48 protein-coding genes and 6 tRNA genes are annotated in these 56788 nt (G+C 47.2%); 9 read left to right on the top strand and 45 right to left on the bottom strand.

Features of this window, described 5'->3' with window-relative positions; all coding sequences use genetic code 11:
- Positions 1 to 24: 24 nt before the first annotated feature.
- Positions 25 to 1410, bottom strand: a complete 1386-nt coding sequence (locus tag ACXIT9_RS09795) for a tyrosine-type recombinase/integrase (protein ID WP_458056045.1) — start codon at positions 1408 to 1410, stop codon at positions 25 to 27.
- Positions 1411 to 1834: 424 nt separating this feature from the next.
- A tRNA-Ser gene (locus tag ACXIT9_RS09790) sits at positions 1835 to 1922 on the bottom strand.
- A 491-nt stretch (positions 1923 to 2413) separates the two neighbouring features.
- Here ACXIT9_RS09790 and hemN point away from each other — a divergent pair.
- Positions 2414 to 3769, top strand: a complete 1356-nt coding sequence (gene hemN, locus ACXIT9_RS09785; protein ID WP_458056044.1) for an oxygen-independent coproporphyrinogen III oxidase — start codon at positions 2414 to 2416, stop codon at positions 3767 to 3769.
- A 140-nt stretch (positions 3770 to 3909) separates the two neighbouring features.
- Here hemN and ACXIT9_RS09780 read toward each other — a convergent pair whose 3' ends face one another.
- From ACXIT9_RS09780 to ACXIT9_RS09655, 26 genes are all read right to left on the bottom strand, one after another.
- Positions 3910 to 4629, bottom strand: coding sequence for a sulfite exporter TauE/SafE family protein (locus tag ACXIT9_RS09780; RefSeq protein ID WP_458056043.1), 720 nt, complete (start codon positions 4627 to 4629; stop codon positions 3910 to 3912).
- A 61-nt stretch (positions 4630 to 4690) separates the two neighbouring features.
- Complete coding sequence (locus tag ACXIT9_RS09775; RefSeq protein WP_458056042.1) at positions 4691 to 5125, bottom strand: FixH family protein; 435 nt, start codon at positions 5123 to 5125, stop codon at positions 4691 to 4693.
- Positions 5126 to 5237: 112 nt separating this feature from the next.
- Positions 5238 to 6659, bottom strand: a complete 1422-nt coding sequence (gene ccoG / locus ACXIT9_RS09770; protein ID WP_458056041.1) for a cytochrome c oxidase accessory protein CcoG — start codon at positions 6657 to 6659, stop codon at positions 5238 to 5240.
- 171 nt (positions 6660 to 6830) lie between these two features.
- The gene (locus ACXIT9_RS09765) at positions 6831 to 7802 is read right to left on the bottom strand and encodes a cbb3-type cytochrome c oxidase N-terminal domain-containing protein (RefSeq protein WP_458056040.1); all 972 of its coding nucleotides are present in this window, start codon (positions 7800 to 7802) and stop codon (positions 6831 to 6833) included.
- On the bottom strand, positions 7786 to 7983 hold the full coding sequence (locus ACXIT9_RS09760) for a cbb3-type cytochrome c oxidase subunit 3 (RefSeq protein ID WP_458056039.1): 198 nt from the start codon (positions 7981 to 7983) through the stop codon (positions 7786 to 7788). Before ACXIT9_RS09760 ends, ACXIT9_RS09765 begins: the two co-directional genes overlap by 17 nt.
- 10 nt (positions 7984 to 7993) lie before the next feature.
- On the bottom strand, positions 7994 to 10132 hold the full coding sequence (ccoN, locus tag ACXIT9_RS09755; RefSeq protein ID WP_458056038.1) for a cytochrome-c oxidase, cbb3-type subunit I: 2139 nt from the start codon (positions 10130 to 10132) through the stop codon (positions 7994 to 7996).
- A gap of 3 nt (positions 10133 to 10135) precedes the next feature.
- Entirely contained in the window at positions 10136 to 10360 is a 225-nt protein-coding gene (gene ccoS / locus ACXIT9_RS09750; RefSeq protein ID WP_458056037.1) for a cbb3-type cytochrome oxidase assembly protein CcoS, read from the bottom strand.
- Positions 10351 to 12822, bottom strand: a complete 2472-nt coding sequence (locus tag ACXIT9_RS09745) for a heavy metal translocating P-type ATPase (RefSeq protein WP_458056036.1) — start codon at positions 12820 to 12822, stop codon at positions 10351 to 10353. The genes ccoS and ACXIT9_RS09745 overlap by 10 nt, the downstream gene beginning before the upstream one ends.
- 64 nt (positions 12823 to 12886) lie before the next feature.
- Positions 12887 to 13522, bottom strand: a complete 636-nt coding sequence (locus ACXIT9_RS09740) for a hypothetical protein (protein ID WP_458056035.1) — start codon at positions 13520 to 13522, stop codon at positions 12887 to 12889.
- A gap of 198 nt (positions 13523 to 13720) precedes the next feature.
- Positions 13721 to 17434: an ATP-binding protein gene (locus ACXIT9_RS09735; protein ID WP_458056034.1), complete on the bottom strand. Its 3714-nt coding sequence runs from the start codon at positions 17432 to 17434 to the stop codon at positions 13721 to 13723.
- A 270-nt stretch (positions 17435 to 17704) separates the two neighbouring features.
- The gene (locus ACXIT9_RS09730; RefSeq protein WP_458056033.1) at positions 17705 to 17968 is read right to left on the bottom strand and encodes a hypothetical protein; all 264 of its coding nucleotides are present in this window, start codon (positions 17966 to 17968) and stop codon (positions 17705 to 17707) included.
- A 35-nt stretch (positions 17969 to 18003) separates the two neighbouring features.
- Positions 18004 to 18558 (bottom strand): DUF420 domain-containing protein, encoded by a 555-nt coding sequence (locus ACXIT9_RS09725; protein WP_458056032.1) that lies wholly within the window; start codon positions 18556 to 18558, stop codon positions 18004 to 18006.
- Entirely contained in the window at positions 18545 to 19210 is a 666-nt protein-coding gene (locus ACXIT9_RS09720; protein WP_458056031.1) for an SCO family protein, read from the bottom strand. The genes ACXIT9_RS09725 and ACXIT9_RS09720 overlap by 14 nt, the downstream gene beginning before the upstream one ends.
- A gap of 73 nt (positions 19211 to 19283) precedes the next feature.
- Entirely contained in the window at positions 19284 to 19607 is a 324-nt protein-coding gene (locus ACXIT9_RS09715; protein WP_458056030.1) for a cytochrome C oxidase subunit IV family protein, read from the bottom strand.
- A 14-nt stretch (positions 19608 to 19621) separates the two neighbouring features.
- Positions 19622 to 20401 (bottom strand): cytochrome c oxidase subunit 3, encoded by a 780-nt coding sequence (locus ACXIT9_RS09710; protein ID WP_458056029.1) that lies wholly within the window; start codon positions 20399 to 20401, stop codon positions 19622 to 19624.
- A 14-nt stretch (positions 20402 to 20415) separates the two neighbouring features.
- A complete protein-coding gene (locus ACXIT9_RS09705; protein WP_458056028.1) occupies positions 20416 to 20997 on the bottom strand; it encodes a cytochrome c oxidase subunit 3 in 582 nt (193 codons plus the stop codon).
- A 1-nt stretch (position 20998) separates the two neighbouring features.
- Positions 20999 to 21901 carry a heme o synthase gene (gene cyoE / locus ACXIT9_RS09700; RefSeq protein ID WP_458056027.1) on the bottom strand — a complete coding sequence of 301 codons (903 nt, stop codon included), beginning with the start codon at positions 21899 to 21901 and terminating at the stop codon, positions 20999 to 21001.
- The gene (locus ACXIT9_RS09695) at positions 21898 to 22974 is read right to left on the bottom strand and encodes a COX15/CtaA family protein (RefSeq protein WP_458056026.1); all 1077 of its coding nucleotides are present in this window, start codon (positions 22972 to 22974) and stop codon (positions 21898 to 21900) included. The genes cyoE and ACXIT9_RS09695 overlap by 4 nt, the downstream gene beginning before the upstream one ends.
- The gene (locus tag ACXIT9_RS09690) at positions 22958 to 24844 is read right to left on the bottom strand and encodes a cytochrome c oxidase subunit I (protein WP_458056025.1); all 1887 of its coding nucleotides are present in this window, start codon (positions 24842 to 24844) and stop codon (positions 22958 to 22960) included. Before ACXIT9_RS09690 ends, ACXIT9_RS09695 begins: the two co-directional genes overlap by 17 nt.
- A gap of 12 nt (positions 24845 to 24856) precedes the next feature.
- On the bottom strand, positions 24857 to 25891 hold the full coding sequence (locus ACXIT9_RS09685; protein ID WP_458056024.1) for a cytochrome c oxidase subunit II: 1035 nt from the start codon (positions 25889 to 25891) through the stop codon (positions 24857 to 24859).
- 23 nt (positions 25892 to 25914) lie between these two features.
- Entirely contained in the window at positions 25915 to 27210 is a 1296-nt protein-coding gene (locus tag ACXIT9_RS09680) for a quinol:cytochrome C oxidoreductase (protein WP_458056023.1), read from the bottom strand.
- A gap of 2 nt (positions 27211 to 27212) precedes the next feature.
- Positions 27213 to 27839 carry a c-type cytochrome gene (locus tag ACXIT9_RS09675; RefSeq protein ID WP_458056022.1) on the bottom strand — a complete coding sequence of 209 codons (627 nt, stop codon included), beginning with the start codon at positions 27837 to 27839 and terminating at the stop codon, positions 27213 to 27215.
- Between the two features lie 9 nt (positions 27840 to 27848).
- Positions 27849 to 28379 carry a DUF3341 domain-containing protein gene (locus tag ACXIT9_RS09670; RefSeq protein WP_458056021.1) on the bottom strand — a complete coding sequence of 177 codons (531 nt, stop codon included), beginning with the start codon at positions 28377 to 28379 and terminating at the stop codon, positions 27849 to 27851.
- A gap of 1 nt (position 28380) precedes the next feature.
- A complete protein-coding gene (nrfD, locus tag ACXIT9_RS09665; RefSeq protein WP_458056020.1) occupies positions 28381 to 29745 on the bottom strand; it encodes an NrfD/PsrC family molybdoenzyme membrane anchor subunit in 1365 nt (454 codons plus the stop codon).
- Between the two features lie 15 nt (positions 29746 to 29760).
- Positions 29761 to 32835 carry a TAT-variant-translocated molybdopterin oxidoreductase gene (locus ACXIT9_RS09660; RefSeq protein ID WP_458056019.1) on the bottom strand — a complete coding sequence of 1025 codons (3075 nt, stop codon included), beginning with the start codon at positions 32833 to 32835 and terminating at the stop codon, positions 29761 to 29763.
- A 35-nt stretch (positions 32836 to 32870) separates the two neighbouring features.
- A complete protein-coding gene (locus tag ACXIT9_RS09655) occupies positions 32871 to 34130 on the bottom strand; it encodes a c-type cytochrome (protein WP_458056018.1) in 1260 nt (419 codons plus the stop codon).
- A 365-nt stretch (positions 34131 to 34495) separates the two neighbouring features.
- Here ACXIT9_RS09655 and ACXIT9_RS09650 point away from each other — a divergent pair.
- A tRNA-Cys gene (locus tag ACXIT9_RS09650) sits at positions 34496 to 34566 on the top strand.
- 568 nt (positions 34567 to 35134) lie between these two features.
- Here the strand turns inward: ACXIT9_RS09650 and rpsA are convergent.
- From rpsA to ACXIT9_RS09630, 4 genes are all read right to left on the bottom strand, one after another.
- On the bottom strand, positions 35135 to 36895 hold the full coding sequence (rpsA, locus tag ACXIT9_RS09645) for a 30S ribosomal protein S1 (RefSeq protein ID WP_458056017.1): 1761 nt from the start codon (positions 36893 to 36895) through the stop codon (positions 35135 to 35137).
- Between the two features lie 443 nt (positions 36896 to 37338).
- Positions 37339 to 38079, bottom strand: a complete 741-nt coding sequence (locus ACXIT9_RS09640; RefSeq protein WP_458056016.1) for a family 16 glycoside hydrolase — start codon at positions 38077 to 38079, stop codon at positions 37339 to 37341.
- Between the two features lie 12 nt (positions 38080 to 38091).
- Positions 38092 to 38517, bottom strand: a complete 426-nt coding sequence (locus tag ACXIT9_RS09635; protein ID WP_458056015.1) for a c-type cytochrome — start codon at positions 38515 to 38517, stop codon at positions 38092 to 38094.
- A gap of 15 nt (positions 38518 to 38532) precedes the next feature.
- Positions 38533 to 39594: a sugar phosphate isomerase/epimerase family protein gene (locus tag ACXIT9_RS09630; protein ID WP_458056014.1), complete on the bottom strand. Its 1062-nt coding sequence runs from the start codon at positions 39592 to 39594 to the stop codon at positions 38533 to 38535.
- A 344-nt stretch (positions 39595 to 39938) separates the two neighbouring features.
- Between ACXIT9_RS09630 and ACXIT9_RS09625 the strand changes: the two genes are divergently transcribed.
- From ACXIT9_RS09625 to ACXIT9_RS09610, 4 genes are read left to right on the top strand one after another with little or no spacing between them, the layout of a single operon-like run.
- Entirely contained in the window at positions 39939 to 41183 is a 1245-nt protein-coding gene (locus ACXIT9_RS09625) for a nucleoside permease (protein ID WP_458056013.1), read from the top strand.
- Positions 41180 to 42064 carry a hydroxypyruvate isomerase family protein gene (locus ACXIT9_RS09620; protein ID WP_458056012.1) on the top strand — a complete coding sequence of 295 codons (885 nt, stop codon included), beginning with the start codon at positions 41180 to 41182 and terminating at the stop codon, positions 42062 to 42064. The genes ACXIT9_RS09625 and ACXIT9_RS09620 overlap by 4 nt, the downstream gene beginning before the upstream one ends.
- A 31-nt stretch (positions 42065 to 42095) precedes the next feature.
- On the top strand, positions 42096 to 43775 hold the full coding sequence (locus ACXIT9_RS09615) for a GMC oxidoreductase (protein ID WP_458056011.1): 1680 nt from the start codon (positions 42096 to 42098) through the stop codon (positions 43773 to 43775).
- Positions 43776 to 43785: 10 nt separating this feature from the next.
- The gene (locus ACXIT9_RS09610) at positions 43786 to 44340 is read left to right on the top strand and encodes a gluconate 2-dehydrogenase subunit 3 family protein (RefSeq protein WP_458056010.1); all 555 of its coding nucleotides are present in this window, start codon (positions 43786 to 43788) and stop codon (positions 44338 to 44340) included.
- A 129-nt stretch (positions 44341 to 44469) separates the two neighbouring features.
- Here ACXIT9_RS09610 and ACXIT9_RS09605 read toward each other — a convergent pair whose 3' ends face one another.
- The 5 genes from ACXIT9_RS09605 to ACXIT9_RS09585 all read right to left on the bottom strand — a co-directional run bounded on the left by ACXIT9_RS09605 (position 44470) and on the right by ACXIT9_RS09585 (position 45707).
- Positions 44470 to 45120, bottom strand: a complete 651-nt coding sequence (locus ACXIT9_RS09605) for an MCP four helix bundle domain-containing protein (RefSeq protein ID WP_458056009.1) — start codon at positions 45118 to 45120, stop codon at positions 44470 to 44472.
- A gap of 180 nt (positions 45121 to 45300) precedes the next feature.
- Positions 45301 to 45373: transfer RNA gene (locus ACXIT9_RS09600), tRNA-Lys, on the bottom strand.
- A gap of 18 nt (positions 45374 to 45391) precedes the next feature.
- Positions 45392 to 45465: transfer RNA gene (locus ACXIT9_RS09595), tRNA-Arg, on the bottom strand.
- Between the two features lie 16 nt (positions 45466 to 45481).
- Positions 45482 to 45556 (bottom strand) — tRNA-Pro (locus tag ACXIT9_RS09590).
- 78 nt (positions 45557 to 45634) lie between these two features.
- Positions 45635 to 45707: transfer RNA gene (locus tag ACXIT9_RS09585), tRNA-Lys, on the bottom strand.
- A 108-nt stretch (positions 45708 to 45815) separates the two neighbouring features.
- Between ACXIT9_RS09585 and ACXIT9_RS09580 the strand changes: the two genes are divergently transcribed.
- Positions 45816 to 46538 carry an SH3 domain-containing protein gene (locus tag ACXIT9_RS09580; RefSeq protein WP_458056008.1) on the top strand — a complete coding sequence of 241 codons (723 nt, stop codon included), beginning with the start codon at positions 45816 to 45818 and terminating at the stop codon, positions 46536 to 46538.
- 56 nt (positions 46539 to 46594) lie between these two features.
- On the opposite strand, the gene ACXIT9_RS09575 is transcribed toward ACXIT9_RS09580, so the two are convergent.
- From ACXIT9_RS09575 to ACXIT9_RS09540, 8 genes are all read right to left on the bottom strand, one after another.
- Positions 46595 to 47221, bottom strand: a complete 627-nt coding sequence (locus ACXIT9_RS09575) for an LON peptidase substrate-binding domain-containing protein (protein ID WP_458056007.1) — start codon at positions 47219 to 47221, stop codon at positions 46595 to 46597.
- Positions 47222 to 47309: 88 nt separating this feature from the next.
- Positions 47310 to 47981: a hypothetical protein gene (locus ACXIT9_RS09570; RefSeq protein WP_458056006.1), complete on the bottom strand. Its 672-nt coding sequence runs from the start codon at positions 47979 to 47981 to the stop codon at positions 47310 to 47312.
- 183 nt (positions 47982 to 48164) lie between these two features.
- Positions 48165 to 49169: a type I glyceraldehyde-3-phosphate dehydrogenase gene (gene gap, locus ACXIT9_RS09565; protein WP_458056005.1), complete on the bottom strand. Its 1005-nt coding sequence runs from the start codon at positions 49167 to 49169 to the stop codon at positions 48165 to 48167.
- Positions 49170 to 49427: 258 nt separating this feature from the next.
- Positions 49428 to 51668 carry an NADP-dependent isocitrate dehydrogenase gene (locus ACXIT9_RS09560; RefSeq protein WP_458056004.1) on the bottom strand — a complete coding sequence of 747 codons (2241 nt, stop codon included), beginning with the start codon at positions 51666 to 51668 and terminating at the stop codon, positions 49428 to 49430.
- 108 nt (positions 51669 to 51776) lie between these two features.
- Complete coding sequence (locus tag ACXIT9_RS09555; RefSeq protein ID WP_458056003.1) at positions 51777 to 52628, bottom strand: amidohydrolase; 852 nt, start codon at positions 52626 to 52628, stop codon at positions 51777 to 51779.
- 3 nt (positions 52629 to 52631) lie between these two features.
- Positions 52632 to 53186, bottom strand: a complete 555-nt coding sequence (def, locus tag ACXIT9_RS09550; protein ID WP_458056002.1) for a peptide deformylase — start codon at positions 53184 to 53186, stop codon at positions 52632 to 52634.
- A complete protein-coding gene (gene ruvX / locus ACXIT9_RS09545) occupies positions 53183 to 53596 on the bottom strand; it encodes a Holliday junction resolvase RuvX (protein ID WP_458056001.1) in 414 nt (137 codons plus the stop codon). Before ruvX ends, def begins: the two co-directional genes overlap by 4 nt.
- A gap of 1 nt (position 53597) precedes the next feature.
- The gene (locus tag ACXIT9_RS09540; protein ID WP_458056000.1) at positions 53598 to 54353 is read right to left on the bottom strand and encodes a hemerythrin domain-containing protein; all 756 of its coding nucleotides are present in this window, start codon (positions 54351 to 54353) and stop codon (positions 53598 to 53600) included.
- Positions 54354 to 54494: 141 nt separating this feature from the next.
- On the opposite strand from ACXIT9_RS09540, the gene ACXIT9_RS09535 reads away from it, so the two are divergent.
- Positions 54495 to 56150: a S41 family peptidase gene (locus ACXIT9_RS09535; RefSeq protein WP_458055999.1), complete on the top strand. Its 1656-nt coding sequence runs from the start codon at positions 54495 to 54497 to the stop codon at positions 56148 to 56150.
- 182 nt (positions 56151 to 56332) lie between these two features.
- A complete protein-coding gene (locus ACXIT9_RS09530; protein WP_458055998.1) occupies positions 56333 to 56740 on the top strand; it encodes a VOC family protein in 408 nt (135 codons plus the stop codon).
- Positions 56741 to 56788: the final 48 nt, after the last annotated feature.

Here is a 56788-nt window from a genome sequence, read left to right as displayed (position 1 = left end):
TTACAGAAAGGTACAACTACCCCCTTAAATTTCCAAGTTGTCTAACGGACTTTTTATTTGTCCAAAACCTCTCGTTGTAATATGAGTATAAATTTGAGTCGTTTTCGGGCTTTCATGCCCTAGTAATTCCTGAATGTACCGCAAATCTGTTCCTTGCTCCAGTAAATGAGTAGCAAATGAATGGCGTAAGGTATGGACAGTTACTTTTTTCTTAATCCCGACTTTTTCAACAGCCGCTTTCAAAATATTTTGAACACTCCTCCTCCCATATTTCACAGGTTTTTCTAACGTACTCCCAAATCCTTCAAATAAAAAATAATAGGGTCTTACTTCTCTGATATAATTCCTCAAAACCTCCAATGTCCTAGCAGAAAGTAATGTATATCTATCCTTTTTCCCCTTACCACTTTCTACCCTAATTTGCATTCGCTTAGAATCAATATCCTTAATTTTTAATTGAATCAATTCGCCTAATCTTAAACCAGCTGAATAAATGATCATGAGTATTGCCTTATGTTTCAAATTAGTCGTTGCTTGTAAAACAGCTATCACCTCTTCCTCACTCAATACCTCCGGAAGTGCCTTCTCACGTATTGGTCTATCCACATGATAGTATTTTCGCTCTCCTCCTTTTACCTTCTCGAAATAAAACTTAATTGCATTAATCGCCTGATTCTGATGGGAGCTCGAAACCTTTCGCTCTGTAACCAAATACCTCGAAAACTCCATTACCTCTTTTTCACCTAAATCATCCAAAGGGATATCAGAAAAATGGTTGATAAACTCTTCAAAAAGTGGCACATAGGCCCTTAAAGTACTTTCGCTGTACCTCCGCTCCTGCAACTTATGAATATACTCTTCCGGACACCTGCGGTAATTAGGGGTCTCAGCACTTGACTTTCGCTTTACCTTATAAGGAGCTTCTTCTTTATAAATCCATAGCAAACCCAATTCTATTATTTTCTTTTTCAACTCTTCCAAAAACTGCTCAGAATACGGCACACTCCAAGATTTGCTCTTACTATCCCACTGATAATAAGGAAAAGTCTTCACTAGTTTCATCAGCCTCTCATGAAATCCAAAAAATAAACGGATTCGTCCCTCGACTGTCTTGACTATCAATACTTGATTTTTATCCAAAAAGACTGTCTGTCCTTTCTGTGGAACTTCAATGACAGGACGCTCCGTGATACTTGTCAACCGCTCTCCAAAATATCCCTTCAACTTCTCCAAATTTCCAGGATAATGAGGAATTTCCCATAAAAAGTCATCCTTGTTCCAGCGAGTATACCTGATCGACCGGATAAACTGAATACCCGCTTCATTCTTTGGCATCTTCAAAATCAACTTCCTGCCTACAATCTCCAAGGTAAGGGGGCTCTGTTCCATAGAAAGCGTATCTTTATTCACATACAAACGCTTTAAAAATAATCCATCTCATATTTAATCAAAAGCCTCAAACCCAACTTAAACGTTTATCTATAAAATGTCACCAAGACTCAAATTCATGGCTCATTCTTAATAAGCTAGGTGAAGTCACTCCAAAATATGTATCGAACCCAACATAATCGCTTATTCAAACGGCCACAACCTTACCAGCTAAAAAACAAAACCTCTTGGCACCTGAAATAAAAAAACAGGCCTCCAGGATTTTTTACTACACAAAATAACTACGAAAACGCTAGAAACCAATAAAAAGAAACACCTAAAGCTTCGAATGATGCTCAATGATCCACAAACACTACATCCAAACTTTTTTGCTGTTAATTCCGCTACTGAATAAAAATAAAAAATCCTAACTACCTCTATTTTGGATAGTTAGGACTTTAATTTGCAGAGAGGAAGGGATTCGAACCCTCGATACCCTTTAGGGGTATACACGCTTTCCAGGCGTGCTCCTTCAACCACTCGGACACCTCTCTGTGTGATTTCGGAGTGCAAAGAAAGGAAATCCCTAGCGCTTTTCCAAATACCCCTGCTAACAAGGCCGAAAAAAACCAAACTATACCCTTTCACACAACTGAAAGCCGCCCAAAACGCCTCAAAACCTATCGAAAGCCCCCCATCAAAGCTCCCAAGACATCCTTCCATAAGGCCTAGCCCCCAAACTTCGCGTAAAAACACGATTTTTTTCCAAATACCCGACCTTTGCCGCCAGGCGCCCTCCCCGAAAAATAGCCCCCACTTATGCCCCCTCCACAAAGCAGGCCCGCAACAAAAAAACGCCCTCTCCCCGCTGAAGCCCCCGGAAGCCCCCTTCACTCCTTATATTTTTAAAATATCTGGCTTTTTTATGACTTTTATCAGGTCACCACATGAGCAGAGACAGTAGATTCGCCCCCTCTATCGGCGACCTTTACTGGCAGAATTGGGCTGGAGCCCAAAACTATGCATGCCTTAACAGCAGGAAAACATGGAAAACGCAACACTTATCCAAAAATATAATGTGCCGGCACCACGCTACACCAGCTACCCGCCCGTACCGCAGTGGGAACAGATGCCCGACAGCACCGAATGGAAGATCCTACTCCGACAGGCCTACGCAGAATTCGGCGAGGAGGAAGGCATCCACCTCTACATCCACCTCCCCTACTGCGAAAGTCTCTGCACCTACTGTGGCTGCACGAAGCGCATCACGAAAAACCACCAGGTTGAAGAGCCCTACGTTTATAGCCTCTTGAAAGAATGGGAGGAGCACCTGGCAGCACTGCCACCCAAGCCGCTGATCTCTGGCATACACCTTGGCGGAGGCACCCCCACCTTTTTCTCTCCCGAACACCTGGAGCTCCTTTTATCCGAGCTGCTAGACTCAGGAACACTGGCCCCCGATGCTGCACTGAGCTTCGAGGGACATCCGAATAACACCACGCGCGAACACCTTCAGCGGCTTTACGATCTAGGCTTCCGCAGGGTGAGCTTCGGCGTGCAGGATGTCGACCCGAAAGTACAGCGAGCCATCCACCGCATCCAGCCCTTTGAAAAAGTGGTCGAGGTGACCGAGGCCGCACGTGAGATCGGCTACACCTCCATTAATTTTGACCTGATCTATGGGCTGCCCCATCAGACACCGCAAAGCATTCGCCAGACCTTCAGCGAGGTGGCCTCCCTGCGACCCGAGCGCATCGCCTTCTACAGCTATGCCCATCTGCCACAGGCCTTCCCCGCACAAAAAAGCTTTGAGGCCTTTCTGCCGCAAAACGCCGCAAAACGAGCGCTCTATTCCCTGGGACGCGAACTGCTCACCCAGCTCGGCTATCAGGAAATCGGCATGGACCACTTCGCCCTGCCGGAAGACCCACTCTGTCAGGCGAAGGAGCAAGCGCGGCTGCACCGCAATTTTATGGGCTATACCGTGAAGCCCTCTCGCATCCTGCTAGGGCTGGGCAGCTCAGCGATTAGCGACATCCACTATGCCTACGTCCAAAACGAGAAAGAGGTAGACACCTATAAGGCACTACTTCGCCTGGACCGCAGCGCACATGTAAAAGGACATGTGATGCACTCAGAAGATATCGAAACCCGCCGCCTCCTACTGGCCCTGACGTGTAATGGCCGCGCCGAATGGAACCGCTGCTTTTTCAAGGGGCTCAGCACCGAAGCCAAGAACCAACTTGAGACCTTCCGCGCCGAAGGCTTGCTCCACTTCTCCGAACTAGGAATTCGCATCCGCCCCGCTGGCATGGCCTACCTTCGGAACATTTGTATGGTCTTCGACCGCCGCCTGCATGAGGACAGTACGGCACAGCGGCGCTACAGCCAGTCGATATAGCCCCTTCCGCATCGAAAAGTGTATCTAAAAAGAGATTTTTTAGACGTATTACAGTTCAACCCCAGCAAAGGAGTGTAGCCCAGCCGCACTCCTTTCTTCTTTCTTTGGCCCAGCCTAGACGGTCCCCTATCTACCTTCCTTCACATCCCGCCACAAAGCGTCATTTCCACTCCCACAGCGGGCGCTTGCGTGGGCAGTGCCGGTGAAAGGAAATGCCCCAGTCCCAGGCCGCGCAGCACAAAAAGCAGCCCGATAAGCACGGCCATATAAGGAATCGCGCGGTTCAGGCGCTCGCGCCAAAGCATCGGCAGCAAATGCCCTCCCAGCATCAGGGCCAGCAGCAGCGGACTCGTACCCAAGCCAAAAGCCGCCATGTAGGCTGCCGCTTCCAGGGGCGCCTGCAGCGCAAAGGCCGCCAACAGCGCGAGATACACCATCCCACAAGGCAAAAGACCATTTAACACTCCGGTAAAAAAATGTGCTCGATAGCCACCCTGGCGCAAGTGATGCGCAAGCTGCCCACGGAGCTTTTGGACAAAACGAAAAGCCATGCCCTGACTAGCCAGCCGCTCCGAACGCTTGTAAAAAAAGGCCATCAGCAGCAGAGAAAAGCCCGCCAGCAGGGAAAGAGACTGCTGCATCCCCGCTAAAAAGAGGGAGAAGCCCAGCAGCCCAATGAGCAAACCCAGCAGACTGTACGTAAACGTTCGGCCGAGGTGATACACGAGCTTTTGGAGATGGAAGCGGCGGGGCAGGGCCTGCTTGCCTCCTCCTGCTCCCACCGCCAGCGCGATGGGGCCACACATGCCGACGCAGTGCACACTCCCTAAAAATCCCAATAAAAATCCTGTCCAAAGCATGGTTTCTTTTTCTTTATACTGTCTCCTCACTCGGAAAAATCACCGAGCGCTCCCACCTAACCTACAGGTGCAAGCTGAGCTCCTCATAGTAAGCCTGATCGCCTAGCTGCCAGGTCAGCTTAGCCTTCCAGTAACCCGCCTTCAGGCTTTCTAAAGGCAGGACCTGCACCTCTTCCGCCAGCATGGCCGCCACCGGCAATCGCTGGTCCAGCCGTGCATCGGAAGGACGGAAAAGGTGCAACTCCCCACTCGCTCCCGCCGGCAGACTAAACTGCAGCGCCGCCTGACCTGGCAGCGCCTGCATCACCTGCTGGCCACGCTCCGCTGTATTCCCCACCTTATCGATGTGGCTCTGATAGCGGATCGTCTCCGCATAATAGTTTTCTGTCACCAGGTGTAAATCGTCCTGCTTCATGCAGATGCGCACCATACTGATCATAATAGTGGCAAAAGCGACAAACACCAATACGATTCCTGTTCCCCAATTCATTTTCATCTTATGTCTATGTTTAACTGTTGTGTACCTATTTTAACGGCTCCTCCCTCTTCCTCAAGCCTCCTTTCAGCAAGGCCACCGCCCAGCAAGGGAGAAAGGAAAAGGCTCGGCGCTAGAGGGCAGCCCGCTGAACTGGCCCCACGAAGGAAGTCTTCAGCCGATCGATCACCTCCCCGTTTTGGAGCAGCAGCAGCACCACATCCTCCTGATTTTGGCGGATAGCCGCCTGCTCCCGTACCAGGAAAAAGCGCCCCTCAAATTTACTTTGCTCCCCGAGCACCCAGTGCTGGTCCCCAACCACCTCCAAGCGAAGTGTCGGGTCCTCCGGCTGCAGCGCGATCGCTTGCTCCTTAAAGGTTTTATTAATAAATGTCACCTCATACAGATTACTAACCATTCCGCCCTCGCGCTCTTGGTAGGTCATGCCTCGGAAGCGGGTAACAGTGGCCGCCAGATCCGTGCGCGTCAACAGCAAGGTCACGAAAATCCCCACCAGCAGCGTTAAAATGGCCGTGTACGCCTTCACTCTTCCCGTCCAAAGTCGGTTGTTCCCCTCGGTAATGCCCGCCTCTGAAGCATAGCGAATCAGTCCTTTCGGGCGCTGCACTTTCTCCATGACCGCATCACAGGCATCGATGCAAGCGGTACAGTTGACACATTCCATCTGCACGCCATTTCGGATATCGATTCCCGTCGGGCAGACCTGCACACAGAGGGAGCAGTCCACGCAGTCCCCTTTCGGCTCTTCTATTTGGGCTTTTTGCTTGCGCAAAGGTCCTCGAGGCTCACCCCGCACATAGTCGTAGGCGACGTTTATACTGTTTTTATCCAGCAGCACACCCTGCAAGCGGCCATAAGGACAGACCACCAAGCAGGCTTGCTCCCGGAACCAGGTGAAAACAAACATGAAAACCCCGGTAAAGGCCAGCAGACCGAAGAAACCCGCCCAATTTTCAGCAGGGGAGCTTTGGATCAGGGCGATCACCCGATCCATGCCGATGAGGTAGGCCATCACGGTATGTGCGATCAACACAGAGACACCTAAAAAGACGGACCACTTAAGGAGCCGCTTGCGCAGCTTTTCACCGTTCCACGGCATGGCGTCCAGACGGCGCTGCTGCCCAGCATCCCCATCGATCCAGTACTCGATCTTGCGAAAGACCATCTCCATAAAAAGGGTCTGCGGGCAGGCCCAGCCGCAGAAGACACGGCCGAAGACGACGGTAAACACGATGACGAAGACAAAAAGCGTCAACATCAGAAAAATCAAAATATGCGTATCCTGCGGCCAAAAGGCGGCGCCAAAAAGGATGAACTTACGCTCAAAAATATTAAAAAGCAGCCAGGGACGACCATTTACTTGTATAAAAGGCCCTGCAAAAAAGGCAGCCAAAAGCAGCCATGACAGGTAGGTACGGGCGCTGTAAAACCAGCCACTGACTTGCTTCGGGAAGATCCAGTTACGCGCACCATCCTCTTTCACCGTGGCGAGCGCGTCGCGAAATTTTTCTGGATTGAGATGGGGATTTTTCATGATATAAAGGGGAGAATAGGTGGATGTGGCGTAGGGGAATCTTGCAAGTGATGGGGTAAGGAGCGGGAAGGATGTTCATCCTCCCCGCAATGGGGTAATTGAAGTAGCCGCTGAGGCCGTTTACTTTGGCGCTCAGCGCCTACCGAAAAGACAGTCATACCGCCTGTAGCTTTAGGCAGCGACGGCTACTTCGGAAACTGCTGGCGTCTCACTTCCCCCCTCTTCAGCCGCATCTGCAGCATCGGAAGGGCTCGTCGGCGCCATTTTCTCTCCTTCCGGCGCTTTCGGATTCGCCGGCGTCGTACCCTGTAGCGTCAAAATATAGCTCGACACTTGTTGCATCTGCTCCGGGCTCAACTGATCTTCCCAGGGGATCATCCCTTTCGCGGGAACACCATATTTGACCACTTTAAAGACCTCTTCGATGCTATTTCCGTGGATCCAGTAGTCGTCGGTCAGGTTCGGGCCCACAGTACCCCCTCCATCGGCGGCATGGCAGGCGGCGCAGTTTTCGATAAATAGCGTCTTGCCGGCCTGAAGCGCTTGTGGGCTATCGTCATAGATCACGGTGTTTTCGTCGATGCTACTGAGCAGGTTCGCCTTATAAGCCTCGATTTGGATGCTTGCTAGGCGCTTCTCCTCCTCATACTCCTCGATTTGGGTTTTGCCGATGCCCAGTACCGAGTAATTCACGAAGTAAGCCACGGCGAAGAGGATCGTGCCGTAGAAGACATATTTCAGCCAGGGTGGCATAAAGTTGTCCAGCTCTACGATGCCATCGTAGCTGTGGTCCAGCATGAGGTCTTGTTCCTCCTCCACGGGCTTCAGCTTGCCCGTCACCCAGCGCTCTTTAAACTGCTCCCACCAGCTCGGGCCGGCTACTGCGGCGGTGAGGGCACCACTAGCCAGCATTTCGCGCTTCAGCACGGTAGACAGGAAGCTCATCAGGTAGATCATGAGCACGAGAAGCAAGAGGATGACTCCCAGCACAGCGCCCAGCAGGACCAGTAGCGTGAGGGAAGAGCTGTCTAAGCTTAGCAGTTCATTCACCCAGGGAAGGGAGGAAGTCTGCGCCATCGCTCCGGCGGGGGCGCCTAAGAAAGCCACCAGGAGGATGGCGATGATGTTAGGATTTCGGTTCATGTCGTTCTTGATTTAGCGCTGGTTCGTCTTCTAAAGGCATGGCTTTCATTTCGTCCACATAGCTTTTATCTACGCGGAGCACCCACCAGAACATCCCCGCAAAGAAGGTCACGAAGATTAGAAGCGAGATAATCGGGTAGATTTCGATGTTCTCGATGGATCTTAAGAGTTCTTTATGCATAGCTGTAGCGTTAAGGGGTAACAGTGGTAGCAGTCGTTTTCTTGATATCCGTTCCCAGGCGCTGCAGGTACGCGATCAGGGCCACGATTTCGCTGTCAGCACTTACAGCCACCCCCGCGTTTTCGAGGTTTGCTTGGATGCTTTCGGCTTGCGCCCAAAGGTCTGTGAGTGCCTGCTCGTCATAGCCGGCGGGATAGGGAACGCCCAGCTTGGTCATGGTACGGATTTTCGCAGGAACATCGTCATGCTTCATCGTATTCGTGGCCATCCAAGGATACGGCGGCATCAGGGAGCCCGGTGACATGCTGGTAGGGTCTACCATGTGGTGGTAGTGCCAGCTGTCCGGGTACTTGCCACCGACGCGGTGTAAGTCTGGCCCCGTGCGCTTAGACCCCCACAGGAAGGGACGGTCGTAGACAAATTCTCCAGCCTTCGAGTACTCTCCGTAGCGCTCGGTTTCGGAACGGAACGGGCGAATCATCTGCGAGTGACAGCCCACGCAGCCATGGGAGATGTAAAGGTCACGCCCCTGCAGTTCGAGTGGCGTGTACGGCTCCACTGTTGCGATGGTCGGCACATTCGACTTCACGAGGATAGTCGGAACGATCTCGATCGCACCACCGATAAGGATCGCCACTGTCGCCATGACGGTAAAGAAAACCGGCTTACGCTCCCAGGCGCGGTGCCAAAACTCTCCTTTTTCCGCTTGGTACGGTGCTAAGGCAGGAGCAGCATCTGCCTCCTCAGCTTGGAACTCGCCCTGCTTGGCTGTTTTCACGAGATTCACCACCATAATCACAGCACCACTGAGGTAAAAGACCCCTCCGATAGCGCGAAGCACATACATCGGCACGATTTGGATCACCGTCTGCAAGAAGTTCGGATAGGCCAGTCTGCCCGCCTCTGTAAATTCTTTCCACATCAAGCTTTGCGTCAGCGCCGCCACATACATGGGTAGCGCATAGAATAAAATCCCCAGCGTACCCAACCAGAAGTGCGTGTTGGCCATCTTCACTGAGTAAAGCTTGGTTTTCCACATGCGCGGCCATAACCAGTAGAGCATGGAGAAGGTCAAGAAGCCGTTCCAGCCCAGCCCTCCGATGTGCACGTGTGCGACGATCCAATCGGTATAATGCGCGATGGCGTTTACACTTTTAAGCGAAAGCAGCGGGCCTTCGAAGGTTGCCATCCCGTAGGCGGTCACGGCCACCACCATAAATTTCAATACAGGGTCTACGCGGACCTTATCCCAGGCACCCCGAAGGGTTAGCAGACCATTTACCATCCCACCCCAAGAGGGAGCGATTAGCATCACCGAGAAGGCTACGCCCAGCACCTGTGCCCATTCTGGCAGTGCGGTATAAAGAAGGTGGTGGGGCCCTGCCCAAATGTAAATGAAGATCAGGGACCAGAAGTGCACGATGGACAGCTTATACGAGTACACCGGGCGATTCGCTGCCTTCGGCAGGAAGTAGTACATCAGCCCGAGGAAGGGAGTCGTCAAGAAGAAGGCCACGGCATTATGCCCATACCACCACTGCACGAGCGCATCCTGCACCCCTGCGTAGGCAGAGTAACTTTTAAAGAAGGACACGGGCAGGGCCAGTGAGTTAAAGATGTGTAGCACGGCCACCGTCACGAAAGAGGCAAGGTAGAACCAGATGGCTACGTACATGTGTTTCTCACGACGTTTCACGAGAGTTCCGATCATGTTCGCACCGAAGGCGACCCACACGACCGCGATCGCGATGTCGATCGGCCACTCCAGCTCGGCATACTCCTTAGAAGTCGTAAGACCGAGGGGAAGGGTAATGACGGCAGAGAGGATGATCAGCTGCCAGCCCCAGAAATGAAACCAGCTGAGGGTTTTATTCCACATGGGCGCTTTTAACAGGCGTGGCATCGAGTAATAGATACCTGCGAAGATGGCATTCCCGACGAAGGCGAAGATCACCGCATTCGTGTGCAGTGGACGGATTCGGCCGAAGGTCGTGTAGGGATTGCCCAGGTTAGCTTCGGGGAGGAAAAGCTGCGTGGCAGCGATCACCCCGATCAGCATGCCGGCGAGGCCCCAGATGATGGTGGCGGCACCGAAATACTTTACGATCTTATTGTCGTAACTGAATTTTTCCAGCGTGGCTCCTGACATAATTTACTTGAGTTTAGTTGAGGGTATGCGATTCGAATTGGTTTTTTCTAGTTTAGGCGCCGCTTTCGGATCCGCGCTGCGCTGTGGCCCTTTCCCATCGAAAAGGATGCGGATGGCGGGAGTATGTGCATCATCGAACTGCCCACTTTTCAGGGCGCGAAAGAAGATGTACAGAAATCCAGCGGCAAGGAGTAGGCTGATGCCGATCAGCACGAAGATCACTTCCATGAGGCGGTGGGTTTAAGGTGGAGTCCCTGGCGATAAGCGAGGTAGTTTGTTGCCAGTGTGGTAAAAAGCACCACCGACAGGCTACTGAGGGGCATGAGGATGGCACAGAACAGCGGGCTGATGAGCCCCTGCACGGCGAAATACACCCCAAAAGCATTATAGGTGAAGCTCAGTCCGAAGCTGGCCTTGATAACATTTCGGCTTTGGCGACTGAAGCGTAGGAAACGCGGCAGCTGTGCAAGCATGCTGGCATCCAGGATGGCGTCGCTGGCGGGCGAGAAGTGGCTGGCCTGATCGGTGAGCGCGATGCCGACATGCGCCGCCTTTAATGCGCCCGCATCATTCAAGCCATCGCCTAGCATCAGCGCATGGCGCCCCTCGGAGCGTAATTTTTCGAGGTAGGCTAATTTTTCCTGCGGACTTTGGCGGAAGTTCAGCTGCACCTCCTGACCAAGGCGCTCTGCCATGCTGGCCCGCTCATGGTCCTGGTCTCCGGAAAGTAGGTGCACAGGATAGTCCGCTGACAGATCGCCGATCATCTCTTCCATGCCTTCGCGTAGCCCGCTGTGAAGAAGAAAATAGCCGATGATCCGATCGTCCTGCGCGAAGACTACTTGGTTTCCAGAGAAGCTCTGATGAAGCGCCTGTGGCAATCCTGTAAAGCTAGCCGAACCGAGACGGTAGATGCTGCCCATGTGGGTGGCCAACAGGCCTTTGCCCTGCACTTCCTCGCAGGAGTCGAGGCTTACAGCCTGAATATCTTGGAAGTAGCGGTGGAGCCGATTACTAAGCGCATGCGTAGAATGTCCGACCATGGCTTTAACGATACTTTTTTGGATAGTACTGAGCGTGGCACCGGTAAAGCCCTCATAGGTGATCGTCGCGTGCGCAGGATCCGTCAGTGTGCCCGTCTTATCGAAAACCAGGGTGTCGATAGCGGCCATTTTCTCGATTACGGACCCATTTTTTAGATACAGTTTCTTTCTCCCGAAAATCCGCAGCGTATTGCCCAGCGTAAAAGGCGTGGACATGGCCAGCGCACAGGGGCAGGTGATGATCAGCACAGCCGTAAAGGTCTGCACGGCCAGCCCCCCCTCTCCGCGGTAAGCCCAGAAAACCAAGCTCCCCAGCGCAATTAAAAGCACCACTGCAGTAAATTTTCCCGAAATTTTAGTAGCCAAGGACTCGAGGCCAGGGCTTTCCTTTTTGGCGAAAGCCTCCTGGTTCCACAGGTCCGTCAGGTAACCCTGCGAAGGGCTTTTCTGCACAACTAGCGTGATGGCCTGTCCTTTTTGGCGGCCGCCGGCATACAGGAGCTCGCCCTTTTTCTTTGCCACCGGCACCTCCTCCCCCGTCACGAAGCTGTAGTCGATGAAGGCTTGGCCCTCCAGCAGAATACTGTCTGCAGGAATCAGCTCTTGGTCGCGGATGAGCAGTACATCACCCACTTCGAGCTTGGTTAGCGGCACCACCTCTTCGCGGCCTTGCTGGAGGCGCGTGACCGCTACGGGAAAATAAGCCGTGTAGTCGCGGTCGAAAGAAAGCGTCTCATAGGTTTTGGCTTGATACAGCTTGCCCAGAAGCAGGAAAAACAAGAGCCCGCCGAGGGTATCCATATAGCCTTCCTGCCCCAGCATGAAGATTTCGTACAGGCTATAACTAAAAAGGGTCACGATGCCGATGGCGATCGGCACGTCCATATTCACCTGGCGATTTTTTAGGGCGAGCCAGGCGGAGCGGTAATAGTCTGTGGCGGCATAGAAGAAAACGGGCAGGGCCAGCAGCACATTCAGGTAGTTAAACAGCCCCTTAAAACTATCCCCCAGCAGAGCCGCCTCAGAAAAGTACTCCGGCAGGCTAAAAAACATCATGTTTCCGAAGCAGAAACCCGCCACGGCCAGCTTGAATATCAAGGTTTTATCCAGGGCGGAAGTCGCCTTGCGCTCGACCACATCCGCGAGCTGGATGCGCGGCTCATAGCCGATACTACTGAGCAGGCGGACCAGGTCACGGAGGCTCAGCACCTCGTGCAAAAACTTGATCTGTACCTGTTTTTTCATGAAGTCCACACGTCCGGAGATGACGCCCCTGTGGAGGCGATCCAAGTTCTCCAATAGCCAGATGCAGGAGGCGCAGTGAATCAGCGGGATGGAGAAGGTGATGTGCGTTTCGCGCTCATTTTTAAAGTCGATAAGCTTCCCTTCCACTTCGGTGTCGAGCAGGTAGTCGAAGCGATTCTCACGCTCGGAGCGGGATTTCTGGGAGCTCCCCGGCTGGGACTCTAGGGCATAGTAGGTGCTGCACATATCGGCCTCGCTGAGCACCTGATAGACGAGCTGGCAGCCTGTGCAGCAAAAGTCCTTTTCTGCATAGCTCAGATGTTCTTCTTGGCAGCTCTCCCCGCAGTGGTAGCAGGCAGGCGGCGTAGTGACGCGGGCGGTAGGGAGCAGTTCTGGTTTCATAATGCATGCAAGTTAGGCGGGCTGAGTACGAAAAAAGATGATGAAAATCAGCTTTCTAAATGATTTAAAGCGCCAGGTAAAAGGAGAGGCGATCGCTCCATTTACTCCCTTTGTAGAAGTGAAAAAGTACTTTAGCGAGGTCTGTCTGGTAGGCCTTAGTCGTCACTAGCAGCGTACAGTCCTGCTGCACCGCATAGGACCAGAAGTCCCCGATGCGCGAAAAATTAAACTTGATAAAGGAAGTTTCTGCTGTCATTTTGCCGACTTGCTCGATGATGCGCTGCTCCTCGCGCTGCTTGGACTTGGGCGTGAAGCGCGGAGAGATAATGGTGGCCTTACTTTCAGTAAGATGTGGGCCGAAGAGCTGTAAAAAATTTTCTATCAGGCGCGCCGAGGCCTTTGTGCCATCGTAGTGGAATAAGATATGGGAAAAGGAAAGTTCTTTTTCATACAGCAGCACGGGCACTTCGCAAGGCTGGGACTCCAGCGCACTGGGGCGCTCCTGACTGTGCAGCCAATCCAGCACCTCTGGGAGCTGCGCCGTATATAGGGTGGGGCGAGCTGCTGTGGGGCCGGTGCAGGTGGCGGGATAGGGCACTCCTCCCCGTGTAAAGCCGATCGGTAGCTGCGGACAGTGATGCGCTGCGATCAGGTTTTCCGGAATTTCGAATGTGGCGATTAATGTGCTGTTTCCCTCCATGGCTGTATCTTGTATTGGGTACAAAGCTACAGCAGCGCCAGCAAGGGGGCATTGACCTTTTCCCAGTAGGAAACATGATAAAAATCAGGCTTTGGGCGGCAGCCCAAAAGGTTTTTATCGCCTTCCGAAGCGCAAACAGCGTCTAGTTGAAAGGGGGCAGCATCGCCTCCTAGCAGGCATTTACTGGCCTAGATGGACTTAAACCGGCTGCTGCAGGGGGAAGGAGAGGTAAAAGGTACTGCCCTCATCCACACGGGATTCGAACCAAATGCGCCCACCTGCGGTCTCTACACCCCTTTTCGCGATGGCCAGCCCCAGTCCGGAGCCCTCCGACTTGGTGCTGAAATTCGGGACGAAAATCTTCTCAGCAAGCTCCTCAGGAATTCCCTTTCCGTTATCCTGAATCGAGAGTAAAACCTGGCCCTCCCGGGCAAAGAGCACCAGCTGGATCTCTGGCTTTCTACCCTCAGGTACAGCCTGAATGCCATTGATGATTAGGTTGCCGATCACACGTCCGAAGAGCTGGTCATCGCCTAGGATGAGAATTTCTTCGGCTGGCAGCTGGTCATCGAAGTGCAGCTGCAGGTCCTCCCGATTCTTAAAGAGTTCTACGGCCTCTATTACGACTTGCCGGAAGTCCATCTGCTCATTCTTCGGCAAGGGCATCTTAGCGAAAGTGCTGAAGGAGGTGGCGATATCACTTAACGTATCGACCTGATGAATAAGGGTTTGGATGGGCTTTTTCAACTTCTCCGGATCATCGAGATGGCCCATCTGCTGAAGGCGCAGCAGGTGCTGGAGGGTCAGCTTCATGGGGGTAAGGGGGTTCTTTATTTCATGAGCTACCTGCTTGGCCATCTCTCTCCAGGCGGATTCTTTTTCTGTGCTGGCCAGCGCCTTTTTCGAGCCTTCGAGCTTGAAAAGCATATTATTATACTCATCGATTAAGAGCCCGATTTCGTCCCTGCTGGGCCACTGCATGGGCTCATTCGTGTCCAAGTCAGTTTCGGAGAGCTTGCTGGTCAGCATTTTAAAGGGATAGGTCAGATTTTTCGACACGAAATATGAGATGATCAGAAAAACGATAAAAATCAGTACAAAGATGTTCAGGATATTACTAAACACATCTGCAATCAGGGCATCGAGTTCATTTTCGGATTCGAAGAAGGGGATGGCCATGATAGCGCGAATTTCCTTATTGTTTGTGGAGCGTATAGCGGCATAAACAGCCTTGTAGCGCAGCTCACCCACTTGTTCATCGAGGAGGATAATGTTATTTTGGCCTTCTACGATTTGCGCGATGGCGCGCGGGTTTACCCATGGTCGAAGGATGCCTTTGTCAAAGATATTCGGCTGTGAGGTGGCTAGGAGGCTACCACTCGGCTCGTAAATATTGATCTCTGTACTCGTTAACAGCGAGAGATCGCCTACTGCCTCGGGAAAATCATCTGACTCCAGCTCTCCCGCGATTTCTCGCTCTAGGATAGCGGACAGGTTGTTGCCGATCAAATTCGCGCGCTGAAAATACTGCCTATTCAGTTCTTCTCTGTAACTATTCGTCAGCAGGCCGATGATAATCACCGATATAACAAGCATGGGCACGAAAAAGGCGAAATTCAAGTAAAACTGTAACTTCGTAGAGTAATTAAAATCCACGCGCCGCATGCCCCGAATCGTCAGATAAATCAGGATAGATAGGAGCGTAAGTAGGATATAGGCGATAAAGTAAAAGGAGATATCGGCTAAAATATAGTAGATCGGATACAGCGGGGAGCTGACGACTACAAAGCGGCCGCTTTCCCCTACCCCGACATGGTGGTAGCCTTTTAGATTCACTCCTTCGCTGTCCAGCCCGCGCATACTTGGAAGCTGGAGGACGTCTTCAGCGCGATAATTAAACACGCCTACACTATACAGCAGCTCTTCGTCGCTGTAGACTGCGTAGTCGAAATTACGGCTATTTAGGCCTGCGCTATATTTATCATCAAGCAGAAGCCGGGGGAAAACGGCTCCCGGCAGCACTTTCATCTGTTTCAGATAGAGCAGCACAGTTCCGAGTAATTGGTTATCCCGTATAATGGGAATAAAAGCCACATAAGTGTTGCCAAAATCCTCCTCAGGGTTTTTAATAAAATAAAGGTCCCGAATAGAGGTGGCGTAATCACTGTTTACATACTCCTTTTTATAGTCGAGCAGACGGAGGGGACTATCGGCATCCAAGAGGTCATCCCCTGCCACATTAAAGAGCCGAATCGTCACCTCGTACTGATCAAAATACCCACCGATATGGATTTTTTTAATTTTTCTTACGATGGCCTCATTTGACTGCAAGGGATCAGGCAGAACGGTTTTAATAAAGAGGTCTCCTGCTACGCGTTCTTTCACGTCAGCCAGCAGGTACTCGGCGAGAATATCATTTTCTACAAGTTGCTGCTGCCCGAAACTCACTTTCGTCTGCTTATCACTCGCTAGCTGTACCTCATAAGTGGCCACGCCGGTGATGACGGCACCGATTAGGCAGCCGAAGAAAAAGGTCAAAAAGGTGTTCAGCCCAAGGGTAAAAACATTTTCATACAGACGAAAGGTTATGATGGAGACAACTAAGATGAGGTGGGCACTAAAAACCAAAACCAGCATCCAGTTCAGGTAAAGCAGGATGCCGATGGTGGGTATGCTAAAGAATAGCAGCACTTGCAGTGCAAAGCGCCTGCCTATGCCCATATGCGTCATGATAAGGTTCATGACAAGGATAGAAAAGAGCAGATAGCCGGCTCCTGCGATGAAAATGATGACCAGACTGGTGAGCTTAAAAGCGTCGAAAGACGGGATCGCCAGGATATTAAGCTGCCACTGTGCATTCTGAAATATATTCAAGTAAAGGAAATAGAACAGCAGTAGCAGCACACAGGAGAACAGATAAGCCGCAAGGGTGTAGGTCCAAGCGGGTTTCGGGAGGAGGAAGCGACGGATTTTATAGGTGAATTTTTTACGCGTAATAAAACCGATAATCATCAATAATACGACGATGGAGAAAACCACATTTAAAAAAAGGTCCCCTAAGCTTGGGTTAAAAAAGGAGGATGCGTAAAATTTCGCACTGAAGAAGTCCAGCTCGAAGTAATCCTGAGGAAAGTGAAAAAATAACATCAGCGCACGCACACTAAAGAGTAAAGTGGCCGTGTAAAAAATTGCGAGTAATCCCTTTCCTCTCGACCACAGCATGCGGATAAAGTCGTAACCAATAAGTAACAGCAAAAAAATAAGAGAAAAGAAAAAGATTAGCAAGGTGATATTTCCTTCGTTCAGGTACAGGAAGGAGGCATTGTCTTGGAAACCAACAGAAAAAAAATAATCCCCATTCGCAGCGCGCAGATCTTGGAATCCGGTCCGCGAGGAGGCGGCAATCACGATGGGCTGCCCCCCAAATAAGCGGCTATCAGGACCCGTAAACAGATATTGATTTTCGATCGTCCGCTTATAGAAAATCGGAACGGCCTGCAAGAGCCAATAATTTTGCCCTCCGCGCGAAAAACGACGGAGCTTAGTAAAATAACGTCCAAAGTTATCTTCCACCAGCTGGTATTTACTTTGGACGCTAACTAGATTAAAGTCGAGCACCAACGTGAAATCAGACCAAAAGGCCAGCTTTCCTTCCTCAGAGTAGACCAAAAAGGGATAGGCGGTATCAAAATTAAGTTGGGAAAACCGAAGACTTTCATCCGGCTTACTTCCAAGCAGCAGGTTGACAAAATCCTGATCGAACTGGGCATCGATTGCCTGAAATTGCGCATTCAATTGCTCAAAATAAGCTTGTTCATCATCTCTGACGGTGAGGTAGAAGCTTCCAACCAGGAGGAGGAAGCCCATGGAACCGAGGAGAAGAAATAGAAGAAGGCGTTTTTGTTTTAACATACTACCAGAAAAGAGTTCCTACAAGCAGGAAAACGTTGTAAAATACGAAAAGAAGACAGTAAAATGTGTGCTTTTTTCCGCTAATTCTCCACAGCACAGCGCGATGGGTACAGCTATAGGAAAAGAAGAGATTTAGGACAGCTCCTATGTTTCCTTTGCGCAAGGCGCAAAAATCATGCAGAAGAAACAAAAAAAGACGCCATGAAGACGTCTTTAGATGCTAGGGGTGCACGCGGATTTGCGCAATAGAAGCCGCAGCAAACCTTGTTTTTATAATTTTTCGCCGAAGAAAACGAATTTCTTCTTTCTATTTTTAGCATTGCGATACCAGAGATAGCCTAGTACTGCTGCGATTAAGTAGGGCATTGTGAAAAGGTAGAGAATTCCGGCATTAAGACCAGCACCTACCGATGTATCCCCATTCGACACATTATTTTCCACTGTAGCACGACACATGGCACACTGCGCCATGCTCTGCGTGTGGAGAAGAAATGTAAGAAATAGGGAAAAGCTGAGGGCAATAATCTTTTTCATACCTAAATAAGTTTTTTTTACGTGCGTAAGTTCCCTTAATGCATGTAGTAAGGACTGATCATCAGATAAACAACTACGCCACTTACCGTCACATACAACCAAATCGGATAGGCGAAGCGCACTACTTTTTTGTGCTTGGCTCTTTGATCCGTATAACCATAGTAATAAGCAAATAGGATCGGGAAAAGGGCGACTGCAGCTAAGATAATATGCGAAATCAGAATGAAGAAGTAGATCGTCCGGATGGTTCCCTCACCACCGAAAGAAGTACTTTCAGCTGAAGCATGATAAATGACATAGGAAACCAAAAAGATGGCACCTAGACCAAAGGCGGTACTCATAGCTGTCCGATGCATGGAAATGTTATTTTGCTTGATAAATACCAAGCCAGCGATAAGTGCCACGGTAGCGGCCGAATTAATAACTGCATTTAGATGGGGCAGGAAATAAACCCAATCCGAAGCCACGTCTAATTTCGTAGGCATAAAAAGGAGAATCGCTACCACGACAGGTACTGCTATCGAGATGATGGTAATCCAAAGCCGAATAGTGCTTTCATTACCGGTACGCATGACATTACTTTTTTCCATGTAAAAGAACCTTTGTTTCAAGAATTAAGAGATCTACATCTTTACGATTGGTGCCGCTATAATAACCACGGATACGCCCTTGGTCATCTATAAGAACAAACTTATCGGAGTGGACAAATTCCTCCGGATCATCGCCACCATCGATGGTGGGGAGGATAAAACCACAGCGAGCAAGCTCATAAATAGCATCTTTATCTCCGGTGAGAAAATGCCATTTATCGGAGGCCCGATGGAAATCGGCATACTCACGAAGAACTTCTGGCGTATCGTATTCGGGATCGATGCTGATAGAGAATATTTGAACACGATCATCACCACGGAAAGCATCGTCCACGCGCTCCATTTCAGTAGACATGACGGGGCAGATACTTGGACAAGAGGTAAAGAAGAAGTCCACGATGGTCACCTTACCTGTCATCTCTTCTCTGCCGAGGGCGTCCTCTCGGTGACTCGTGAGCTCAAAATAGGGAATGGTATGTTGTACTCCCTCATCATAAACACAGTCATGGTACACGTTCTCCACACCATCTTCGAATAGAAGCGGAATATCATACTGATTTTCTCCGAATGCTTTTAGAAAGAGAAAGATCAAAATGGGTACTAATAATATGCAGACCAATACCAGGCCCTGCAGCATACGTAATCCTTTCATAGTACAGAGATAACAAAAAAGCAGGCAGAAATGTCTATTCCTACCTGCTTTTTTTTGAACAATAGAATAGCGATTACCAGCGCATGAGGAAGATCTCGGACCCCTCCTTAACCAATGCGATCGCCAACCATACCAGAAAGATTAAAGGCACTACTATAGAGTAGAAAAGCGGCTTGGCTTCTTCTCCTAGGTGCATGAAATCCATCATAATGTATTTTGCCTTCCAGATAGTGAGTCCGATAAAGATTAAATAAAGTAGGATCCCACGCTCCATGTTGAAAGCAAATACGAACTCTACGAGTGTAAGAGCAAGAAGAATACCCGCAGTTTTCCAAATTTTTACAATCTTAGCCTCATCTCTAGGGATGACGTTAAGTGGTTTATTTTCTGTCGCCATAGTCTATTTATTAATTAGATGAGATAGAAGAAGGTAAATACAAATACCCAAACTAAATCTACAAAGTGCCAGTAAAGGCCGATTTTCTCTACCATTTCATAATGACCTCTTCTTTCATAAACACCCACAGCAGCCTGATAGAATGCTAAGAATAGAAGCACCACACCGATAGTCACGTGAAAACCGTGAAATCCAGTAATAAAGAAGAAGAGCTGAGCAAAGGCTGCGGGACCGTATTCATTAACGACTAGGTTAGCGCCAAAGATCGTATCCGTAACGACTTTACCCATATTATTTACATAGGTAATGGTACTACCGCCGTCGGAACCGTGAATAAAGTGGGACCATTCCCAAGCCTGGCATCCTAAGAAAGTAAGACCTCCTAGAAGCGTCCACAACATCCACTTTACAACATCCTCTCTATCGTTACGATGTCCAGCTTCCACTGCTAGTACCATAGTTACGGAACTCGCAATCAAAATAAAGGTCATAAGACCCACGAAAACGAGTGGCAAATGCATACCATGAAAGAAAGGAAAGGCATCAAAAACCATTTCCGGTACGGGCCAGTATTCGTTTGATCCCACAAATACATCATCTGGCCCAGCGTAAGCAGGAAAGCTGACGCGTATAGCCACATAGGCTACAAGAAATGCAGCAAAAGTAAAGATATCGGATAGTAGGAAAAACCACATCATGAGTTTTCCATAACTCGCCTTGAGCGGTTCATTACCGCCACCCCAGACGCCTCTTTTAGAGCTCACACCTGGGACTGATGTCGAAACAGTAGCCATATTCGTTAATAATTTTAATGATTCAGTAGAAGGAACATAAAGAGATAAAGCCAAAGACCTCCAAGAAAATGCCAGTAAGTCACACACATTTCCATGACAGTCATTTCCTGCGAATGCACTTTATATCGGAATGACGAAATTAATACAAAAATGATAAATATCACACCACTTATCAAATGTATTCCGTGCAATCCGGTAAAAACGTATAGGAAGGAGCCAGAGGGATTACCTACGAAGAAGACATCACGATCAACCAATGCTACCCAACCGTACCACTGCGCCACCAAAAAAGCAACCGCAGCTAAAACAGTTACGGTCATCCCTAGTTTTAGTTGCAACAGATTATCTCGTTTGGCAGCTGTATAGGCCCAGTGTAAAGCCAAAGAACTAATAACGATGATGCCTGTAGAATACCAAAACAACGTTGGCAATTCAAACTCTAGCCAGTTACCCTCAGATTGACGTACGATATAAGCACTAGTTAGCGCAGCAAAGATCATCACCACTGTCACCATAAAAAGCCACAAAGCAAACTTTTTAGGATGCATGGCGATGGGCTGCTCTACACCTTCCGCATAAGCGAATTTTTCTTCCATATTAAACTTTATCTAATAGATACGCGATTTGAACGATAGGCAAATACAGAAATGATCCAAACATGATACGCAAGGCAGATTTCCGCGAACAATCGCGCATAAGTGAAAACGTTTGGGCTAGAAATAAAACACCACAAACTGTTGCCACAATCCCTGAATTTATCCCTGTCAAGCCGAAATAAGTTGGCAATAAGCCCAAAGGCAACAAGAATAAAGTGTAAATCATAATTTGAATCGCTGTATTTAAGTCTTTCTTACCACCTGACGGCAACAGTTTAAAACCTGCGCGTTTATAATCCTCATCACTAACCCAAGCAATAGCCCAAAAATGAGGAAACTGCCAAATAAATTGAATACCAAACAGGATAAGAGCCTCATGACCGATAACTCCCGTAGCAGCAGTCCAACCTAATAATGGAGGCATTGCACCAGGAATAGCCCCGACGAACACAGCAATAGGCCCCACACGTTTTAGCGGAGTATAAGCAAACACATACAGTACCATACTTAGTATGCCTAACCACATGGTTAATGGATTTGTGAAGATCCATAGCAAGTAAATACCCGTAAACCCAGAGAAAAAGGTAAACAAGATGGCCTCGTTTAATCCAATTGCGTCCGTGGGTAGTGGACGGTTTTGAGTCCGTTTCATGAGCTTATCATAATCACGCTCCCAGATTTCATTCGCAGCACCAGAGGCTCCACTTATAAGAAAGCCACCTAACATCAAGCCTACAAAAGTGGGCCAAGAAAATACTGCCCCAGAATCTCCAAGGATATATCCAAAAACGGCAGAAAAGGTAACCAACAGGGACAACCTAAGCTTTAATAGCTCAGCATACGCTTTAAGGCGAGAAGACACAAATTGGGTCCAGTAGTCAAGAATGAAATGAACGGTTCTCATGAAGGAATACTATCACTTTTAACTTTTTGATTCCCAATAAAAAGGAGCAGTAAAAACTGAACCCCAATTATTAGCGCGCCGAACAGTAAATGAATCGGCTGAAGAAAGGCTGGTATAGCAAAATAAGCCATACCAACACCGGAAAGAATTTCTAATACAATGACACCAAACAACAATTTAGTAAGCCAATAAATCTTACTCCCCCGTACCGTGTACTTGTAGATCCAATAAAGTAAAACAGCATGAATCAATAGTAAGGCAAGCGAATAAGAACGATGTATAAGAAACTCAATTCCTAAATTATTAATCCATTGACCCCTAAAAAGGTTCCCAAATTCAAAGGCAACATGATCTATAGCCTCGCGAACTTGCGTACCTAAAACGATTTGAGGAATCATAAGAATAAATCCAACCAGTAAGAGCGAATAAACCTTACTCGCATTTTTCATGGTATACTTTGGAACATAATTAACCTTAAGCGCACGGTAAAACACGTACAATAAAAGGCAAACGATAAGCAAAGCAAGTACCATGTGTACCGTAATCATCCATGGAAGTAGATTCGTTGATACTACTATGGAACCTATCCAAGCCTGAAAAAGAAGAAGGACTAAATTAATAAAGGACAGAATAGTGATCCACTTATCTACACCGTAAAGCGCTATAGAACGAATGAATACAGCTAAAATCAATAAGCCGATAATCGCACCGATAAGCCTGTTCACATACTCAATCCAAGTTTTGGTAGCATTGAACTCTTCTTCTATTAAGATACTCTTATCATTTCTTATTTCCTCGGCTTTATTTGAAAAACCTAAGCGCTCAAGAGAGGCAACAAATCGATCATTCTTGTTGATTCGCTTTTCGAGATATATCTCCTGATAATTAGATGGGAGCTGATTCACGCTTGTAGGCGGAACCCAGCTCCCAAAACACTTAGGCCAATCCGGACATCCCATACCAGAACCAGTACTTCTAACGATGCCCCCAACCAAAATGAGGAAATAAACAGCTAACGCGGTTATCATGGCTAACCGGCGAAAGCTGTTTAAAGATTTAAGATTTTGCTTCATTAGCGACCAATACTTCTTGTTCCTCTGCCATAATTTCCTTCTCTAACTTAACAAGCTCTTGCTCATGTGGTAAGTTTGATTCAGGTGTAGCAGATAAAGGTACAGTCTGCATGATGAAATCCTCCTTAGCACCTGGCTTAGAATAATCGTAAGGCCATCTATATACAGTAGGAATTTCACCAGGCCAGTTACCATGCCCAGGAACTACAGGAGTAGTCCACTCAAGGGTGGTTGATCTCCAAGGGTTTTGATTCGCTTTTCTACCTCTATACATGCTGTAGAAGAAATTGAACAAGAAGATAAACTGCGCCGCAAAAGTGATAACAGCTGCAGCAGAAACAAACATATTCAGATCCTCATACATATTAGAGAATTCAAAACCAGTCCAGCTATAATATCTTCTAGGAAAACCTGCGATACCAATGTAGTGCATCGGGAAGAATACCAGATATACACCTACAAATGTCAACCAGAAATGGATATAACCTAAGCGATTATCCATCATACGACCAAACATTTTAGGGAACCAGTGATAAACACCCGCAACAAGTCCAAAGAAAGATGCAGAACCCATCACAAGGTGAAAGTGTGCTACTACGAAGTAAGTATCATGCAACTGAATATCAATAGCAGAGTTACCAAGGAAAATACCCGTTAAACCACCAGAGATAAAGAAGGATACTAGACCAATAGAGAATAACATTCCAGGTGTAAAGATGAGATTACCTCTCCACAGTGTAGTCAAGTAGTTAAACACTTTTACAGCTGAAGGAATCGCAATAATAAGTGTTAAGAACATGAAAATACTACCCAAGAATGGATTTAATCCTGAAACAAACATATGGTGTGCCCATACCACGAAGGAAAGAATGGTGATCCCTAACATGGAAATGATCATCGCCTTATATCCGAAAATAGGCTTACGTGAATTAGTCGCTATAATTTCAGATGTTATACCTAAAGCAGGCAACAACACGATATATACCTCAGGGTGTCCCAAAAACCAGAATAAATGCTGGTATAGTACAGGGCTACCACCGGTATTAGGTAATGCTTCCCCTGCAATATAAATATCTGAAAGATAGAACGAAGTCCCAAAGCTACGATCAAACACAAGTAAAAGTGCAGCAGCGAATAACACAGGGAATGACAATAAACCAATGATAGCTGTCAAGAAGAAAGCCCAAATGGTTAAAGGCAGTCTGCTAAATGACATCCCTTTCGTTCTCAAATTGATAACTGTAGAGATGTAGTTAATACCTCCAAGAAGGGAGGAGGCGATGAAGAAGGTCATCGAAATTAACCATAAGGTCATACCCAAACCGGAACCCGGAATCGCTTGCTCAAGCGCAGATAAAGGAGGATAAACTACCCATCCACCTGCAGCCGGGCCTGTTTCAATGAATAGGGAGATGAACATGATTACACCGGCCACGAAGAATAACCAATAGGAAAGCATATTCATGAAACCAGAGGCCATATCCCTTGCACCAATCTGCAGCGGAATAAGAAAGTTTGAGAAAGTACCCGATAAACCTGCAGTTAATACAAAGAACACCATAATCGTCCCGTGCATGGTTACTAAAGCCAGATAAAACTCAGGGTCAAGCTTACCCGCCTCATCGATCCAACCTCCAAGAAGTGGTTTCAAGAAGTGAAGCTCCAGATCAGGAAAACCAAGTTGTAAACGAAAGATTACAGAAAGTAATCCCCCGATGATAGCCCAAAATATACCTGTTATAAGGAATTGCTTCCCAATCATCTTATGATCATAACTAAAGATATATTTGGAGATAAAACCCTCCTCGTGATGCTCATGATCGTGATCGTGAGCATCATGGGAAGCAGTAGATTGCGCTAATGTTGCCATGTGATATTTAGTTTACTTGTGTTCTGAAATTGTGATTTCCGCTAACTCTTTTAAGTCAGGAGTTAAATTTTCAACAAGTGAGGGATTGTTAACAATATAGGGCTTCTGCTCTGCCATCCACTTTCTATATTCAGCTGGCTCAACAACCTCAATCACTCTTCTCATTGCATTGTGCCCTCTACCGCAAATTTCAGTACAGGCAATTTCATATACGAATTCATCATTCCCAAGCTCCTGTCGCATTTCGGCTGTCGTTTTCGTAGGGACAAACCAAAACCGCGTTGGCATACCAGGTACCGCATCCATTTTCAAACGCATGTGAGGCGCGAAAACAGAGTGTAAAACATCTCTAGATCTTATTTTGAATTCAACAGGTTCACCTTTTGGTATAACAACTACAGGCGAAGTAAAGTCATCTAGTGCATTTTTATCTGTGAAATCAATCCCAGAGGCGTTTGTACCTGAAGTCAAACGATAATCATGAGAACCTAAGACACCATCCATACCTGGATAACGCACCTCCCAACCGAACTGATAGCCCATAAGTTCTACTTGATGAGACTTTTCAGGCGCTGGTGCTGTGATGTCAGACCAGGTTTGATAACCACCAATCACAAGGATGGTAAGCACAATGGCAGGTACCACTGTCCAGATCACCTCAAGCTTGTTATTATCCGGATAAAAAGAAGCAGTACGCTTCTCATCATAACGATACTTGTAAGGGAAAACAAATAACAAAATATGCGTTACGATAAATATAAAGCCAGTAACTGCCATTGTAATCCAAAACAGTTTATCTGTTTCAATACCATGCTCAGAAGCTACTGGAAGCGTATAATTATCAAATTCCTTAACAGAATACCATACCATAAGTCCCCCGAATAGTACGAGAAACACAATGAATAGAAAGGCGTTGACACTATTACTGCTACTTGCAATCTTCTTATCAGAACCCTTCACCACAGAAACTAGTGTCTGAATGCGGTATACCATCCAAATCAAGGACAGTAACAACACAACACCTACAGCAATAAGAAATCCGTACATAATAAATAATTTTTCGGACTAGATTAAATATGATGCTGAAGACTTTCTTCTAACATCGGATGATTTTTAGGAACCAAGTTGCCTTTCGATAAGCCTGTTAAAACAACTATCGCAACGATGGAACCATACGCTAAGAAAAGACCGATTTCAATCAAGCCTAAACCACCATGTTCTCTAAGCGTTCCCGGCTGTACCATCAACGTGTAATCAATATAATGACCAATAATGATAAGCGAAGAAATAACTTTCAAGAATACACCATGTCTTTTCGCGTCTCTTGTCATAAGAACAAGGAACGGTAAAATAAAGTTTAGTCCTAGATTTACAAAAACCAACGGCCCATATAACTCACTCTGTAGTCTCTCTACAAAATAAACAGACTCTTCAGGAATGTTCGCATAATAGATCAAAAGGAACTGCGAAAACCAGATATACGTCCAGAATATGGAGAACGCAAACATGAATTTTCCGAGGTCATGAATATGATTTGAGTTAACCATTTCAAGATAGCCCTTATCTTTCAAAAACAATGTGATAAGAGTCACCGCTGACAGACCCGCAACAAACCAGGAAGCGAACATGTACCAGCCAAACATGGTGGAGAACCAGTGCGTATCGATGGACATAATCCAATCCCAAGCAGCAATAGAAGAAGAAACCGCAAAGAAAACAAGAAAGATGGCCGACATTGTCCTCGTTTTTCTCCAGTAACTATCAGACTTTTCTAAATCTTCTGCGTACGAGAGCTGCTTTAATTTATTGAAGAAAAGAGCCCAAGCTGCAAAGAAAACGACCATTCGTACGATGAAGAATATAGGGAAGGATCCTTTCGCCATTGGCCAAAAGAAAAAGCCCCCTTTTCCATCAATAATACGATCGTATTGAGGATCGTTCACATCATACAAGTAACTATGTGTCCAGTGAAAGATATCATGACCTACAATAAAATAGCTACCAATAGTAATAACGGCCGCATAAGGCAACCAATTACCAAAAGACAAAGGAATTCTTAGAATAGGAGCAGACCATCCTGCTTGCGCCGCATACTGAAGAGCAAAGAAAAACACACCAATAACTGCAATACCTGCAAAATAAATATTGTTCACCCACACAGCAGCGAATAGTCGATGGTACCAGTGATACGCATGATCCCCGGCCTCTGCCACTTCTTCGTGCCCACCGGCACTCATGATCTCAATCACAATCCCTGCGACAAGAATTATGGCACCGAGTACCATAATTTTCATTATCGGCTTTTTAAAGGTCCCAGCAAAATCAAATTTCTGATCCCAGTTTATATCGATTACTTGCTTACCCATGACTATTGCTTCTGAATTTCTTGTTTAACATAGTGTGTGATTTTCCATCTCTTTTCTTGAGACATTTGCGAACCATGCGCAAGCATTCTGCCCTTTCCATGTGTGATAACATGGAAAATGTGACCTTCTGGCAAGTTGATATAAGCACCACCTTTCAGGTTAGCTACACCACCTAACACCTCACCCGCTTTTCCATCACCTTCACCATTAGGGCCGTGGCAAGTCGCACAGAACTGCGTGTAAAGCACTTTACCTTCTGCCAGAACCTGATCCGTAAGCTCTACTGGATTATCGATTTCTGCAGCCTTTTCAAGCTCATTTACTCCAAGACGATAAGGAAGATAGCCCTGATGGTTGCGTGGAACGGTACCTTGTACGGGCTCACGCATATTCATACCATGAGGATTATTCGGGTTAGAGTTAAAAAACTCACCCTTTCCATCTTCACGTGAAGATAACCAGCTCCCTTGCGACTCATCTCTAATTTGGCTAAGTGGCTCGTATGCTACAGAATTATACATCTGAGGAGCATATTCATAACCTGGGTGATCACCAGAGGCACTACATGAGGATAATCCCCATGTAAGCCCTGCTACACACGCTGTATATAGGAAAGTTTTTGTATTCATCTTATCTACTTAGTCAAAGTTCTTTTTATTCACCTCAGAAGCACCAGTAGCTTTTAATACTTCACCGATCTGCTGCTCATCTAATTTAGCATTTGCGGCTAAATCAATGGCCATCACATGCTTATCATCCGTAATGCGAATGTCAAAAATCCTAGGCTGACCCCATGGTTTTAAATTGCTACTTACGAAGAAAACGCCACACATACCGAATGCTGCTAATAGAACCGTTAATTCAAACGTCACCGGCACAAAGTTCGGAAACCCTGCGAAATCCTTACCTCCAATAATCATAGGCCAGTCGAACTTCATCATATAAAACTGCATGGTGAGTGCAAGAGTAGTCCCTAACATCCCAAAAAGGAAAGCAGCTATAGGAAGTCTAGAACGTTTATAACCAAGGGCCTCATCCAAACCGTGAACAGGGAAAGGCGAGTATACCTCGTGAATCTTCACGCCACTATTTCTAACTTGGGCCACGGCATCTAAAAGAACATCTTCGTCCTCATAAACACCTAATACGAAATGCTTATCTCTTTCCATATTATTTTTTCACTTTTTCACCAGAAGATTTAACAATAGATTTCACCTCTGCCATGTTAATCACAGGGAAGAACTTGGCAAACAACAAGAATAAGGTAAAGAACAATCCGAATGTAAAGAGATACACACCCATATCCGCCCACGTAGGAGAAAACATCGCCCAAGAAGAAGGTAAGAAGTCTCTATGTAAAGAGGTGACAATAATTACAAATCGCTCAAACCACATACCGATGTTTACTACAATAGATAGAATGAAGGTAAGAACGATGGAGGTACGAATCTTCTTAAACCAGAAAAGCTGAGGAGAAATAACATTACATGTCATCATCGCCCAGTAAGCCCACCAGTAAGGGCCGAAGGCTCTGTTAATAAACGCATACTGCTCGGCGGCTACACCTGAATACCAAGCGATAAAGAACTCTGTGATGTAAGCTATACCTACGATAGAACCCGTAATGATAATTACGATGTTCATCAGCTCGATATGACCGATCGTGATGTAGTCCTCAAGTTTAAACACCTTACGCGTTATGATCATCAGCGTTAATACCATAGCGAAGCCGGAGAAAATCGCTCCCGCTACGAAGTATGGAGGGAAAATCGTGGTATGCCAACCTGGAATTACAGAGGTTGCAAAGTCAAAGGATACGATCGTGTGTACCGATAGTACCAGAGGAGTCGCTAGACCCGCAAGAATTAACGCAACAGCCTCATAACGGAACCACGTTTTAGCAGCACCATCCCAGCCGAAAGAAAGTGCCCCGTAAATGGTCTTCCTCAAGCCTGTAGCACGATCACGAATGGTAGCAAAATCTGGAATCAATCCGATGTACCAGAATACCAGGGATACGGAGAAATAAGTAGAAATCGCAAAAACGTCCCATAACAGTGGGGAATTAAAGTTTACCCACAAAGATCCAAACGTATTTGGCAATGGAAGTGCCCAATAAGCACCCACCCAAGGTCTCCCCATGTGAATAACTGGAAAAAGCGCCGCACAAATAACCGCGAAAATGGTCATCGCCTCTGCCGCTCTATTAATGGCCATTCTCCATTTTTGTCTGAATAAAAGGAGAACAGCGGAAATCAAAGTACCCGCGTGACCGATACCTACCCACCATACGAAGTTGGTGATATCCCAAGCCCAACCGATGGTCTTATTTAATCCCCACATACCGATCCCCTCCCAAAGGGTAGCAGCAAGTGCTATAGCACCTACCCCTAAAACTCCAACGGAAGTCAGTAAAGCCAAGATCCATGAGAGGGTAGGCTTACCCTCCACATGTCTTGATACGTCATGGGTAACGTCTTTTAAGGTTTTCCCTCCTGTTATCAGAGGTGCTCTTAGCGATGATGTAACCTGCATATCTTTCTAAATTTATTACGCTTCTGATTTATCCTTATTTCTGATTTTGGTAAAGTACCAAACATTCGGGCTAACATTAATCTCTTCTAATACGTGGTACGCACGCTCCTCGCCCACTTCCTTGATCGCCTCCAGCTCATTCTCCTGAACTTTAAGCAATTTAGAAACACGGCTTTCGGAATCATTCATATCTCCGAATACAAGAGCATCTGTCGGACAAGCTACCGCGCATGCTACGTTGATCTCGCCATCACGTACTGGACGACCTTCACGCTTAGCAGTTAACTTACCCGCCTGAATACGCTGCACACACATCGAACATTTCTCGATCACGCCACGCGCACGCACTGTAACATCCGGGTTAAGCACCATCTTACCCATGTCATCATTCTGTGCTACGTTCACAACAGAGAAGTCCTTGTTGTCATGATACTTAAACCAGTTGAAGCGACGCACTTTATACGGACAGTTGTTCGCACAGTAACGCGTACCGATACATCTGTTGTACGTCATTTGGTTTAAGCCTTCCGATGAGTGCGTAGTAGCAGCTACTGGACATACTGTCTCGCAAGGAGCGTTGTTACAGTGCTGACACATCATCGGCTGGAATGTAACCTCAGGATTTTCAGAAGCGACCTCGAGACCTTTTAAGTCCTTCACGTCTGCATCAGAGCTGTAGTAACGGTCCACACGAATCCAGGCCATCTCACGACGGTTAAGAACCTCCTGCTTACCTACCACGGCCACGTTATTTTCTACCTGGCAAGCGATGGTACATGCACCACAGCCTACACATGAGTTCATGTCAATGGCAAGTCCCCAGTGATGCTGGCTGTACTTGTGCCCCTTCCACAAACTAACTTTTGATGGCTTAACAAATTTACCATCTTTATAAATTTCAGGTCGATAACGGCCTGCAAAAGGATCCTCTTTATAAGCTCCTAACGTAGACTCCTGTACCACAAATTCGCGACCCATATACGTTTGGTGCGTCTGCGTCTGAGCGATACTGTACGTGTCAGTCGTTAACTCTACCGTTACACCTTCTGTGATATCAAAATTCACGTAGTCGCCATTCGACATCAATAAGGCATAAGCATTTACCCCTACACCATTCGCAACGCGACCCGCCTTCGTTCTGCCGTAACCGATCGCCAAACCTACCGTGCCTTCAGCTTGTCCCGGTTGAACGAGCACAGGCACAGTTAACGACTTATCACCAACAGTTAACTTCGCCTTACGCGTAGCACCTTCTACCATACGTAGACCGTTTTCGTTCGCCCACTTCTGAGATACCGTTAGGTAGTTATCCCAAGTAGCTTTTGAAATCGGATCTGACATCTCTTGCAACCAAGGGTTGTTCGCCATAACACCTGTACCTACACCGATCTTCTTGTAAACGATAAGCTCAGTACCTGAATTATCTGCTTTGTATGCCTTCGCTACGGCAGAAGCTGCCTGCGCAAAACCGTTAAATTCAGTTAAGGATACTGGAGTAAATGCTTCCTCCACTACACCATTATGCAAGCTAGAATCCCAGAAAGTTTGGAAGTCAGCGATCACATCCTGCTTAGCGAAATGCGCCTTCCACTCTTCTTGTAAAAGCTCGTAATAGGTCATAGAATCACCAGCCCATACTAAGAATGACTCAGGAGCTTGACGCGTATTAAATAAAGGAGAGATAGTAGGCTGGGCTAAGCTATACTCACCTAAACGTGGACTGTAATCATTCCAAGACTCTAGGAAGTGATGCGTGGGAGCTACATATTGAACAAGAGATGCTGTCTCGTTTAATGTATCGTTTGTGGAAACACTTAACTTAGCTTTGGAAATGTTATCCGCAATTTCTTCGCCTTTGGCAAAGTCATACGCAGGATTACATTCGTGGAAAATAACCGCATCGATTCTTCCCGCTTTTAGATCTGCCACAAACTTATTCATCGCGGCATCATCCCCTTTTCTGAAATAAGAAGGACGAGAAAAATCTACCGTTTTTCCATTATTACCCAGTAGATCATTGATGGCATTGATCACCACCTGAACGTTCGGATCATTCGATCCAGAAACCACTAAAGAAGCACCTCGATTCGTCCACAACTCATTCGCAGCCTTATTCAAGTGCTCCACCTCTACCGCTGGAGCGTTAGTTGTAGGAGCTCCAGCCTTTTTAGCCAGTGCATTGTAAAGCGCTAATACAGCCAAGCCAGACTGAGAAGCCTTTAAAGGTGTTCGGTAATCAGCATTAGCGCCAGTTAACGAAAGGTTCGACTCAAACTGGTAGTGACGCGACATCTCCGGCTTCTCCTTAGAAATCTTTCTCGTCTGCGCGTAGTCTTTGCTAAACTCGATGGGAGAAATCCAAGTACCTAAAAAATCGGCTCCGAAGCTGACAATCGTTTTTGCTTTATCAAAGTGATAAGTCGGAATACCTTTTACTCCATAACTTACATCGGCAGCTTTTAACACACCGTAGTTTGAAGAAGGATCATATGTTACGACGTTCACATTCGCATACTTATCTGCAAATTTGGCAACGGCCTTCTCCGTGCTTGGAGACAGAATCGTATTGGTAACAATTGTAATAGAAGAAGCGGAAGCAAATTTGCCCGTTAATTCCTTATCAAATGCATCCCAATCCTTACTTTCGCCATTGGCCATAGGCCCTGAAAGTCTTTGCTTATCATATAAAGAAAGTACTGACGCTTCTACTTGCGCTGAAGTACCTCCCTGAGTGGTAGGTGATATACCATTACCATCGATTTTAATCGGTCTACCTTCTCTCGTCTTAACCACGATGGAAGCATAATCGCCACCGATGTTATACGTAGAGGCGTAGTAGTTCGGAATAGATGGATCGATATCCACAGGCTTATTCACATAAGGGATAGCCTTACGAACAGGAGCTTCGCAAGCAGCTAAAGAAGCTGCCGCCAAACTAAAACCCATTAACTTCAAGAAATCTCTTCTTGAAGGAGTATTCTCTTCTTGCGTAGGTAATTCAGGAAACTCACGATCTGCATTTTTAATAAACGCAGGGTCATTTGTAAGCTCCTCGACGCCTTTCCAATATGTCTTTTTAATTTCTTTCATCTTATATATATCCAGAAAAGAAGATTCTTATTTGATTAATAGTGACACTTCGCACACTCCAAGCCACCGATATCTTTTACTTTTAAAGAACCTTTTGACTCTGAGTGAAGCTGTACTAACTTGTCGTAATAGGCATTGCCATTCGACTTAATATCTGTTTGTCTGTGACAGTCGATACACCAGCCCATCGTTAGCGAGCTATGCTGATACACCACTTCCATTTCTTCGATAGGACCATGACAGGTTTGACACTCAATACCACCCACTGCTACGTGCTGTGCGTGATTGAAGTAAGAAAGATCCGGTAAGTTATGAACACGCACCCACTCAATCGGTCTATTATTGTCATAAGCGTCGTATATCTTCTGAATTTCGGGAGAAATCCCATCTTTACCGCCTACATTTTGAATATGCGTATGACAGTTCATACAAATGTTAGCCGAAGGAATATTAGCAGATTTACCGATTTCTACGCCTGTGTGGCAGTACTGACACTCGATTTCATACTGTCCAGCATGTAGTGCATGAGAAAAAGCAATCGGCTGCTTCGGCGCATAGCCCTGCTGAATACCCACGGAATAAAGACCATCGATAGCCGTCTTTGCCACTAAGGCAATTACTAAAGCAGTAACAATGATAACAAAAGCATCGGACTTAAGGATTTTACCTAAATCAAATTTTTGATTCACAAACTCCTTATCGTCTTCCTCTAGATTCTGAGAGTTGAGATACTTTGTAAGTACCGAGATGATTAGACCTAAAACTATAAGGATTAACAATAAGACAATCACTAAAACCGCCAGGATGATAGTTAAGTATTCACTCGGAACACCTGATCCACCGCCCCCACCGGCGGAACCTTCACCACCACCGCCAGCTACTTGCGCTTCAGCTTTGTCACCATACTCTATGTAAGCTAATAAGTTCATGACGTCATCATCGCTCAAAAACTCGTGCGATGGCATAGCTAGCTTATTCCACTCTTCGTAGATAGCTACAGCCTGAGCATCCCCAGAAGCGATAAGCGCTTGACTATTTTTAATGAACTTCCCTGCCCACTCCAAGGATCGACGTTCTGTCACACCGCGTAAAGCAGGCCCTGTCGCACGCTGATCCAGCTTGTGACAAGTACGACAGTTGGAATTAAATAATGCTTTACCAGCCGAAATAGCTGATTCGTCATCTGGGACGTCCGGATGGGCAGCGAATGCCTGTGTCCCCAACACCATGAGGAACAAGAACGCTAAGACGCCTAACCGAGACGGAATGCTTAATAAAGAGCGTTTGATTGACATATTTATTACTAATTAACCAGTTTGATTTATTCCTAAACTTAAACATCACAAAAGTACGACCGCAATTCCATTTTTCAAACTTGAAACTAAAGCTCCTAAAGCAGCAAATCCCAGCTCAAATAATTCACCAAAGACCTGAAATACAGTCATTTATAAGCAATACATCTAAGCTGATTTTAATTTAGAAAGCTTATAAATAAGTAGTCATCTATAAGAATTGACCAGGCTGATTATGATGCTTTTATCTCTTGCACATAAAAATTAACAGCTCTACAAACAAGCACGTAGTTGATCAAACTGCTATTTTTAAGGCTAACAAATTTTGAAAATTCGAACTTATGCTTACCTTTGCACTTCGAATTAATGGTCGCGTGGCCGAGTGGCTAGGCAGAGGTCTGCAAAACCTTCTACAGCGGTTCGAATCCGCTCGCGACCTCATCCAAAGCCTCCCCTACCCTCTTAAAAAAGGGTTCGGGAGGCTCAGTTTTTTGTAAACAGGATAACAAACTTTCCTCCTGTGTTAAGATTCCATTCCACGCAGTTCTTCCCTTCTTTCCCTTAACACCTTTTTCCGTAATTCCAGTGTAGCCGTGGTTCATGCTATGCTTAAGATTTTTTATTTAAAGCGTATAATCCCCTGAATAAGTTTCAATATAAACCAGATTTATCTGTATTATTTACAGTTGTAACCAAATCTCATCCCTCACATTCTTGCCACATGAAAGAACCCTTCACGTACAGCCATCTCCTGATAAAATGCCCTACTTTTTCAAACCTGGGCGAAATCATCAATTTAAGCTGCTTGTAAACACTTTCCACACCCATTGAAAAACCTGCCTGCTGCACATCACAACAAGTCCAAGCACTAAATCCCCTCAGTCCCTACAGAAACAGCTCCTGAGAGCCAAAAGAGATGTCTCCCTATTAAAAACCAATTCTCAATGAACACAAAAAAGCCCGGCATAACCGGGCTTTTTTATTTAAACAGTCAAGAAGGCTCTCGCTTACTTCTTACCGCCTTCCATTTGCTCTTTCAACTGTGCTAATGCATCTAAATCTCCAAGGGTAGATTTCTCTGCCGGCTCAGTAGACTCAGGCTTCTTCTTAGCAGCTGCCGCCTTCTTAGCAGGCTTTGCTTCTTCTCTGAAAGTAGCTGTGTGCGAAAGCACGATACGCTTGTCCTCTTTAGAGAATTCCGTAACCACGAAGTCAATCGCCTCACTCACCTCTACAGAAGAACCATCTTCTTTCTCTAAGTTTTTAGAAGTCGCAAAACCCTCTAAACCATAAGGCAGCTCAAGTACAGCACCCTTATCGTTCTTAGAAACTACCGTACACTTGTGCGTAGAACCTACAGGGAATACAGACTCGAAAGTATCCCATGGATTTTCTTCCAGCTGCTTATGTCCTAAGGCTAGTCTTCTGTTATCTACATCTAGCTCTAAAACAGCAACATCTAGCTCATCGCCTACTTTTACAAACTCAGAAGGGTGCTTGATTTTCTTCGTCCAAGACAAATCAGAAACGTGTACCAAACCATCGATACCCTCTTCAAGCTCTAAGAATAAACCGAAGTTGGTCAGGTTACGGACCACACCACGGTGCTTCGTTCCTACAGCGTATTTCGTGCTCATGTCACCTTTGGTCCAAGGATCCTCTGTCAGCTGCTTGATGCCAAGAGACATCTTACGATCTTCTTTATCTAATGTAAGTACTACCGCCTCGATCTCATCACCCACTTTCACGAAATCCGCAGGATTACGTAAATGCTGCGACCAGCTCATTTCAGAAACGTGAATCAAGCCTTCTACTCCTGGAGCCAACTCTAAGAATGCACCATAATCTGCTACATTCACGATCTTGCCCTGTACACGAGATCCAACTTCCAATTCAGCAGATAGCGCATCCCACGGATGAGCCGTAAGCTGCTTCATACCTAAAGAAATACGCTTCTTGTCATCATCGAAGTCTAATACTACGATCTGTACTTTATCATCCAAATTAAGTACTTCCTCTGGATGATTAATACGACCCCAAGAAATGTCGGTAATGTGAAGGAGACCATCTACACCACCCAAGTCGATGAATACACCGAAGTTGGTCATGTTCTTGATCACACCTTCGAGTACCTGACCCTTCTCTAGGTTGTTTAGAATCTCTGCTTTTTGCTTCTCAAGATCTTTCTCGATGAGGACCTTATGAGAAACTACTACGTTATCATTCGCGTGGTTAATTTTAACCACCTTCACTTCCATTTTCTTTCCTACGTAAACGTCGAAGTCACGGATCGGCTTCACGTCGATCTGAGAACCCGGTAAGAAAGCTTCTACACCGTAGATATCTACGATCAAGCCGCCCTTCGTTCTTCTCTTTACAAGACCTTCGATCACGTTATCATCTTCTAACGCAGACTCAATGTCCTGCCAAGCACGTACCATACGCGCCTTCTTTCTGGAAAGCACAAGCTGCCCTAAAGCATTCTCCTGCTCTTCGATAAACAACTCCACCTCGTCACCGATCTTTAAATCAGGTAGGTCACGGAATTCCGAAACAGGTACTAAACCGTCAGACTTGAAGCCAATGTTAATAATAACATCCTTATCATTAATACCTACTACAGTACCTTTGATAACTTCTTTCTCTGTGATCTCATTTAACGTACCCGCATAAAGCGCTTCCATCTCCTCACGCTTGGCTTTAGAGTAACCTTCACCGAAACCTTTGGTGTCGAAATCGTCCCAGTTAAAATCTTGATTGTTTGACATATAAATGTTATAACTCTGATTTTCAACAGCCCTAGAGTCATCGGGCTGAGGTTTTACAGTAAGGAATTCCTCTCTTTACGAAAGGCCACTTCACTCGAAGGGATTGCAAAACTACGAAAAAATCTTGACAGCACCCTTTAAAAGCCTATGAAATACAAAGAGATGAAGAAAAAAAGCCCCCAAAAACGCTTTGGAGGCTGCAAGCAAAGAGTTAAACATTTAGTGAAAGGACTATCGTCCCATGCAAATATACACATCCACAGGTTATTTACAAAACTGAAAACAGCATATGCACTAACGCGTGAGGACTTTAAAACCCTGTACTTCTTTTCTCGACCTGTTTTTCGAGCAGGACGCAGCTCCGAGCACGCTTTGAACACGGGAGCTTTGCACCGAAAGGTGCAAAACTTACCCCCGCTCCCTAGCAATTTTCTGCAAGCTATTTATAAACGCTTCACTTCGATATTTCGGAACCACACGTCATCGCCATGGTCCTGTAGCGCAATACGACCTGACTTGAAAGACCCAAAGCCCGACATATCCTTAAACTTGCTTCCAGCGATTAGCTCCTCCCAGCTCGTGTCCCACAGAGAGGTCTGCACCACCAAGACGCCATTAAGCTTCAGCGAAAGCTGCTCGTCCTGAACGATGACTTCCGCTAAATTCCACTCCCCCACTGGCTTCGCAGCTTCCTCACTCGCCTCGATCAGATCATACAAGTCCCCCGCACGATGGGTGCGAATCTGGCCATCAGGATGTCCATCATTATCTAAAATCTGCATCTCGGGGCCTGTCATCCAGGGATACTGAAAGTCGTCCGACTCATGTACTAAAAACATGATGCCCGAATTCCCATTTTCGGATATTTTCCACTCCAAACGCAAATGAAAATCGTCAAAAGACTCCTCTGTAATGATGTCGCCACCATCACCCGTCTGCCAGCCATCCTTATTCGAGGCATCTAAATAGAGCACGCCCTCCTTTACTTTCCAGGCAGCACCCACAGGCTCCCCCCCGTACTTGCGCCAGCCACTTAAGTCTTGCCCATTAAATAACGAAATCCAGTCTGAATCCGTAGCATCTGCTAGCTCCGCAGACTCCGCATCTACTTCTTCCGTGCGCTCCGGGCCGCAAGCCGCCAACATACCGGCTAAGCACATCCCTAAAATCATTTTCTTCTTCATAGTCTGTCTATATTACTCTTTAAACATTAAGATATAACGTACCATCGTCTCCGCATCATCCTGATTAATCTGCGGGTGCGCAGGCATCGGAACCTCGCCCCAGTTGCCGTAATTCCCATTAATGATGTTAGCGGCCAGCATTTCTACATTTTCATCCGTAGCCTCATACTTTTCCGCCACATCCTTATAAGAAGGCCCGATTACTTTACGCACCGACATGTGGCAGGCCGTACAGCCATTAGCCTTTACTTTTTCACTGCCCGCCTTAAAAACAGGATCGTTTTTATAACGCTCTTCGGGGCTTTGCTTCACCTCCACTGCTTCCGTCGTGAGGGCCTCTCCCGAAGTCGTCTGCTCACCGCCACCACCGCAGGCAACCGCCATAAGAAATAGGCCGGAAGCGATCACGGCCACATACATGCTTTTCATCTTCATCATCTTTTCTATTCTATATTATGTATTATTCTCTCCTAAAATCTGGGCGTTAAAGGCAGCATCTGCTCCCGCCGAAGCGAAATCATCGAAAGCTTTTTCCGTCACCCGAATCAGATGCTCCTCGATAAAGCGGGCCCCTTCTATAGCACCTTGCTCGGGATGCTTAAGGGCACACTCCCATTCTAAAACTGCCCAGCCGCTAAAATCATACTGCGCAAGTTTACTGAAAATCTGCTTGAAATCCACCTGCCCGTCCCCTAAAGAACGAAATCTACCGGCACGCTCCACCCAGTTTTGGTAGCCACCATAAACGCCCTGTTTGCCCGAAGGGCGGAACTCAGCATCTTTTACATGGAACATCTTGATGCGCTCATGATAAAAATCGATGAACTGCACATAGTCCATGCACTGAAGCAAAAAGTGACTCGGATCATACAAAATGTTCGCTCGCGTATGCCCTTTCACTTCAGCTAAAAAGCGCTCGAATGTGACGCCATCATGCAGATCCTCTCCGGGGTGAAGCTCATAGCAGAGATCCACACCTGCTGCATCAAAGGCATCTAATATCGGCAGCCAGCGTGCCGCTAAAGCCTGAAAGCCCTGCTCCACCAGTCCCGCCGGACGCTGAGGCCAAGGATAGACGGTATGCCACATCAGCGCACCACTAAATGTAGCATGAGCCTGTAAACCTAAATTTGCGGACGCTTTCGCGGCCAGAAGTAACTGCTCCTTCGCCCAGGCCTGTTTGCCTTTCAAGTCTCCCTTCAGCGCCGCAGGCGCAAAGGCATCAAACAACTGATTATAGACCGGACTCAGGGCCACTAACTGCCCCTGCAGGTGCGTGGAAAGCTCGGTAATCTGAAGTCCCGAAGCCTCCACCGTGCCCCGAAGCTCATCGGCATAGGTTTTACTCTCGGCTGCTAACTTTAGGTCCATAAGGCGTGGCTCCCAAGTAGGAATCTGCACCCCCTTATACCCTATTTCTGCCATCCACTGACAGATCGTATCTAAACGATTAAAGGGCGCCTGATCCCCTACGAATTGTGCCAGAAAAATTCCCGGCCCTCTTACATTTTTCATTCTACTGTATTCGGTTTAATCGGTTTGCTACTATACTAAACATTTTTATCCGCAAAAGGGTCTGCTTCTTATCACAAAATCGATCGAATTCCTGACCATCAGCCTTTTGAGGCCGATTTTGAATTTAAATCGATTGCAAAGCCTTTATAGGCCATTTTTTCTTCTTGACTCCTGTTTTTTTCTCCTTAACCCTCACACCGCTTACGGATTCTTTTCCCGAAAAAACGCCCTTTAAAATTTAAATTTAAGAGAAAAAGGCTGAATATTAAATGAAAAATTGATAGTTTGGTCTTACGATTCGCGTTTCTCGAAAACGTTTTAAACCTTTCTAACCGAAATAACGCATGCGTTCAGGAGTAAAATTTCAGCTTTCCTTTATGATGTTCTTGGAGTTCTTTATCTGGGGCTCCTGGTTCGTGACACTAGGTACTTTTTTAGGTACCAACTTACAAGCGACGGGCGCGCAGACCGCTGCAGCCTTTTCTTCTCAATCCTTAGGAGCCATCATCGCTCCCTTTATCATCGGGCTGATCGCAGACCGCTACTTTAACGCCGAACGAATCCTGGGCGTCCTCCATCTGGCAGGCGCTGGACTTATGTTTATGATGTTTAATGCAACCGATTTTAGCGGCTTTTATCCGTATGTGCTTGCCTATATGGTGCTTTTTATGCCCACCCTCGCCCTAGTAAACTCCGTTTCGTTTAACCAACTCAAGAGCCCTGAAAAGGAATTTGCTGCCATCCGAGTTTGGGGAACTATCGGCTGGGTAGTGGCCGGCGCTGCCATCAGTTATGTGTTCGCTTGGGACAGTAGCGCCAGCCTCGCCGGAGGACTCTTAAAAAACACCTTCCTCATGGCAGCCATCAGCTCTCTCATCTTAGGGCTCTTTAGCTTCACCCTCCCCGCCACACCTCCTAAGGCAAATAAAGACGAAAAGGTGAGCCTCGGCGGCCTGCTCGGGCTCGACGCGATAAAATTATTAAAAGACAGAAACTACGGCATTTTCTTCGTATCCTCTATCCTAATTTGTATCCCGCTGGCTTTCTACTACCAGCTAGCAAACCCCTTCTTAACGGAAATCGGCGTAGCAAACCCTACAGGCAAAATGACCATCGGACAGGTGTCTGAAGCGCTTTTCCTGCTCGCACTGCCTTTCTTCTTTAAGCGTTTTGGTTTTAAGGTGACCTTATTATTAGGTATGATCGCCTGGGTGCTCCGCTATGCACTCTTCGCCTTCGGAGATGCTGACGGCAAGTTCTATTACTTACTCATCGGCATCGCCCTACACGGCATCTGCTATGACTTCTTCTTCGTCTCTGGCCAGATTTACACCGATGCGAAAGCCGGTCCGAAAGTAAAATCAGCCGCTCAGGGCCTGATTACCTTAGCCACCTATGGCGTGGGGATGTTGATCGGTTTTGCCGTAGCCGGCAAAGTAGCCGACGCCTATCTTCTTTCCGAAAATACGCACGCATGGGAGTCCATCTGGCTTATTCCCGCAGGTATCGCAGCACTCGTGGTCCTTATCTTCCTGATCGCCTTTAAAGACGAGCGGAAAAAAGATCCGGAAATTCCAGTAAAAGCATGAAGCGCAGAACCTGGCTAAAAAATATTGGAATTAGCAGTCTCGCACTAGGCACTGCCTCCCTTCATGGCCTCGCAGGTGCAGGGCAGCACAGGGCACCCACTGCGAAAGACTCTCGCATACGTCACGCTTTCTGTAGCTGGCTATTCCCAGAGCTAAACCTGACCGAGCAGTGCGGCGTAGCGCAAAGGCTGGGCTTTCAAGCCATCGATCTGGTAGAGCCCGCTGGTTGGCCTACCCTTCAGGCGCATGGACTCGCTTGCAGCATGTGCAATGGAGCCGAAATCAGCCTAACTAAAGGTTTTGCGCAAGCAGAACTACACGAAGAGCTCTTTTCACGCTACGCTGCACTCATTCCACAGGTAGCCAAAGCAGGATTTACGAATTTAATCTGCTTTAGTGGCAACCAAGGGGACTTGAGCGATGCAGCATGCCTAGAAAACTGCGCTGCGGGCCTGAAACCTTTATTGCCGCTGGCAGAAGAATATGGCGTAGTCCTACATATGGAGCTATTAAATAGCCGTGTAGATCATCCCGACTACTGGGCCTCCACGAGTGCGAAAGGAATAGCGCTCTGTGAGACCCTGAACAGTGAGCACTTCAAGTTGCTTTTCGACATCTACCACATGCAGGTGATGGAAGGGGATTTGATTCGCAGCATACAAATGCACCATAAACATTTTGGGCACTACCATACAGCCGGGAACCCCGGACGTGGGGAGTTATCGAACAAACAGGAAATCCAGTATCCCGCCGTAATGGCCGCGATCATGGAGACAGGCTATACAGGATACATCGCGCATGAATTTATGCCGAAAAATCCGGACAAGCAGCAGGCACTGGCAGAGGCGATGGCTATCTGTGACAGTTACACCAAGTTATAACTATACTAACGCAATAAACTCAATTACATAAATGGCAGATCAAACGTATGATGCGATCGTCGTCGGCTCCGGTATCAGCGGTGGCTGGGCGGCAAAGGAACTCACAGAAAAAGGATTAAAAGTACTTTTATTAGAGCGTGGGCAAAATGTGGAACATGTTAAGGACTACAAGAACGCCAATCAGGCGCCTTGGGAAATCCCGCACAGGGGACGTAGGACGATCGAAATGCTGGAAAATCACCCGAATTTAAAGCGTGATTATGTCTTAAATGAACAAAATCTCGACTGGTGGGCACATGAAAAAGACTCCCCTTACGTGGAGAAAAAACCCTTTACCTGGTTTAGAGGCTATCAAGTGGGTGGACGCTCCCTCTTGTGGGGACGCCAAAGCTATCGCCTGGCAGATATCGACTTCGAGGCCAACTTAAAAGAAGGTATCGCCGTGGATTGGCCCCTGCGCTATAAGGATCTAGCCCCCTGGTACAGCTATGTAGAGCGCTTCGCTGGGATCTCCGGTAATCGGGATGGCTTAGACATCCTACCCGATGGAGAGTTTTTACCACCCATGGACCTAAACTGTGTCGAAAAAGAGGTAGCAGACCGAATTAAGGAAAAATGGAACGGAAAAAGACTCCTCACCATCGGACGCGTAGCGAACATCACACAGCCGCATGAAGGCCGCGTAAACTGCCAGTATAGAAATAAATGCTGGCTCGGCTGTCCCTTTGGAGGCTACTTCTCTACGCAGTCTTCCACCCTCCCCGCCGCCATGCGCACCGGCAACTTAACGCTCCGTCCCTGGTCGATCGTAACCAAACTGACCTACGATAAAGACACACAAAAGGCCACGGGCGTAGAAGTCTTAGACGCAGAAAACAACCAAACCTACACCTATAAAGCGAAGGTAATTTTTCTTTGTGCCTCCGCCTTTAACTCTACAGCTATCCTCATGCGTTCCGCTACAGATATCTGGCCAGAGGGTCTGGGCAGCAGCAGCGGAGAACTCGGCCATAATGTGATGGACCATCATTTCCGCGTGGGCGCGAATGGCACATACGATGGATTCGAAGACCGCTACTACTTTGGCCGCCGGCCAAATGGCATTTACATCCCACGCTTCCAAAATGTAGGAGACGATAAGCGAGACTATGTCCGTGGCTTCGGCTATCAGGGTGGCGCAAGCAGATCGGGCTGGAGCCGTAACGTGGCAGAAATTAACTTCGGAGCACCTCTAAAAGAAGCACTCACAGAGCCAGGACCCTGGAGCATGGGCATCACTGCCTTCGGAGAAATCCTTCCGTATCATGAGAATAAAATTACCCTCTCAAAGGATGTAACCGATAAATGGGGGCTTCCAGTCCTAGAAATGGATGCAGAGCTGAAGGAAAATGAAAAGCGCATGCGTAAAGATATGATGAGCGAAGCAGTAGCCATGCTGGAAGCTGCTGGCTTGAAAGATGTACGCGGCTTCGATGCAGGCTACACCCTAGGTCAGGGTATACACGAAATGGGTACGGCACGCATGGGACGTGACCCGAAAAGCTCTGTTTTGAATGGTAATAATCAAGTCTGGGATGCGAAAAACGTTTTCGTAACAGATGGAGCGTGTATGACATCTGGTGCTGCCCAAAACCCATCGCTTACCTACATGGCCTTGACAGCTCGCGCAGCAGAGTTCGCCGTGTCTGAATTAAAGAAAGGGAATCTATAAAATATCGATCATGGCAATCAACAGAAGAGACGCGTTAAAATCTATGGCCCTCCTGATGGGAGGCACGATGGTGGGGATGAATGCCTTGCTAACGGGGTGTAGCCCAGAGGAACAACTCAGCGGGCTAAATTTCAGCGATAAGGATATCGCATTTTTAGATGAACTAGGTGAGGCGATTATCCCTACTACCGATACTCCTGGCGCTAAGGCAGCCGAAATCGGTACTTTCATGGTCATGATGGTGAAAGATACTTATAATGCTGCTGAACAAGAAAAATTCACGAAGGGATTAAATGCATTGCGGGCTGACTTTAAGAAACAGCAAAATACTGATTTCATGGACGCCAGCACCGCGGATAAGACCGACTATTTAAATGCCCTACAAGCCCGCGCTGCAGAGGAAGAGGTTTTAGCGAGCTTCTTAGCGATGGCGAAGGACCTGACGGTTTTAGGATATTTCACCTCTGAAATCGGCGCTACACAAGCCTTGCGTTACATGGAGACGCCCGGAAAATACGACGGATGCATGGAATATGTGCCCGGTTATCGTGCATGGGCTTTATAAAAGTACGAAAAGGTATCTGATCATGTGATAGCTACCTTACCTAGGTGGCTATCCGTTTATAGCATCTAATTCAAAAAAAGAAACCCCTTAGAAGCAGTTGTACGCTTCTTAAGGGGTTTCTTTATACACTTAATCTACCCAATTCTTCGTGACGTAACGTGAGCTGTAAAGCAGGTAATATACCAGTACAAGTAGAAGAAACAGACCTGCCACCTCAAACTGAGCCCAGATCCGTGAACGGTTAATGATAACGCTAGCTTCTTTTACTAGACGCTGGCCTTCATCCAACTGGATTTCGGACAAACGTTCTAAATCCGTTAGCGCACGACGAATCGCTGCATTATAGATACGAACTTCCTCTGTGTTAACAGTATTCGTCTCTGTATTAAAAATACGCTCATAACGCTCTATACGTAGCTCATCTTCTACAATACGCTTAAAATCAGCCAATGCATCGGCCTCATTTAGGGTAAGAAGGGTGCGCTCGAACTGGTAAACACGCGCTAGAATCTCATCTTCCCGCTTTGCGATATCGCTTAAAATTTGCTCAGGATCCTCTACCACGTCACAGTGATTGATGGCCAACTTCACTTCATACAGCCGCTCGCTAATATCAAAAAGTAAGGACTCGGTAACTAAACGATCTTCGTACACTGAAGCGAAGGACTGCCCCAACGCCTCGAAATTTTTTCGCTCTAGATAATTTTTATACACAATGGCGAGCACGATAACCGATAAAACACTGGCTAACGTGAGCTTACTCCTAAATCCCTTGGTCATAATTGCGGTACGCTTATTGACTATAATTGAACACGCTAAGTTAAAGGAATACAAGGTAAATCCAAGAATTTTCTTTTGGATACTAATTTGGACACCAAGCCTTTAAACCTCTCGAAAAAAAGAATGGCTGCTCATGACCGTTTTAAAAAACAAAAGGGGACATCCGAAGACATCCCCTTGTGATCCCGCTGGGGCTCGAACCCAGGACCCTAACATTAAAAGTGTTATGCTCTACCAGCTGAGCTACGGAATCGAAAATTTTTACTACTCGTGATCCTGTCAGGACTCGAACCTGAAACCTACTGCTTAGAAGGCAGTTGCTCTATCCAGTTGAGCTACAGGACCCGCTTTCAAAAAGAAGTCGGGGTGGCAAGATTCGAACTTGCGACCTCCACATCCCAAATGTGGCGCGATAACCGGGCTACGCTACACCCCGATTCTGTTTGAGTCTGCAAAGGTAGAAAATACTCCTTGCATTCCAAACATTTTTGAAAGCTGTTTTGAAATTATTTTGTGATCCCGCTGGGGCTCGAACCCAGGACCCTAACATTAAAAGTGTTATGCTCTACCAGCTGAGCTACGGAATCAAAATGCCCTTAAACGTCTTTTAAAAGCGGTTAAATTATCGACTAAGACTTGGTTTTGATTAAATCTTTGCCGTAATTGGACTGCAAAAATAAGCGTAGTAATTGAAAATGCAAAACCTAAAGCCACTCTTTATTCTTTTTTTCCTGCTTTTTTTTAGCATCAACTCACAAAATGCTAATGCTCAGGAAATTACTATCAGCCTCGAGCAAGCAGACGCTTTCTTTGCTTCCCAAGACTATCAGGAAGCCATGGAAGTCTATGAAGTACTCTTACATGAACAGGGCAAATTCTCCCCCGCCATGCTACTCAAAATGGCCTTCATCGCAGAGGGACGTGGAGATTTGAGCGCAGGTTCTTATTATCTAGCGAAATACTACGCCCATAACAATTCCCCCAGAGTGGTCTCTAAAATTAAATTGATAAACGGCCAAGAAAACCTCCGCGGATTCTCCGTCAGCGATAAAGAACAGCTCATCTCCCTACTACTGCTCTATAAAGAGCCTCTTCTCGGCGCACTTAGCCTGCTCATGCTCGTGTTCCTCATCCTGGCACTGCTGAAGCCTGCCAGAGCCCGCGAAGCAGCATTCCCCGCCCTTGTCTTCTGCCTTCTAGCACTCGCCCTTAATAACGGCATCCAAGACCCTAAATACGCCCTTATAGACCGAATGCCCACCCTACTCATGGAAGGACCTTCCGGCGGCAGCCGATTAGTCGAAAAACTGGAAACAGGACACCGCGTGCAAGTAGTCGGGGAAACTGACAACTGGCTGCGCATACAGCTCGAAAATGAAAGTGGATACATCCGAAAATCCAGTCTTCGCATGCTCTAGCAACAGCCTAAACGAAACAATACCCCATATAGGGACAGAGTATCCAGGCACTACAACTAAAAATCCAAAGGATCTAAATGCTTAAAATGGCCATTTAGCTGAATACGCTGCCTGGCCTTCTCGGCTTCTCGTAAAACCGGCAAGACACGAAGCAGGTGCTCGCGTAAATAAGCGATGCGCTCTTCCTCATCACCCATTACAAGCAGAGCATATTCCTCATCTAAACTCAAGCCTAACTTATGGGCCACATCAAAACTACTCGTGGTCTTCGCCTCAAATGCTTTTTCATAGCCCATCAACCGAAAAAAATCTTGAATATAAGGGATCAATTGCTGCATCAAGTAAGGAATAACAACCAGCTGCTGCTCCCTAAAAACAACATCCCCGCCTGCATAAAGCTTGCCCGGAAGAGGATTAAAAAAATGCTGTATCTGGAACGTTCTGCCCGCACGACAACTAATATCCAAGCGTCCGTCCTCGTAACGCTTCTCTACCGAAACGAGCTCTAACAAAGTCCCTATCGGTAATAAACTATCCGAATACACACAAAGACCGAAACGCCCATCTCCTGCCTCTAAATCACCTACCAACTGCCGATATCTCGGCTCAAAAATATGCAGGTTCACTATCTCGCCAGGAAAGGCAACCAGCTTTAAAGGAAATAAAGGTAAACGCGATTCCATAGTTCTCCGGGTTTAGCAAAATTAACACCGTTTCATTCGGGTTGTTTTCACTCCAACAAAAAAAGCCGCGCAAACAGAGACCTACTCCTTAATCCCCCTCCTCCTCTTCATTAGCCTGCAGGTGGCGGAGAGCATCCTTCACGTGCACGATCTGGGAAGGACTCATATACAAGTCCCGGATCTTTTCCTTATACTCCTCACTAAAGTAAGGATTCGATAAAATATAATGCTTATTGGCTAAAATCTCCTCTCCTAATCCGCATCCGATCGCATAAGCATCTGCTGCCAGCTCCGCATCCACCATATGCCGCTGCGAAGTCATGTACTTTAGCCCGAAACGCATCATCCCGAAAGAACTCCTGTTTAAATAATCCATGATATGGCCCAGCTCGTGGCCAATCCAGCCCATCAGCACCTCTTTAGGGACGTCTTCTATAGGCATAAAACCATCTCCATCAGGTAAAAACCGCGTAAGCTTGACCTTATACTTTCGATTATCCTTACGATCTACGAATAAGCTCCCCAACTGAGGCTGTGCCTGCATCTTTGCCCCTCGGATGCTCTCTTTAAACTCAAAGCGAATAAACACCTCCTGTAGCTCAGGGAAAAAACGTAAGGTCTCTACCACCACTTCCCGTAGCTCTTCCGGAACCTCTTTATGCTGCAGCAGCACTTCTTCATCCTGTGCCAGGGCACAAAAGGACAAAAAACTAAAGGCGGCGGCGACCAAAGATCCAAGGAAACGAAAGCGTAAGGACATAATGAGGAACGATATATGTAGAAAAAACCAATGGCTTTTAGCTACTCTACTTTTCAATGTATTCTACCTAAACAAGCGTCTGCAAGACAAAAATGTTCCCTAAAAGAACATTCCATCGGCTCAAGCCCCTGCGGACAAGCTAAAAAAAACGCCCACAGACAGCTGTGGGCGATAGAAATTTGTTTATTTAGCGGCAATGTAGGCGAGAAGATCTACGACCTTATTCGAATACCCCCACTCGTTATCATACCAAGAAACTACTTTCACGAATGTGTCGCTCAACTGAATGCCAGCACCTGCATCGAAGATCGAAGTGCGCGCATCCCCGATGAAATCGTTCGATACCACCGCATCCTCGGTATACCCTAAAATACCACTTAAGGCACCCTCAGAAGCTTCCTTCATTTTAGCACAAATTTCCGCATAGGTCGTCGGCTTCTGTAAACGTACCGTTAAGTCAACCACTGACACGTTCGGAGTAGGTACACGGAATGCCATACCCGTCAGCTTACCATTCAACTCAGGAATCACCTTACCCACTGCTTTCGCAGCTCCTGTAGAGGATGGGATGATGTTCTGCCCCGCACCGCGGCCACCTCTCCAGTCTTTGGCTGAAGGGCCATCCACGGTCTTCTGCGTCGCAGTAGTAGCATGCACGGTGGTCATAAGGCCTTCCTCGATAATAAAGTTATCGTGAAGCACTTTCGCGATAGGTGCTAAACAGTTCGTCGTACAAGAAGCATTCGATACAAAATCCATATCTGGGGTGTACGTACCCTCATTTACTCCCATCACGATCATCGGCGTGTCATCCTTAGAAGGTGCCGACATAATCACCTTCTGAGCACCCGCCTCGATATGCCCCTTAGCAGACTCCTTGGTTAAAAATAAGCCCGTAGATTCTACGATATGCGTAGCGCCTACTGCACTCCAGTTTAAGTTGGCCGGACTCTTCTCAGCCGTCACGCGAATTTCACGTCCATTTACGATCAACTTCCCGTCCTGAACGTCTACCGTACCGTCGAATTTTCCATGAGTGGAATCGTATTTCAACATATACGCGATGTAGTCTACATCGATCAGGTCATTAATGGCCACGACTTCGATGTCTTCACGCTGCTCCGCCACGCGAAAAACCAATCTTCCGATTCTACCGAAACCGTTAATTCCTACTTTGATTGTGCTCATAATTAACTATAGATTTAAATTTTGGGTACACTCCTTTTTACTCGGATTTCCCTGCATACGTTTATGATTCAGTAAAAAATCCCTTATTTGTTTTTAAAATTACCACTTATTCGCCGTACTCCCAACAGATTCAATCATAATATGCAGCTGCTCACATAAAAAAATGTTCGTAAACGATTGCACATCCCTATCCCTCTCACCGCACGACAGATAAAATAAAAAAGACCATGCGGGTACATCCTGCATGGTCTTTCTCTTTTAATTTTCTTCCGCTATACGCGCCAGCAGCGCATTCCATGTCGCGCATGGACGCATCACCGCTTCCGCCTTGGCCGGATCAGGCCGATAATAGCCACCGATATCTACGCCCTCACCCTGCACCTCGCTGAGTTCGGTAATGATCTGCGCCTCTAAGCGGTCGAACTCGGCTACCACAGGGGTGAATTTGGCACGCAGTGCCGCATCTTCCTCCTGCTCCGCCAGAGCCTCTGCCCAATAATAGGCCAGATAAAAATGCGTACCTCTATTGTCTAGCTCCTTCACCTTGCGCGAAGGGGACTTATTCTCCTGCAGGTATTTGGCATTCGCCACATCCAGCGCCTTCCCTAAAGTGATCGCGCGCTGATTTTCGAAAACCTGCCCTAGATGCTCTAAAGAAACGGCTAGCGCCAAAAACTCTCCCAAAGAATCCCAGCGCAAGTGGTTCTCATACAGCAGCTGCTCCACATGCTTCGGCGCAGAACCGCCCGCTCCCGTCTCGAAAAGGCCGCCACCATTCATCAAAGGCACGATGGAAAGCATTTTGGCACTGGTGCCCACCTCTAAAATCGGGAATAAATCCGTCAGGTAATCCCGCAGCACATTGCCGGTCACGGAGATGGTATCCTTACCCTCGCGAATGCGCGCTAAGGAAAACTGCGTCGCCTCGGTAGGGGCTAAAATGTGCAGCTCCAAGCCCGTCGTATCATGCTCCTTCAGGTAGGCCTCCACCTTCGTGATCAACTCGCGATCATGTGCGCGGTCCTTATCTAGCCAGAAAACAGCTGGATCTCCTGTAGCACGCGCTCGGTTAACAGCTAATTTCACCCAATCGCGAATCGGCGCATCCTTCGTCTGACACATCCTCCAAATATCTCCTTCTTGCACCTCATGAGCGAAAAGCACCTCTCCCGCCGCATCGATTACGCGAATCGTGCCCGAAGCAGGCAGCTTGAAAGTTTTGTCATGGGAGCCATACTCCTCTGCCTTTTGGGCCATCAGCCCCACATTCGAAACCGAACCCATCGTCGCTGGATCGAAGGCCCCATGCTGCTTGCAGTCATCGATCGTGGCCTGATACACCCCCGCATAGGAGCGATCTGGAATAATCGCCACCGTATCCTGAAGGGCGTCATGCTTGTTCCACATCTGCCCCGAGCTGCGAATCATCGCCGGCATCGACGCATCGATAATCACATCATTCGGTACATGCAGGTTCGTAATGCCTTTATCCGAATTCACCATCGCTAGGTCTGGGCCTTCGGCCAAAGCCTCCGCAATCGCCTCTTCTACCTGCTGCTGCAGCTGAGCATCTAGCTTATGGAGCTTGGCCAGCACATCGCCGAAACCATTACTCGCATCCACACCGACAGCCGCTAACTCTTTTCCGAACCGTTCGAAAACCGGCGCGAAAAACACCTCTACCGCATGTCCGAAAATGAGGGGATCGGAAACCTTCATCATCGTCGCCTTCAAGTGCAAAGAAAATAAAATTCCCTGCTCCTTAGCTGCTGCTTTCTGCTCGGCAAGAAACTTACGTAGCGCCGCCACCTGCATAAATGAAGCGTCGATGACCTCACCTGCTTGCAACTTCAAGCCTGTTTTCAGCACATGCTTTTGGCCATCGGCCGCTTCTAACTCGATGCGCACCTCTGTCGCCTCTGTTAGGGTGTGCGACAGCTCACTACCATAAAAATCCCCCGCAGGCATGCTCGCTACATGACTCTTGGAGTCGGCCGACCACTTGCCCATGCGATGAGGATTGTTTTTAGCGTACTGCTTAACAGCGAAGGGCGCGCGACGATCTGAATTCCCTTCCCGAAGCACAGGGTTAACAGCACTGCCTTTTACCTTATCATAGCTGGCCTTTATCTGCTCTTCTGCTTCATTTTTCGGAAAGTCAGGATAATCCGGAAGCGCATACCCCTGCTGCTGCAGCTCGGTGATGGCTGCTTTTAGCTGGGGAAGGGAGGCACTGATATTCGGGAGTTTTACGATATTCGCCTCAGGGGTTTTCGCCACCTCGCCGAGCTCGGCCAGGTAATCCGGCACACGCTGCTCGGGCTTCAGAAAATCTGGAAACTGTGCCAGAATTCTCCCTGATAATGAGATATCGCGGGTCTCCACTGAGATTCCTGCCGCATCGGTGAACGCTTTCACTACGGGCAAAAACGAATACGTCGCCAGCGCAGGTGCTTCATCTGTTAATGTGTACAGGATTTTTGCGGTTTTTTTGGTCATTACACTAATGTTATGGGGTGGTTTCATGCACGAAACAGCCCTGTTTCGTGCCGATTAAACTCGTATTAAATACCTTAAAATTGCGCTAAGTTAGCTAAAATTCTTGAATTAAGCCCCCTCCCCCTTGGAGGGACCACCGAGCTGAAAAGCATCCGCATCCTGCCAGGCGGGAAACTTCACGCGAAAGCGCCGCAGCGCCTCTCGATCCAGGGTCACCCAGCCCGTGGAAGGCGCATCACCCAAAAATAGGAGCGAATCGCCCTTAAAATCATAGGCTGCCGAATGCCCCTGATACGGCACCTGATGGCCATCTTCACCCACGCGGTTGACCCCGATCGTATAGGCTAAATTCTCGATAGCGCGCGCCTGCAGTAAAATATCCCAGGCCGAGGTTCGCGCCTGGGGCCAGTTCGCCACATAAATGGCGACATCATACTCCATGCGATCTGCCAGCACCCGGTTTCGGGACCACACAGGAAAACGTAGATCATAACAGATTTGTGGCAGCAGCCGCCAGCCCTTCAGACGGAACACAGGCCGCTCTTCGCCAGCGCTGTAAAAAGCATCCTCCCCTGCCATGCGAAAGAGATGCCGCTTATCGTACTGCCGTATCTCCCCTTGGGGCGTGGCCCAAAGCAGCCGATTTACATATTTCAAGCCAGCTTTTACCACGATACTACCCGTCACTACGGCATCAAACTGCGCAGCCAGCATCAGCAGCCAGCGTGAAGTAGGCCCTCCGGGAACTTCCGCCACCTCCGCAGCATCCATCGTAAAGCCCGTCGTAAACATCTCCGGAAGCACAATGAGGTCTGCCCCTGCAGCATCCGCTTGCCACAGCTGCTCCTCTAGACGCGCCCGATTGGACTCCGGCGCTTTCCAGTAGAGATCCGCCTGTACCAGTAAGACACGTAGCTCCGGAGCTATAGCAGCATCAGCAGTATGATCTTGATCCTCCATACCTTATCGCGTCGGGTACACCATGCGGTAATCTGTGGGAACCTTACCCTTGCTGACCTCAATCAGGCGGCTCTGAATCATGCGCTTTTTCAAGCCCTTCAAGTAATCCACGAAAAGAATACCCTCTAAATGATCGTACTCATGCTGAATCACCCTGGCAGTCATGCCCGAAAACTCCTCCTCTACCAAGTTCCAGTTCTCATCGTAATACTCCAGCGTCAACTTTTCCGGACGAATAATCTCTGCGCGCACCTCCGGAATACTCAGACAGCCCTCCTCGAAACCGAAGGCATCTCCGTACTCATCCAGCAAAATCGGATTAATAAAGGCCCGGCGGATGCCCTTCTCCTCTTCCTCTTCATCCAGCATCAGCGTGCTGTCGATCACAAAAAGCCGGATCCCCTTGTTGATCTGCGGAGCCGCCAGTCCCACACCATGGGCATGATCCATCGTTTTATACATGTCTGCGATGAGTGCCTGAATGTCCTCCCCCTCAGGGATTTCTTCTGCCTCCCGCTTTAAAATCGGATTGCCGTAGGCGACGATTGGATATATCATATAGATGCTAAATAGCTTTGTAAAATAATAGTTGCACTGATCTTATCGAGATTTCCCGCTTTCTCTTTGCGGTCTCGCTTCTTAGACCCCATCTCTAGCATGGACTGCATGGCCATCTTCGATGTAAAACGCTCATCCACTAACTTCACCGGAATAGATGGGAATTTTTTCTCTAAGGTGACCTTCAGCTGCATGACCCGGGGAGTCATCTCATTTGCCCCCCCTTGTAAGTTGCGGGGCAGACCCAAAATAAAGGCCTCCACCGGCTCCCGTACCACATACTGCTCTAGATATACAAGCAGCTGATGCGTCGGCACCATTTCCAGTGGATTTGCGATAAGTTTTAACGGGTCTGTAACAGCCAGCCCCGTCCGTTTGGTTCCCAAATCTATGGCCAGTAACCTTCCCATGTCAGTTTGCTTTAATTTTTAGGTTTAAGATGCGCTCCACTTCCTTTTCTAATGCGGCCGCCTTTGGAAAAAGGAGTTCATCTTCTATTTTAGCATGCACCTGCAGCTTACGCTCGAACACCTGTAACTCTTCATACAGGACGCGTACCGCAAAGGGTACCTCCGCATCCACTGCATACCCACAGGTTAAGGAACGAATTCCCTGCATCTCATCATCATGCTGATCATGGACATCTAAATGGGTACTCACGCGACATTTTGACCAAACCTGCAAGGCTTGGTGTAGGGGTAGCTGCCCTTTCTCCAGTAGACTCAGATAACCTATTTTTAAAAATATCCCCTCTTCCTCTTCCTTTAAGTGATGAACAAAATCGTCCACAAATAACGGAAATAGCGTATTTAGATCGAGTAAAATGCTTTGATACTTTCCGGCATCCACTATGCCCGCGATCATCTGGCTAAGAAAGGGAAGGTCCTGACGGACAAACTGCCGATGGCGCGCCGTTAAATATTCTACCAAAACCTCGATAGGATGTAAATATAATTCATCAAAGGCCGGTTCCCGGCGATCCTGCGCCCACTGCTCCAGTGTATGCGTTAGCTGCTCCGGAGATACACGAAAAGTACGGCACACCTGCTGAAAGGTATGCTCCTCATGCCGAAAAAAATCAATCCCAAAATGATGCAGCACCGCCGCCATGAGGCGCTCTTCGCTCACAAGCTCTCGAATCGTCGTCGTAGGGTGTAGTCGCATCATGACACAAAATTAAAAATATTTAGCCACCGAAGACAGGGAAACTCATCTAAATTGATTTTTTTACGTTTATCAAAACGAAATAGCAATTCCATCTGTTAAGTATTATATTTGTTCTACATGATTTTCTAAAAAAGTTCAAGCGTGAGTAACAGTAAAAACAGCAACCATATCATTCGGCTACCGCTCTTCATCGGATTAGGGATAGCTGCTGGCATCTGGATAGGTGCTACCTTCCATGAGCCCGAAAAGTCAGAGAAAAATGACTTGAGAGCGGCTATATACAAACTACAAGAGATCATCACCTACATCAACAGAGATTATGTAGACAGTGTAAATACAAACGAGCTGGTCGAATATGGAATCGAAAAGATGCTCGAAAAGCTCGACCCGCACTCAAACTACATCCCCGCGCGTGATGCCAGTCTAGCCAAATCCCAACTGGACGGGGAGTTCGATGGCATCGGAGTGGAGTTCGGAATCCTCCGTGACACGATCTACGTGGTCGCACCGCTTACAGGTGGGCCCTCCGAAAAATTAGGCATTCAGTCTGGCGACCAAATCATCAAGGTGGATGACAAAACAGTGGCTGGAACGGGAATTACCAATCGTGATGTCTTCGACCTTTTGCGCGGACCGCGCGGAAGCGAAGTGCAGATCGAAATCAAACGTAAAAATCAGGCAGACCTCTTGCCGTTTACAATCAAACGGGACAAAATACCGCAGTATAGCATTAACGCTAAATATATGGTAGATAATGAGATCGGCTACATTAAAGTTACCCGTTTCGCTGCCACCACCTATGAGGAATTTAAAGAGGCTGTAAAATCCTTGAAAGAACAAGGTATGCAAAAGCTCATCTTAGACCTTCAGGGAAATCCCGGAGGCTACATGGGTGCCGCGATAAATATAGCAGATGAAATTCTCAGCGATAACGTGGTCATCGTATCCCAAAAAGGCAAGACTACACGCTTTAATCAAAAAGCTTACGCTGTCAAACCTGGATTATTCGAAGATGGTAGTGTAATTGTACTCATTAACGAAGGCTCAGCCTCCGCATCAGAAATCGTGGCGGGCGCTATTCAAGATAACGACCGCGGCCTAATCGTAGGAAGAAGATCCTTCGGTAAAGGGCTTGTCCAAATGCCGATCGACCTATCCGACGGCGCCGAACTTCGATTGACGATCGCTCGCTATTACACTCCTTCTGGTCGCTCCATCCAAAAACCCTATGGAGAAGACAAAGACTATAGCATGGACTGGCTCGACCGCTATGAACATGGAGAATTCTTCAGTGCTGATAGTATAAAATTTAACGATAGCCTAAAATACGAAACACGATCCGGACGGGTCGTCTATGGAGGGGGTGGCATCATGCCTGACTTCTTCGTGCCTTTCGATACTACGATGGCAAGCGCCTATGTGAATCGCCTGTTTAACTCTGATTCCTCCCGTGAATTCATACTGGACTACTTAGAGAAAAATAAGAGCAAATTTAAAGACATGCCTTTTGAAGACTACTACGCTTCTTTCGAGGTGTCTGATGCGATGCTGCAAGAGGTAGTTAAAGTAGGCGAAAGAAACAAGGTTAAATTTGACGAAAAAGATTTCAATCGCTCGAAGGACTACTTGAAAATTCTGCTAAAAGCGCATATGAGCCGTAACATCTACGATGAAAATGCTTTTTATAAAGTCATTAACGATATAAACGAGGTGTATCAGCAGGCCTTAAATCTTTTCGGAGAAGCCGATAAAGTGGCCTCTCGTAAGCCTGGAGATCTTGACACGAAAAGTGAGTAAGGTCTGAAAACATCCCGAAAAGCAGCTTGAGATTCAAGCTGCTTTTTTTTAGGGCTAAAAAATCGATTGCTGGCTAAAAAAATTGGACAAACGCTGATTTTTTGGTTTCTTGACATATGAAAACCATGCTACCTCTGCTTTTCGCCTTCTTGATTCCCTTTCTTACGCAAGCCCAAACGCAAATGCAAGCAACAACCCCGCGAGCAGCCGCCCAAATCGACCATATCGCCATCCTGGTGGAAGACCTAAACGAGAGTCTCCACTTCTACCAAAAGGTGTTTGGCTTCCCGAGACTGGAAGACCCCTTTCGTGATAATGTACACGCCTGGCTGGGCATCGGACATGGCCTTTCCCTTCATCTAATAGAGGACAGCTGGACATCGCCCACCATCGATAAAAACAACCACCTCTGCTTTGCTGTAAGCGACCTGAAAGGCTTTATCGACAATTTAAACAGCTTAGAAATTCACTATGAGGATTGGCCAGGGGCCAAAATGAGCATCACCCCCCGCCCAGATGGGGTCCAACAAATTTATCTACAAGACCCGAATGGCTACTGGATAGAGGTAAACGATTCGCTGCGCCCTTAAAAAGTAGTGGCGCAGTAGGCAAATAAAAAAGAGCGTCATAGAGAACGC

The organism is Nitritalea sp. (assembly GCF_054166705.1).
This window is presented reverse-complemented; position numbering and strand designations above follow the sequence as displayed.

Excerpts from the sequence above, each read along its gene's own strand:
- cyoE (WP_458056027.1), bottom strand. The coding sequence starts at position 21,901 with ATGAGAACCGTTCATTTCATTCTTGACTACTGGACCCAATTTGTGTCT.
- ACXIT9_RS09775 (WP_458056042.1), bottom strand. The coding sequence starts at position 5,125 with ATGAAAATGAATTGGGGAACAGGAATCGTATTGGTGTTTGTCGCTTTT.
- gap (WP_458056005.1), bottom strand. The coding sequence starts at position 49,169 with ATGAGCACAATCAAAGTAGGAATTAACGGTTTCGGTAGAATCGGAAGA.
- ACXIT9_RS09575 (WP_458056007.1), bottom strand. The coding sequence starts at position 47,221 with ATGGAATCGCGTTTACCTTTATTTCCTTTAAAGCTGGTTGCCTTTCCT.
- ACXIT9_RS09745 (WP_458056036.1), bottom strand. The coding sequence starts at position 12,822 with ATGAAACCAGAACTGCTCCCTACCGCCCGCGTCACTACGCCGCCTGCC.
- ccoS (WP_458056037.1), bottom strand. The coding sequence starts at position 10,360 with ATGGAAGTGATCTTCGTGCTGATCGGCATCAGCCTACTCCTTGCCGCT.
- ACXIT9_RS09540 (WP_458056000.1), bottom strand. The coding sequence starts at position 54,353 with ATGATGCGACTACACCCTACGACGACGATTCGAGAGCTTGTGAGCGAA.
- hemN (WP_458056044.1), top strand. The coding sequence starts at position 2,414 with ATGGAAAACGCAACACTTATCCAAAAATATAATGTGCCGGCACCACGC.
- ACXIT9_RS09660 (WP_458056019.1), bottom strand. The coding sequence starts at position 32,835 with ATGAAAGAAATTAAAAAGACATATTGGAAAGGCGTCGAGGAGCTTACA.
- ACXIT9_RS09640 (WP_458056016.1), bottom strand. The coding sequence starts at position 38,079 with ATGAAGAAGAAAATGATTTTAGGGATGTGCTTAGCCGGTATGTTGGCG.
- ACXIT9_RS09615 (WP_458056011.1), top strand. The coding sequence starts at position 42,096 with ATGGCAGATCAAACGTATGATGCGATCGTCGTCGGCTCCGGTATCAGC.
- rpsA (WP_458056017.1), bottom strand. The coding sequence starts at position 36,895 with ATGTCAAACAATCAAGATTTTAACTGGGACGATTTCGACACCAAAGGT.
- ACXIT9_RS09720 (WP_458056031.1), bottom strand. The coding sequence starts at position 19,210 with ATGAAAGGATTACGTATGCTGCAGGGCCTGGTATTGGTCTGCATATTA.
- ACXIT9_RS09630 (WP_458056014.1), bottom strand. The coding sequence starts at position 39,594 with ATGAAAAATGTAAGAGGGCCGGGAATTTTTCTGGCACAATTCGTAGGG.
- ACXIT9_RS09530 (WP_458055998.1), top strand. The coding sequence starts at position 56,333 with ATGCAAGCAACAACCCCGCGAGCAGCCGCCCAAATCGACCATATCGCC.
- ACXIT9_RS09705 (WP_458056028.1), bottom strand. The coding sequence starts at position 20,997 with ATGGAAGAAAAATTCGCTTATGCGGAAGGTGTAGAGCAGCCCATCGCC.
- ACXIT9_RS09690 (WP_458056025.1), bottom strand. The coding sequence starts at position 24,844 with ATGGCAACATTAGCGCAATCTACTGCTTCCCATGATGCTCACGATCAC.
- ACXIT9_RS09610 (WP_458056010.1), top strand. The coding sequence starts at position 43,786 with ATGGCAATCAACAGAAGAGACGCGTTAAAATCTATGGCCCTCCTGATG.
- ccoG (WP_458056041.1), bottom strand. The coding sequence starts at position 6,659 with ATGAAAAATCCCCATCTCAATCCAGAAAAATTTCGCGACGCGCTCGCC.
- ACXIT9_RS09625 (WP_458056013.1), top strand. The coding sequence starts at position 39,939 with ATGCGTTCAGGAGTAAAATTTCAGCTTTCCTTTATGATGTTCTTGGAG.
- nrfD (WP_458056020.1), bottom strand. The coding sequence starts at position 29,745 with ATGCAGGTTACATCATCGCTAAGAGCACCTCTGATAACAGGAGGGAAA.
- ACXIT9_RS09680 (WP_458056023.1), bottom strand. The coding sequence starts at position 27,210 with ATGGGTAAGCAAGTAATCGATATAAACTGGGATCAGAAATTTGATTTT.
- ACXIT9_RS09605 (WP_458056009.1), bottom strand. The coding sequence starts at position 45,120 with ATGACCAAGGGATTTAGGAGTAAGCTCACGTTAGCCAGTGTTTTATCG.
- ACXIT9_RS09710 (WP_458056029.1), bottom strand. The coding sequence starts at position 20,401 with ATGGCTACTGTTTCGACATCAGTCCCAGGTGTGAGCTCTAAAAGAGGC.
- ACXIT9_RS09675 (WP_458056022.1), bottom strand. The coding sequence starts at position 27,839 with ATGAATACAAAAACTTTCCTATATACAGCGTGTGTAGCAGGGCTTACA.
- ACXIT9_RS09765 (WP_458056040.1), bottom strand. The coding sequence starts at position 7,802 with ATGAACCGAAATCCTAACATCATCGCCATCCTCCTGGTGGCTTTCTTA.
- ACXIT9_RS09670 (WP_458056021.1), bottom strand. The coding sequence starts at position 28,379 with ATGGAAAGAGATAAGCATTTCGTATTAGGTGTTTATGAGGACGAAGAT.
- ACXIT9_RS09695 (WP_458056026.1), bottom strand. The coding sequence starts at position 22,974 with ATGAAGCAAAATCTTAAATCTTTAAACAGCTTTCGCCGGTTAGCCATG.
- ACXIT9_RS09715 (WP_458056030.1), bottom strand. The coding sequence starts at position 19,607 with ATGGCGACAGAAAATAAACCACTTAACGTCATCCCTAGAGATGAGGCT.
- ruvX (WP_458056001.1), bottom strand. The coding sequence starts at position 53,596 with ATGGGAAGGTTACTGGCCATAGATTTGGGAACCAAACGGACGGGGCTG.
- ACXIT9_RS09740 (WP_458056035.1), bottom strand. The coding sequence starts at position 13,522 with ATGGAGGGAAACAGCACATTAATCGCCACATTCGAAATTCCGGAAAAC.
- ACXIT9_RS09655 (WP_458056018.1), bottom strand. The coding sequence starts at position 34,130 with ATGTCAATCAAACGCTCTTTATTAAGCATTCCGTCTCGGTTAGGCGTC.
- ACXIT9_RS09635 (WP_458056015.1), bottom strand. The coding sequence starts at position 38,517 with ATGATGAAGATGAAAAGCATGTATGTGGCCGTGATCGCTTCCGGCCTA.
- ACXIT9_RS09620 (WP_458056012.1), top strand. The coding sequence starts at position 41,180 with ATGAAGCGCAGAACCTGGCTAAAAAATATTGGAATTAGCAGTCTCGCA.
- ACXIT9_RS09780 (WP_458056043.1), bottom strand. The coding sequence starts at position 4,629 with ATGCTTTGGACAGGATTTTTATTGGGATTTTTAGGGAGTGTGCACTGC.
- ACXIT9_RS09570 (WP_458056006.1), bottom strand. The coding sequence starts at position 47,981 with ATGTCCTTACGCTTTCGTTTCCTTGGATCTTTGGTCGCCGCCGCCTTT.
- def (WP_458056002.1), bottom strand. The coding sequence starts at position 53,186 with ATGATATATCCAATCGTCGCCTACGGCAATCCGATTTTAAAGCGGGAG.
- ACXIT9_RS09730 (WP_458056033.1), bottom strand. The coding sequence starts at position 17,968 with ATGAAAAAGATTATTGCCCTCAGCTTTTCCCTATTTCTTACATTTCTT.
- ACXIT9_RS09580 (WP_458056008.1), top strand. The coding sequence starts at position 45,816 with ATGCAAAACCTAAAGCCACTCTTTATTCTTTTTTTCCTGCTTTTTTTT.
- ACXIT9_RS09760 (WP_458056039.1), bottom strand. The coding sequence starts at position 7,983 with ATGCATAAAGAACTCTTAAGATCCATCGAGAACATCGAAATCTACCCG.
- ACXIT9_RS09560 (WP_458056004.1), bottom strand. The coding sequence starts at position 51,668 with ATGACCAAAAAAACCGCAAAAATCCTGTACACATTAACAGATGAAGCA.
- ccoN (WP_458056038.1), bottom strand. The coding sequence starts at position 10,132 with ATGTCAGGAGCCACGCTGGAAAAATTCAGTTACGACAATAAGATCGTA.
- ACXIT9_RS09735 (WP_458056034.1), bottom strand. The coding sequence starts at position 17,434 with ATGTTAAAACAAAAACGCCTTCTTCTATTTCTTCTCCTCGGTTCCATG.
- ACXIT9_RS09725 (WP_458056032.1), bottom strand. The coding sequence starts at position 18,558 with ATGGAAAAAAGTAATGTCATGCGTACCGGTAATGAAAGCACTATTCGG.
- ACXIT9_RS09555 (WP_458056003.1), bottom strand. The coding sequence starts at position 52,628 with ATGGAGGATCAAGATCATACTGCTGATGCTGCTATAGCTCCGGAGCTA.
- ACXIT9_RS09685 (WP_458056024.1), bottom strand. The coding sequence starts at position 25,891 with ATGTACGGATTTCTTATTGCTGTAGGTGTTGTGTTGTTACTGTCCTTG.